Below are 56067 nucleotides of genomic sequence, written 5' to 3'. Positions count from 1 at the left end.
ACCTGGGCGTCGCCTCCGGCAACGGCAAGGGCCAGATCTTCGTCAAGGGCGAGGTCATCAAGACCGTCCCCGAGTCGAAGATCGTGGAGACCCTCATCGAGGAGGCCATGAAGCTCGCCGAGGCCATGGAGGCCGACGGCGTCGCCTCCGGCGAGCCCGAGGTCTCGGTGGCGGGCTGAACACCGCCCGGACCGGCCGGCCGAGCGGCCGGGTCCACGCACACACGTCGTACGCCCCGTACCGGGGCCCGCACCGGAGCGTCCCGCGGACGAGTCCGCGGGCGGCCCGGTCGCGGGGCGTTCGGCTGTCCAGGGGGCGCTGAGGCGGCGGGGTGACCGGGTCCCGCTCCCCGGCGTGCCCCGCTGGACGGAGCGGGCGGCGGGGCCCCGCCGCGGGAGGGTGTTCACTGCTCCCGGACGCTCCGCGTCGGGTCCTCCACCGGGGCGTTCTCCTGGACCGAGCCCGGGGCCGCGCGGTTCGGGGCGGCCGGGCTGACGGGGGACTGGGGAGGGGGCGGGGCGCTGAGGTCGCCGGGGGCGCCCGCGCCGGCGGCCGGCAGGCGCAGCGCCAGCAGGGCGACGTCGTCACCGCTGGGCCCTATCCGCTTGAGCAGCTCGTCGCAGAAGTCGTCCACGGTCTCGTCGTCCAGCCGCCGGGCCAGCACCGCGGCGTGGTGGCGCAGCTTGGCCATGCCCAGGTCGATCGGCCGCTCCCGGCTCTCCACGAGGCCGTCGGTGTAGAGCAGCAGCGTGCACTCGGCGGGCAGTTTCTCGGTGGCGTCCGGCCAGCTCAGGCCCAGGTGCAGGGTGGCGCTCATGCCGATCAGCGGGCCGTGCCCGCCGGTCAGGAACCGCGCGTCGCCCTCGCGGGTCACCAGCAGCGGCGGCGGATGCCCGGCGTTCACCCAGCGCAGTTGCCAGGGACCGCCCTCGGGACCCTCGACCCGGGCGAAGAGCACCGTGGCCATCGGGGCGTCGCTGGTGTTCGTCACCGCCTCGTCCAGCCTCCGCATGATCACGCTGGGCGGCTCGCGGTCGACCCAGGCCAGACCCCGCAGCATGTTGCGGACCTCCGCCATGTGAGCGGCGGCCTTCAGGTCGTGGCCCACCACGTCCCCGATCACCAGCGCCATCACCCCGTCGCCGAGCAGGAAGGCGTCGTACCAGTCGCCGCCGATCTCCATCGCCCGCTGCGCCGGCAGATAGCGCGCTGCCATCCGCAGGTGGTCGACCTGGGGCAGCGGGGCCAGCAACTGCCGCTGCATCGTGGCGGCGACGTTGCGCTGCTCCTCGTAGAGGCGCTCGTTGTCCAGCACCAGCGCCACGCGCCAGCCCAGATCGGCCAGCAGCCGTAGCTCGGCATCGGTGAACGCGGGGGAGGCCCCGGCCCGGCCGACGGTCAGCATCCCGTAGTGGTGCCGGCGGGCGCGCAGCGGCACGACGACGGCCGAGTGACCGCCGAGCCGCTCGAACAGCGGCCCGTGGGTGGCGGCGAGCGGGGCGTCCGGGTCCCGCAGCTCCTGCGCGGTCAGCAGCACGGGCTCCTCACCGCCCGCCGCCCGCGCCGCCGCCCGGCGGGCCCTGGGCGACAGCGGCCCTTCCAGCCGCTTCGCCCGGTGCGGGTGCCCGGGACAGCGGACGGCGACCCGCTCCAGCGCCCCGGTCCGCTCCGAGCGCAGCGTCACCGCGGCCCAGTCGCCCAGCTCCGGGACCAGCATCCGCAGCAGCCGGCGCATCTGGCCGGTCGGGTTGCGGGCCGACATCAGCACCGAGGAGATCTTCGACACCAGGTTCAGCCGGGCCGTCAGGTCCTCCAGCGCGGCGGTGCGGGCCGCCGCCCGCCGCTCGGCCTCCCGGTGCAGGCTGAAGTCGCTGAACACGATCACCAGCCCGGCCCTGCGGCCCGCCGGCCGCAGCGGGGTGGTCGCCCAGATGATCGGCAGGGTCGTGCCGTCCGCGCGCAGGAAGTACTCCTCGCTGCCCTGCTCGACGGACCCGTTGTCGTGCAGCGGGGTCCGCATCAGGCACTGCTCGCGGGGGACGAGGCTGCCGTCCGGGCGGCGGTGCAGCAGGTCGTGCGCGTCCTGGCCGAGCATGTCGCCGGCCGACCTGCCCAGGAGCTGCTCGGCCCACGGGTTGACGTACGTGATGTGCCCGGCGAGGTCGATGGTGAAGACGCCGGTGCCCAGGTCGCGCAGGATCGCGTGCGGGAGTTCCGGCTCGCGGCCCGCGTCAGCCCCGCTCATGTCCTCACGCCCTCGTCGTCGTACCGGACGGCCGTTCCGGCGCCGCGCCTCCCGGCGCCGCACCCACCGCGTTCCCGTCACCGTCCGGAAAATGACTTCTTATGACATTTTCACCTTTTCCTCTGGGCGGCTCCCGCTCCCATGCGGTGTGTCGCCGCCCGCCCCCTGCGGGCCCGGCCCCGGCACCGGGGGCGGCGCCGCCCGGAATCCGCAGGTACAGTGCGGAGATCAGCAGAACCCCAGCGTGAGGCCCCGCACGTGTTGACCCAGACCACCTCCCGGGTGCTCGAACCGAACGACCTCGACGCCGCGCTCGCCGTCCTCGACCGCGAGCCGGTCGCGAACGCCTTCGTGACCTCCCGGGTGCAGGTCGCCGGCCTCGACCCGTGGCGGCTCGGCGGCGAGATGTGGGGCTGGTACGAGGACGGCATGCTCACGTCCCTGTGCTACGCCGGTGCCAACCTGGTCCCCATCTGCGCCACCCCGCGCGCCGTGCGCGCCTTCGCCGACCGCGCCCGCAGGGCCGGCCGCCGCTGCTCCTCCATCGTCGGGCCCGCCGAACCCACCGCCCAGCTCTGGCGCCTGCTCGAACCCCACTGGGGTCCGGCCCGCGAGGTCCGCGCCCAGCAGCCCCTGATGGTCACCGACCGCATGCCGGACGACATCGCCCCGGATCCCTACGTCCGCCGCATCCGCAAGGACGAGATGGAGACGATCATGCCGGCGTGCGTGGCGATGTTCACCGAGGAGGTCGGGGTGTCCCCGCTGGCCGGGGACGGCGGCCTGCTGTACCAGGCGCGGGTGGCCGAGCTGGTCGGCTCCGGCCGGTCCTTCGCCCGGCTCGACGAACACGGCAAGGTCGTCTTCAAGGCGGAGATCGGCGCGGCCACCCCCCAGGCCTGCCAGATCCAGGGCGTGTGGGTCGCCCCCGAGTACCGCGGCCGGGGCCTTGCCGCGCCCGGCATGGCGGCGGTGCTGCGCTACGCCCTGGCCGACGTGGCCCCCGTGGTCAGCCTCTACGTGAACGACTTCAACACGGCGGCGCGACGCACGTACCGCAGGGTGGGCTTCCAAGAGGTGGGAGCCTTCATGAGCATCCTCTTCTGAGGCCCCTGTACCCTCCCCGCATGGACCTCGTGATCGGCCCCTTGGACCTCGCAGCCCACGTGGACGAGGCCTTGTCCGTCCAAGCCGTCGCCTTCGGACTGGGCCCGGAGGAAGTCGCCGTGCGCCGCCAGATCGTCCAGCGCCACATGCAGTATCCGGGCGCCCGGGCCTTCGGGGCGACCGCGGGGGGCCACCTGGTGGGCTTCGTCTACGGCATGCCCAACTCCCGCGGCCACTGGTGGTCCACCGTCGTGGAGCCCTACCTGCGCGCCCGGCGGAACGACTTCTGGCTGGACGACTCCTTCGTCATCACCGAGCTGCACGTCCACCCCGACCACCAGAACCGGGGGATCGGCCGCCGCCTGATCACCACCATCACCGACGGCGCCGCCGAACCCCGCTCGATCCTCTCCGCGATCGACACCGAGAGCCCCGCCCGCGGCCTCTACCACTCCCTCGGCTACGTCGACCTCGCCCGCCAGGTGCACTTCCCGAGCGCCGCCATGCCGTACGCCGTGATGGGCGCCCCCCTGCCGCTGCGCCGCGGTTAACCGATTTCCACCGGCACAGCCCGCCCGGCTAACCTCCTATTCCATAGCCCTCCCCCACTCTCGGCCGCGCTCGAGCGGGGGGACCCCATCCAGCAGGAGTACGAGAACCATGGCGAACGCACCGGTCCAGCGCATGTCCCAGCTGATGGTGAAGACGCTGCGCGACGACCCGGCGGACGCCGAGGTGCTCAGCCACAAGCTCCTCGTCCGCGCCGGCTACGTCCGCCGCACCGCCGCCGGCATCTGGTCCTGGCTGCCGCTCGGCAAGAAGGTCCTCGCCAACGTGGAGCGGATCGTCCGCGAGGAGATGGACGCCATCGGCGGCCAGGAGGTCTCCCTGCCCGCCCTGCTGCCGCGCGAGCCCTACGACGCGACCGGCCGCTGGGACGAGTACGGCCAGGAGCTGTTCCGGCTCAAGGACCGCAAGGGCGGCGACTACCTCCTGGGCCCGACCCACGAGGAGATCTTCACCCTGCTGGTCAAGGACCAGTGCACGTCCTACAAGGACCTGCCGGTGATCCTCTACCAGATCCAGTCCAAGTTCCGTGACGAGGCCCGTCCCCGCGCCGGCATCCTGCGCGGCCGCGAGTTCCTGATGAAGGACTCGTACTCCTTCGACCTCGAGGACGAGGGCCTGGCGAAGTCGTACGCCCTGCACCGCCAGGCCTACCAGAGCATCTTCGACCGGCTCGGCCTCGACTACCGCATCGTCGCGGCCACCGCCGGCGCCATGGGCGGCTCGAAGTCCGAGGAGTTCCTCGCCCCGGCCGAGGCCGGCGAGGACACCTTCGCGGACTGCCCGAACTGCGACTTCGCCGCCAACACGGAGGCGATCACCTACGAGCTGAAGCCCGTGGACGGCTCGGACGTGCCCGCGCTCGAGGAGATCCCCACCCCGGACACCCCCACCATCGAGACCCTCGCCGCCTCGCTCGGCGTCCAGGCCTCGGCCACGCTGAAGAACCTCCTGGTCAAGGTGGACGGCGAGATCGTCGCCGTCGGCGTGCCCGGTGACCGCGAGGTGGACCTCGGCAAGCTGGAGGAGCACTTCGCCCCGGCGGCCGTCGAGATGGTCACCGAGGCGGACTTCGCCGGCCGCCCCGACCTGGTGCGCGGCTACGTCGGCCCGCAGGGCCTCGGCGACAAGGTCAAGTACGTCGCCGACCCGCGCGTGGCCCCCGGCACCGCCTGGATCACCGGCGCCAACAAGGAGCACACCCACGCCAGGAACGTCGTCGCCGGCCGTGACTTCGAGGTCGACGCGTACGTGGACGTCGTGGTGGTGCGCGAGGGCGACCCCTGCCCGAAGTGCGGCACCGGCCTGAAGCTGGACCGCGCCATCGAGATCGGCCACATCTTCCAGCTCGGCCGCAAGTACACCGACGCCCTCAAGCTGGACGTCCTCGGCCAGAACGGCAAGCCGGTCCGCGTGACCATGGGCTCCTACGGCGTCGGCGTCTCCCGTGCGGTGGCCGCCCTCGCCGAGCAGCACGCCGACGAGCACGGCCTGGTCTGGCCCAAGGAGGTCGCCCCGGCCGACGTGCACGTCGTCGCCGCCGGCAAGGCCGTGCAGACCGAGCTGGCGCTCGACGTCGCGGAGCGGCTGCGGGAGGCCGGGCTGCGCGTCCTGGTCGACGACCGGGCCGGTGTCTCCCCGGGCGTGAAGTTCACCGACGCCGAGCTGATCGGCGTACCGCAGATCCTGGTGGCCGGCCGCCGCTCCGCCGAAGGCGTGCTGGAACTCAAGGACCGCAAGACCGGCGAGCGCGAGGAGCTCTCCGTCGATGACGCCATCGCCCGCCTGAGCGCCTGACCCCCGGACAACCCCGCGCCCCGCGTCCCTCATGGGCCGCGGGGCGCATCGGCGCGAGCTGCGCCCGCTTCCTGTGGGTGGCGCTCGCTTCCGTGGCGGGGTGGAGCCTGGCCGGCAGGTGGTCGTGGTCGGTACCTGCCCGGCGGGGCTACAGCCAGCTTGCGAATTCGAGCAGCAGCTCCGCGTCCTTCGGGCGGCCGACCCGCAGGGCCCTGGCTCCGGACTCCACCGCGCGGAACAGGGTCCAGCCGCGCAGCCGGTCCAGGTCCACCTCCAGTGACTCCGCGAGCCGCTTGATCCGCCGCCGGGTGGTGGAAGCGCCGGACGGGTTGGCGATCAGGTCCTCCACCCGGTCGCGCACCAGCCGCGCGAGGTCGAAGGCGCTCTCGCCGACCACCGGGTCCGGGCCCACGGCCAGCCAGTGCATCCGCTCCCCGGCGAGCACCTTGCTCTGCCGGAACGTGCCGTGCAGCAGCCGGTGGTCCGGCGGCGCGGCCAGCAGTTCCTCGCGGGCCGTGAGCGCCGCCTCCACCAGCGGCGCCGTCTCCGGCTCGGCGGGCACGCCGGCCCGCATCGCCTCCGCCTGCCGTCCGGTGCGCTCGGCCACCGTCTCGAAGTCGTGGCCGTCAGGGGGCTCGACCCACAGCCGCCGCAGCGTCCCCGCCGCCTCCAGCAGCGCCTTCGCCTCCGGCAGCGACCGCACCGAGACATCCGGGTGCAGCCGCTCCAGCAGCAGCGCGCCGTCCGCGCTGTCCCCGGCGTCCGACTCCAGCAGCTGCACGGCGCCCCGTCCCGCCCAGTGCGCCAGCGCCGCCCGCTCGCTCTCCGGCCGGGCCCTGGGCGGGGCCAGCTTCAGCACCGCGGGAGTGCCGTCGGCACGCCGGACGAGCACCACCAGGCTGCTGCGGCCGCCCGGCACCTGGATCCGCTCCACCGTCAACTCGCGCCGCTCAACCGTCCGTTCGGCCGTCTCCGGCAGCCGTGCCAGCCAGTCGTCCCCGGCCGGCGCCGTCTCACCGAGCGCCCTCACCAGCCGCCGGGGCGGTTCGAAAACCATGCGCGAGTCGTTTCCTTCCTCTGCTGGGCCCGCCCTGCGGGCGGCCGCGCGGTCAGCTCGACGGGGACGCCGAGGTACTCGGCCCGGCCGCGGCCGTGTCGTCACCGGTCCGCTCGGCGAGCCCAGGGAAGGCTACGCTCTCCCCGCTCCAGCCCGCCGCCCGCACCGCGGCCTCCCGCAGCGCCCCGGCGGCCGCGCCGCGCCGCTCCCCGCTCGTCGCCCGCACCAGGTCCGAGTAGACCGCGGCCACCCGCTCCTCCAGCTCGGCGGCGAGCCGCACCGCGTCGGCCGGGTCCGACACCGGGAACGGCAGCGCGTACCCCGCGCTCGCGGCGACCGGCTCACCGCCCAGCTCACGCACCTCGCGCACCAGGGTGTCCCGGCGGGCCCGGTGGGCGTCGTAGGCCGCCCGCGCCCGCGTCCGCCGCTTGTCGCCGACCCGCCCGCCGACCACGCCGTAGCCGTACACCGCGGCGTGCTCCGCCGCCAGCGCGGCCTGCAGCGCGGTCAGTTCGGCCGTCACGTCCCGCTCGCTCACTTGGCCTCCTCCGTCAGCAGGTAAGCGTGCGCGGCCCCGGCCGCCGCCGCCGACGCCAGCAGCCGGGCCAGTTCGCCCGGCACGTCCAGCAGTTCCTTCGCCCGGCGGTCGGCGAGGCCGCGCTCGGCGGTGGCGAGGAACGCCAGCGCGTCCTTCTCCCCGGCGGGCACGGCCAGGGCGGGCGAGGACGCGGCGCCGGACGCGGGTGAGGCGGAGCCGGCCGAAGGGGAGGCGGCGGCCCGATCGGCGAACGCCGCCCGGTGCGCGGCGACCTGGGCCCGCAGCGGCCCCAGCGGCCGCGCCAGCGCGGGGTGCGCGGCGAGCACCGCGTCGTACCGCGCCAGCAGCCCCTCGCTGTCCCGGGCCGCACGCGCGCGTGCCCGCGCGGCCGCCGAAGGAGCGTTGCCGGCGGCTGAGTCGGGGCCGGCCGAGCAGCCCACCAGCAGGGCGGCCCCGGCGGCCGAGGCGAGCAGGGATCTTCTGCGCGGACCCGAGGGGGTGCGCGGCGGCGGGTACGGCACTGCAGACGTCCTCGGGCACTCGTACGAAGGGAACGGCAAGGAGAGGTGAACGGCCGTCGGGCGGCACGCCCGTGATCACCGTACCCGCGCCCCGCCGGTACGCCACTCACCGGCACCGCGCGTACACAGGTGGACGGCAACACTCCCCGCGACCGGATACCCTTTGACCAGACACGCGACCCATCCCACAACAGCACACGCGGCCGAGGAGTCACCCGGATGAGCACCACCCAGAGCGAGAGGCTGCGAGAGCTGCTCGAACCGCTCGTCATCTCTCAGGGGCTGGATCTCGAAGAGATCGCCGTGGAATCCGTCGGACGCAAGCGTGTGCTGCGCGTGACCGTCGACTCCGACACCGGAGCGGACCTGGACCGGATCGCCGATGTGAGCCGCGCGCTCTCGGCGAAGCTCGACGAGACCGACGCGATGGGCGACGACGCCTACGACCTCGAGGTCGGCACCCCCGGCGCAGAGCGCGCCCTGACCGAGCACCGGCACTTCGTGCGCGCCACCGACCGGCTGGTGAGGTTCCAGCTCTCCGAGGGCGGCGAACTCACCGCCAGGATCCTCGAGGTCGACGAGGAGGGCGTCGAGGTCGAGGTGCCCGGGGTGAAGGGCCGCAAGGCGACGGCCCGCAGGCTCGCCTTCCCGGAGATCGCGAAGGCGCGCGTGCAGGTCGAGTTCAACCGCAAGGACAAGAAGGACATGAAGGAAGAGGAGGAGGCGTAGCCGTGGACATCGACATGAGCGCCCTGCGGGGCTTGGTGCGGGAGAAGGAGATCTCCTTCGACCTGCTGGTCGAGGCGATCGAGTCGGCCCTCCTCATCGCGTACCACCGCACCGAGGGAAGCCGCCGGCACGCGCGCGTGGAGCTCAACCGGGAGACCGGTCACGTGACCGTGTGGGCGAAGGAGGACCCGGAGGACCTCGAGGAGGGCCAGGCGCCCCGCGAGTTCGACGACACCCCGTCCGGCTTCGGCCGGATCGCCGCCACCACCGCCAAGCAGGTGATCCTGCAGCGGCTGCGCGACGCCGAGGACGACGCGACGCTCGGCGAGTACGCGGGCCGCGAGGGCGACATCGTCACCGGTGTGGTCCAGCAGGGCCGCGACCCCAAGAACGTGCTCGTGGACATCGGCAAGCTCGAGGCCATCCTGCCGGTGCAGGAGCAGGTGCCGGGCGAGACGTACCCGCACGGCATGCGCCTGCGGTCGTACGTCGTCCGGGTGGCCAAGGGCGTCCGCGGACCCTCCGTGACGCTCTCCCGTACGCACCCCAACCTGGTGAAGAAGCTCTTCGCCCTGGAGGTGCCGGAGATCGCGGACGGCTCGGTCGAGATCGCGGCGATCGCCCGCGAGGCCGGCCACCGCACCAAGATCGCCGTCCGGTCCACCCGTTCGGGCCTGAACGCCAAGGGCGCCTGCATCGGCCCCATGGGCGGCCGGGTGCGCAACGTCATGGGCGAGCTGAACGGCGAGAAGATCGACATCGTCGACTGGTCGGACGACCCGGCCGAGATGGTGGCGAACGCCCTGTCACCCGCCCGGGTGAGCAAGGTGGACGTCGTCGACCTCGCCGCCCGGTCCGCCCGGGTGACCGTGCCGGACTACCAGCTCTCGCTGGCGATCGGCAAGGAAGGTCAGAACGCCCGGCTCGCGGCCCGGCTGACCGGCTGGCGGATCGACATCCGCCCGGACACCGAGCAGGCCGGGGAGCGCGACGGGGAATAGATCTCGGCCGATTGGCGCTGAGATCACGTCAGACTGCGGCAAGCAACTGTTCGACTTTTCCCCCGTAGGGGTGAGGTCGGTGCGGGGAGGTAGACTTAAGGGTGTCTGGCCGGACGCGAGCCCGCGCATGCCCTGAGCGCACCTGTGTGGGGTGCAGGCAGCGAGCGGCCAAGGACGCTCTGCTGCGGATCGTGGCGGATCAGGAACAGTGCGTTCCCGATCCTCGCGGTACGCTGCCCGGCCGGGGTGCGTACGTACACCCCGACCCGGTCTGTATCGACCAGGCGGTACGCCGCCGGGCGTTCCCCCGGGCGCTCCGCGTGCCCGGGCCGCTCGACGTAAAGGCGTTGCGCCGGTACGTCGAGCGACAGACAGTTGCCGAGCAGGCAACGCAGGCGACACCGTAGAAAGCGTGCCGTGCGGAAGCCCCCGTGCGGCCTGGTACCTCGCGAGTCGAAAGCAGGTCGAGATTGCGATGAGCACTCGATGAGTACGCGATGAGTACGCCCATGAACTAGCGACGGTCCGGACGCAACCCGGACCTCAGAGGAGCGAAGTGGCTAAGGTCCGGGTATACGAACTCGCCAAGGAGTTCGGTGTGGAGAGCAAGGTCGTCATGGCCAAGCTCCAGGAACTCGGTGAATTCGTCCGTTCGGCGTCTTCGACGATCGAAGCGCCCGTAGTACGCAAGCTGACCGACGCCTTCCAGGGCGGCTCCGGCAAGTCCGGCAGGCCCGCCCCGCGCAAGGCAGCACCCAAGCCCGCCGCGCCCGCCCCGGCGCAGGCGGCCCGTCCGGCTGCTCCGAAGCCGGGCGCCCCGAAGCCGCCGTCGGCCCCGCAGCCGGCCGCCCCGCAGCCCACGGCCCAGCAGCCGTCGGCTCCGGCGGCGCCCGCGCCTGCCTCCGGCCCGCGTCCGGTTCCTGGTCCCAAGCCCGCGCCGCGTCCGGCCCCGGCCGCGCCGGAGTTCACCGCTCCGCCGGCTCCGGCCGCGCAGACCCCGCAGGCTCCGGCCGCGCAGGGCCCGCGTCCCGGCGCCCGTCCGGGTGCGCCCAAGCCCGGTGGCCGTCCCGCGGCTCCCGGTCAGGGTCAGGGCGGTCGTCCCGGCCAGGGCGCCCAGCGTCCCGGTGGCCAGGGTGCGCGTCCGGGTGCCCGCCCGGCCGGCCCGCGTCCGGGCAACAACCCCTTCACGTCCGGTGGTTCCACCGGCATGGCGCGCCCGCAGGCGCCCCGCCCGCAGGGCGGCCCGCGTCCCGGCGGCCCCGGTGCCCCCGGCGCCGGTCCCCGTCCGCAGGCCCCCGGTGGCCAGGGCGGCGGTCCTCGTCCGCAGGCTCCGGGCGGTAACCGTCCGTCGCCGGCGGGCATGCCCCGCCCGCAGGGCGGCCCGCGTCCCGGCCCGGCCGGTCCGCGTCCGAACCCCGGCATGATGCCGCAGCGTCCCGCTGCCGGCCCGCGTCCCGGCGGTGGCCCCGGCGGCCGCGGTCCCGGTGGCGGCGGTCGGCCCGGTGGCGGCGGCGGTCGTCCCGGTGGCGGCTTCGCCGGTCGTCCGGGTGGTGGCGGCGGCTTCGCCGGCCGTCCCGGCGCTCCCGGTGCGGGCGGTGGCGGCTTCGCCGGCCGTCCCGGCGGTCCGGGTGGCGGCGGCCGTCCCGGCTTCGGTGGCCGTCCCGGCGGTCCCGGTGGCCGTGGTGGCACGCAGGGCGCCTTCGGCCGTCCCGGCGGTCCCGCGCGTCGCGGTCGCAAGTCGAAGCGGCAGAGGCGCCAGGAGTACGAGGCCATGCAGGCCCCGAGCGTCGGCGGCGTGATGCTGCCGCGCGGCAACGGCGAGGCCATCCGTCTCTCCCGCGGCGCGTCGCTCACGGACTTCGCGGAGAAGATCAACGCCAACCCGGCGTCGCTCGTCGCGGTCATGATGAACCTCGGCGAGATGGTCACGGCCACGCAGTCGGTCTCCGACGAGACCCTGCAGCTCCTCGCCGACGAGATGAACTACACCGTTCAGATCGTCAGCCCCGAGGAGGAGGACCGCGAGCTGCTCGAGTCCTTCGACATCGAGTTCGGCGAGGACGAGGGCGACGAGGAGGACCTGGTGGTCCGCCCGCCGGTCGTCACCGTCATGGGTCACGTCGACCACGGCAAGACCCGACTGCTCGACGCCATCCGCAAGACGAACGTCATCGCGGGCGAGGCCGGCGGCATCACCCAGCACATCGGTGCCTACCAGGTCGCGACCGAGGTCAACGACGAAGAGCGCAAGATCACCTTCATCGACACCCCGGGTCACGAGGCGTTCACCGCCATGCGTGCCCGTGGTGCGAAGTCGACCGACATCGCGATCCTGGTGGTCGCGGCCAACGACGGCGTCATGCCGCAGACGGTCGAGGCGCTCAACCACGCCAAGGCCGCCGAGGTGCCGATCGTCGTCGCGGTCAACAAGATCGACGTCGAGGGTGCCGACCCGACCAAGGTGCGCGGTCAGCTGACCGAGTACGGCCTGGTGGCCGAGGAGTACGGCGGCGACACTATGTTCGTCGACATCTCCGCCAAGCAGGGTCTGCACATCGACTCGCTGCTGGAGGCCGTGGTCCTCACGGCCGACGCCTCGCTCGACCTGCGGGCCAACCCGAACCAGGACGCGCAGGGCATCTCGATCGAGTCCCGTCTCGACCGCGGCCGCGGTGCCGTGGCGACGGTCCTCGTCCAGCGAGGCACGCTGCGGGTCGGCGACACGATGGTCGTGGGCGACGCCTACGGTCGCGTGCGCGCCATGCTCGACGACAACGGCAACAACGTCGCCGAGGCCGGACCCTCGACGCCGGTCCAGGTCCTGGGCCTGACCAACGTCCCGGGTGCGGGCGACAACTTCCTGGTGGTCGACGAGGACCGTACGGCCCGTCAGATCGCCGAGAAGCGCGCCGCCCGTGAGCGCAACGCCGCGTTCGCCAAGCGCACGCGCCGCGTGTCGCTGGAGGACCTGGACAAGGTGCTCAAGGCCGGCGAGGTCCAGCAGCTGAACCTGATCATCAAGGGTGACGCTTCCGGATCCGTCGAGGCGCTCGAGTCGTCGCTGCTCCAGCTCGACGTCGGCGAAGAGGTCGACATCCGCGTCCTGCACCGCGGCGTCGGTGCGGTCACGGAGTCCGACATCGACCTGGCGATGGGCTCGGACGCCATCGTGATCGGCTTCAACGTCCGCGCGGCCGGCCGCGCGGCGCAGATGGCCGAGCGCGAGGGCGTGGACGTCCGGTACTACTCGGTCATCTACCAGGCGATCGAGGAGATCGAGGCGGCCCTCAAGGGCATGCTCAAGCCGGAGTACGAGGAGGTCGAGCTCGGCACGGCGGAGATCCGCGAGGTCTTCAAGTCGTCCAAGCTGGGCAACATCGCCGGTGTGCTCATCCGGTCCGGCGAGGTCAAGCGCAACACCAAGGCGCGCCTCATCCGCGACGGCAAGGTGGTCGCGGAGAACCTCAACATCGAGGGTCTGCGTCGCTTCAAGGACGACGTCACCGAGATCCGCGAAGGCTACGAGGGTGGTATCAACCTCGGAAACTTCAACGACATCAAGGTCGACGACGTCATCGCGACGTACGAGATGCGGGAGAAGCCGCGGGTGTAAGGCCCACGGTGCCCCTCAGCCGGCCGGCGGGAGTCCGCTCCCGCCGGCCGGCGCGCCGTTGCCGGGGCCCCGCCCCGGCCGGCGGTGCCGCGGAAACCCTGTCGAGGCACCGGCGGGTACGCGGTACCGTTCTTGGTGTCCCCGGCCATACGGTCCCGGGGCCATCGATCCCGTGCCGGCGGGTGAACCGGTTACACACATGTACGTGGGGACTCTGTCCTTCGACCTGCTCCTCGGCGACGTCCACTCGCTGAAGGAGAAGCGCTCCGTCGTCCGCCCGATCGTCGCCGAACTCCAGCGGAAGTACGCCGTGAGCGCGGCCGAGGTGGACCACATGGACCTCCACCGGCGAGCGATCATCGGCATGGCCATGGTCTCCGGCGACGCGGCGCACCTCACCGACGTACTGGACCGGTGCGAACGGCTGGTCGCCGGCCGCCCCGAGGTGGAACTGCTGTCCGTGAGACGGCGTATCCACGGCGAAGACGACTGACGACGACCAGACCCACGAAACGCTAGAAGAAGAAAGAACGGGAGACGGACCAGTGGCCGACAACGCGCGGGCGAAAAGGCTGGCGGACCTCATCCGGGAGGTGGTGGCCCAGAAGCTGCAGCGCGGGATCAAGGACCCGCGGCTCGGCTCGCACGTCACCATCACGGACACCCGGGTCACGGGTGACCTGCGGGAGGCGACCGTCTTCTACACGGTCTACGGGGACGACGAGGAGCGGCAGGCCGCGGCCGCCGGCCTGGAGAGCGCCAAGGGCATCCTGCGCTCCGAGGTCGGGCGCGCCGCCGGTGTGAAGTTCACGCCCACCCTCACCTTCGTCGCGGACGCCCTCCCGGACACCGCCCGGACCATCGAGGACCTCCTCGACAAGGCCCGGCAGTCGGACGCGAAGGTCCGCGAGGCCTCCGCGGGCGCCGACTACGCGGGCGGCGCGGACCCCTACCGCAAGCCCTCCGAGGACGAGACGGACGGCGACGCCGCGGAATGACGCAGAAGCACACCACGCCCGACGGCCTCGTCATCGTCGACAAGCCGTCGGGCTTCACTTCGCACGACGTGGTCGCCAAGATGCGCGGCATCGCCCGGACCCGCCGGGTCGGCCACGCCGGCACCCTCGACCCGATGGCGACCGGCGTGCTGGTCCTCGGCGTCGAGCGCGCCACCAAGCTCCTCGGGCACCTCGCGCTGACCGAGAAGGAGTACCTGGGCACCATCCGCCTGGGCCAGAACACGGTCACCGACGACGCCGAGGGGGAGATCACCTCCGCCACGGACGCCTCCAAGGTGACCCGGGACGCCGTCGACGCCGGCATCGCCGAACTGACCGGCGCCATCATGCAGGTGCCGTCCAAGGTCAGCGCCATCAAGATCAACGGCGTGCGGTCGTACAAGCGGGCCCGTGAGGGCGAGGAGTTCGACATCCCGGCCCGCCCGGTCACCGTGTCCTCCTTCGCGGTGTACGACATCCGCGACGCCGTCGCCGAGGACGGCACCGCCGTGCTCGACCTGGTCGTCTCGGTGGTCTGCTCGTCCGGCACCTACATCCGCGCCCTCGCCCGCGACCTGGGCGCCGGCCTGGGCGTCGGCGGCCACCTCACGGCGCTGCGCAGGACGCGCGTCGGGCCGTACAAGCTCGACGCCGCGAAGACGCTGGACCAGCTCCAGCAGGAGCTGACTGTGATGCCCGTCGCGGAGGCGGCCACGGCGGCGTTCCCCCGCTGGCAGGTGGACGCCCGGCGGGCCCGGCTGCTGCTCAACGGCGTCCGGCTGGAGATGCCCGAGGAGTACGCGGGCGCCGGTCCCGTCGCCGTGTTCGACCAGGAGGGCCGCTTCCTCGCCCTCGTCGAGGAGCACAAGGGCAAGGCCAAGAGCCTCGCCGTCTTCGGCTGACGGCCCGACCGGGACCCGGCGTCCCGCCGGCCCGCGAGGCCTGCCCGTGGAGCGGCGGCCACGGTGCACTACCACTGCCGCCGCTCCACGGTCCCCCCTCGGTTCCCCCACCTCAAGACTGTCTCCGGCCGCCCCCGCTCATTCACCCGTCCGGGCGGGCGCTCGGAGTGAACCGGGGGAGTGGAGGGGGGCGCTTTCGCCTCGCGAACTGCCCCGCTGATCTTCCCCGCCTACCGTCGAGGACGAGGGCACGAGGGCACGCGGGCACGCGGAACGGGCGGGGAGGGTACGGCCATGACGGGACGGGACGAAGAGTCAGGACCCACCGACGCCTTCGCCCGCGCCCGGGAGGACGGCAGCGGAGCCGGCCCGAGCGGGGCCGCTGCCCCGGCCGGCCCCAACCCGCCCGCGGGTGCCGTCGACGTCCCGGCCCGGTCCGCGTTCCTCGACGGCGCCCCGGAGGCGAGCGGTCATCCGAGCGTCGTCGGCACTCCGGTCACGGGCGGTGGTGGCCCGGGCGGGATCGGCGTCCCGGCCCGCAACCTCCACGCGAGCTGGGTGGGCCTGCCGGGCTGGATCCCGGCCCTGGCCGCACCTTGCGTCCCCGGCGAGGACTCCGTTCCCGGTCGGACCGGGGTCTCCAACGGCGTCGGTGACCTGGGGCGGACTGGCGTCCACGGCCGCACCGGAGGCCGGGGCGGGACCGGCGCCCCGGACTCGGCAGCGGCTTCGAACGGCTCCGGTGAGCCCACTACCGCGAGCGGTCCGGGGGTGGCCGGTGAGCCGGGTGGAACCGGGGACGCCGGCCGCGCGGGCGGGCCGAGCCGACCGCCCGTTCCGGGCGCGGCCGGTGATCCTGGCCGGGCCGGTGGACCGAGCCTGCCGGCCGTTCCGCGGCGGGCCGCCGCTCCCGGTCGTGCGGGCGGCCCGGACCGTCCCGGGCTCGACGGGCTCGTACGGATCCGTGACCTGGCCGGGCGGCCCCGGGGCGTGGGCGTTCCGGTTGATCACCACGGCACCCTCCTCACCGCTCACGAGGCCGTCGACGGGCTTGGCCGGCTCGTGCTGCACGCCGCCGGGCAGCGCACCTGTCTGGTCGGTGCCGAGGCCGTCACCGCGCTGCCCGCGCTCGGCCTGGCCCTGATCCGCACAGAAGGGCTGGACCTGGCTCCGCTGCCGCTGACGGTGCGCGAACGGGTCGAGGCCGGCACCTACGTCCGCGTCGCCGCCGGCCGCTGGCGCGAGGCACGGGTGCTCGCCGCCACCCAGGCCACGTACACCGCCACCGACCGCTTCCACCTCATCGACGACGCCCTGGAGCTGGCCATCGGCACGGCGGGCCAGGACGCGCTGCGGCCCGGTGGCGGCGCGGCCGGCGGACCGGTGCTCGACGCCGGGACCGGCGCGGTGCTCGCGGTGCTCGGCACCGCCCTGCACTCCGCCCGGCGCGACACCGGCTTCGCGGTGCCGCTGCGGCCGGCGCCGCAGGGCCCGCTCGCCGAACTGCTCGACCGCAACGCGGCGACCGTGCCCGCCTACGGGGCCGACCTCAACCTGGCCGGTGTCCTGGAACTGACCGCCGCTTCGGTGTGCCGGGACGGACCGCCCGGCGCACCGGCCGGCCGCACCGGCGCCACCGGCCTCGCCGCGGCGCGGCCGGTGGCACGGCAGCGCGTGGCGAACGAGCTGAGCGCCTTCGCAGACGCCGGCGCCGATGCCGGCGCAGGCCCCGCCGTGCTCGGTCTCGTCGGCGCCCCGGGCAGCGGACGTACGACGGAACTGGGGGCCCTCGCCGCCCGCCGCCACCGGGCGGAGCTCCCCGGCCCCACCCTGTGGCTGCGCGGCGCCGACCTGGAGGACGCCGACGAGTCCCTGGCCGACGCCGTGCGGCGCGGCCTGGCCCGCGCCGCCCGCGTCGCCGCGGCCGGGCCCTCGGCGCCGCCCGCCTGCCTCGCCGCCCCCACCCCCGAACGGCTGGCCGGCCTCGCACGGCGGGCCGGGCGCCCGCTGCTGCTCCTGCTCGACGCGCCGGAGGAGATGCCGCCCGCCCTCGCCCGCCGGCTGCCCGAGTGGACCGGAAACACGGCGCGCTGGCTGCGGGAGATCGGGGCACGGCTGGTGGTGGCCTGCCGGGAGGAGTACTGGGAGCACGCCGGGGCCGAGTTCCCCGCCGGCCTGCTGCACACGCCCGCGCCCACGGCGACGGACGACGCGAGCCCGCCGCCGTGCGTGCGGCTCACCGGTCTCACCCAGGAGGAGGCCCGCGAGGCCCGCGCCCGCTACGGCATCCCGGACGGAGCGCTCGACGGCCGCGACGCCTGGCACCCGCTCACCCTGCGCCTGCTCGCCGAGGTCCGTGCCGCCCTCCCGGGCGCCCCGCCCGCCGGGCCCGTCGACCGGCACGAGGTGTTCGCCGCCCACCTGGATCTGATGTGCCTGCGGGTCGCGGTCCGCCTCGCCGCCGAGAACGGCCTGCGCGGCACGGCCGTACGGCGGCTCGCCGCCCGGGTGGCCGGGCAGGTGCACGAGGCCGCCCGGCGCAGCCTCGGCACCGGACGGGGCGAGCTGGACCGCGAGTCCTTCGAGGCGCTGTTCCCCTGGGGGCGCGCCCCGGCGAGGCTGGGCGGCGGTACCGGCTGGGCCTGCGCCGTCCTCGCCGAAGGCCTGCTGGTCCCGGCCGGCGACGGCTACCGCTTCGCCCACGAGGAACTGGCCGACTGGCTCCAGGGCACGCACCTCGACCTCGACGAGGCCCTCGACGTCCTCGTCCACCGCCCCCGCGCCCCCCGGGACCCGCACCTTGAGCCGCTGCCCCGCCACCGCGCCGGCCCGGTGGTCCAGGCCCTGCTCCTCCTCGCCCGTCAGCAGGGCCCCCGCGAACTCACGTTCCGACTGGCCGAGTTGACGGACGCCCTGGACCTGGAGCCCAGTGCCTGGTGGCCCGCCCGCCTCCTCGCCCGCACCCTGCTGGCTGTCCCGGACGCGACGCCGTACACCGGGGTGCTGCGCGTCCTCGCCGACCACATCGTCGCCTGGCGCCGCGAACAGCGGCCGGTGGCACGCGAGTTCGGGCCCGCCTTCTGGACCGCGCTGCCCGTACCGGCCGAGGAGCGCCTCTCGCTGCTGCGCGAGCTGGTCCTGGCGGACACCGCGCCACCGGATCCGGCCGACACCGCGGGGCGCTACCTCGACGCCGTGGCACGGCTGCTGGCCGCCGAGCCCGGCACCGTACAGCCGTACCTGACCGGCTGGTTCGACGACGAACGGCCGCTGCCCGCGACCCCGCACGCCACCGTGGCGACCGCCGCGCAGGCGCTGCTGCACACCCACCGGCACGCGGCGCTGGACGAGCTGACCGAGGCGCTCGTAGCCGGCGTGCACCCGCGCGCGGACGAGCTGCTCGCCGTGCTCGCCGAGGACGAGCCCCCGGCGCTCTGCCGGGCCGTCGACCGCTGGGCGCACGACGAGCGCCCCGCACGCCGCGCCGCCGCCGTCGCGGCCGGGCTGCGCACCGCCCCGCACGTCCACTCGGCGACCGACCGGCAGCTGCTGCGCTACGCGGCCCTCGCCCTGCTCGCCCGCCCCGCCGACCGCGCCCTGCACGGCGGCGCCCTGGCCCTCCTGGTCGGCGACCCCGAGAGCCGCGCCCGGCACCTGACCGACGCCCTGCGCCACTTCGCCGACGGCGATCCGCTGTTCCCGCCCGCCGCCCTGCTCCCCGCCCTGAACACCCACCCCGAGCCGGTCCTGGAGGCGTTCCGCGCCCGGCTGAGCGGCTGTGGCGGCCCGGACGCCGGTGAGGTGCTGCGCACGCTCGCCGACGTCACCCCCCTCGCCGGGGCCGGCCCGGTCGCCGCCCTCGTCCGGGAGGTGGTCGAGCCGCGCCCGGAGCTGGCCGGCCCCGCGGCCGACTACGTCGACCGCTGCCTGGACCGGGGGCCCGCCGCCCGCCCCGTCCTGCTGCCCCTGGTCACCGCACTGCTCGACGACGGCCCGAAAGAGGTCCGGGCGGCCCTCGCCACCGTCCTCGCCGACCCCGGGGCCCCCGCCTCCCGGCCGCTGCGCCGCGAGCTGCTGGACCTTCTGCTCACCAAGGAGCGGGAGCCGGCCGTCCTGGACGCCGTCCTGTACGCGGCGGCCCCGCACGGGGACGGCCGGGAGGCGGAGCTGCGCGCACTGGTCCACCGCACCGGCCTGCTCCTCGTCCGCACCCCCGACGGGGCCACCCGCTTCGACTGCGCCCTGGTCGACCTAGCCCGGCACGCGCCCGGCTTCGCCGCCCGGATGGCACGCTGGCTGGGCGAGGCCCCGGACGACTGGGCCGCGGTGGTGGGCCCGAGCGCCCACCGCATGATCGACAGCCTGGCCGGCGTGCGCGTACCGGCCTGACCTGCCCGGGGAACGTGCGCCCGGTCACAGCCTCCATGCCGATGCGGGCGCCGGGCACCCGGCATGGCACCCTTAGACCTGCACAAGAGGTCAACGGTAGACACGGACAAGGGTTCGAGGAGCGGTCACAGTGCAGCGCTGGCGTGGCTTGGAGGACATCCCCCAGGACTGGGGGCGCAGCGTCGTCACCATCGGGTCCTACGACGGCGTCCACCGCGGCCACCAGCTCATCATCAAGCACGCCGTCGACCGCGCCCGCGAGCTGGGCGTCCCGGCCGTCGTCGTCACCTTCGACCCGCACCCCAGCGAGGTCGTCCGCCCCGGCAGCCACCCGCCGCTGCTCGCCCCGCACCACCGCCGGGCCGAGCTGATGACCGAGCTGGGCGTCGACGCGGTCCTGATCCTCCCCTTCACGACCGAGTTCTCGAAGCTGTCGCCCGCGGACTTCGTGGTCAAGGTCCTGGTCGACAAGCTGCACGCCAAGGCGGTCGTCGAGGGCCCGAACTTCCGCTTCGGCCACAAGGCCGCCGGCGACGTCGGCTTCCTCACCGAGCAGGGCAAGACCTACGACTTCGAGGTCGAGGTCGTCGACCTGTACGTCACCGGCGAGGCGGGCGGCGGCGAGCCGTTCTCCTCGACCCTGACCCGGCGCCTGGTCGCCGAGGGAGACGTGACCGGCGCCCGCGAGATCCTCGGCCGTCCGCACCGGGTGGAGGGCGTGGTGGTGCGCGGCGCCCAGCGCGGCCGCGAGCTGGGCTTCCCCACGGCCAACGTGGAGACGCTCCCGCACACCGCGATCCCCGCCGACGGCGTGTACGCCGGCTATCTGCACGCGCAGGACGAGATCATGCCGGCCGCGATCTCGGTCGGCACCAACCCGCAGTTCGACGGCACCGAGCGCACGGTGGAGGCGTACGCCATCGACCGCGTCGGCCTCGACCTGTACGGCCTGCACGTCGCCGTCGACTTCGTCGCCTACGTCCGCGGCCAGGCGAAGTTCGAGTCGCTCGAGGCGCTGCTGGAGCAGATGGCCGACGACGTGAAGCGCTGCCGGGAGATCGTGGCCGCGGAGGCGTAGAGCCCCGAGCACATGGAAGGGCGGCCGGTGCGATGCGCACCGGCCGCCCTTCGTCGTGACACCCCCGGCCCGGGCCTACTGCTGCGGCGGAGCCTGCGGAGGCTGCTGCGGCTGTGCCTGGGGCTGCCCGGGCTGCTGAGGCGGCTGCGCCTGGGGCTGCTGCCCGGGCTGCTGGGGCGGGTACGGCTGGGCGGGCGCGCCCTGGGGATGGGGCTGTGCCTGCTGCTGCGGGTACGGCTGTGCCTGACCCGGCTGCTGCGGGTAAGGCTGCTGCGGGTACGGCTGGCCGCCCTGCTGCGGGGGATAGGGCTGGCCGGGGTGGGGCTGACCGGGATAGGCCTGACCGGGATAGGCCTGACCGGGGTACGGCTGCTCCGGCGTCGGCTGACCGGGCACCGGCTGACCGGGGTACGGCTGACCCGGGTACGGCTGACCGGGATACGGCTGGCCCGGCGTGGCCTGGCCCGGCATCGGCGGGGCGGCCACCGGCGGCGGGTTGCCGTCGTTGGTCCACAGGCCGTGCATCTGCTGGTGCCGTACGAAGTCCTCGGCGACCATGGCCGCGAGGTTGAAGTACGACTCCCGCACCTTCGGCCGCATCATGTCGAGGTCCACCTCGGCGCCGGCGGCCAGGTGCTCGTCGAAGGGCACCACGATCACCCCGCGGCAGCGGGTCTCGAAGTGGGACACGATGTCCTCGACCTTGATCATCTTGCCGGTCTCGCGCACCCCGGAGATGACCGTGATCGACCGGGACACCAGGTCGGCGTACCCGTGCGCGGACAGCCAGTCCAGCGTGGTGCTGGCGCTGCTGGCCCCGTCGACGGACGGCGTCGAGATGATGATCAGCTGGTCGGCGAGGTCGAGCACCCCGCGCATCGCGCTGTACAGCAGGCCTGTGCCCGAGTCGGTGAGGATCACCGGGTACTGCCTGCCCAGCACGTCGATGGCGCGCCGGTAGTCCTCGTCGTTGAACGTGGTCGAGACGGCGGGGTCGACGTCGTTGGCGATGATCTCCAGACCGGAGGGCGCCTGGGACGTGAACCGCCGGATGTCCATGTACGAGTTCAGGTACGGGATCGCCTGGACCAGGTCGCGGATGGTCGCCCCGGTCTCCCGGCGCACCCGTCGGCCGAGCGTGCCGGCGTCCGGGTTCGCGTCGATCGCGAGGATCTTGTCCTGCCGCTCGGAGGCGAGGGTCGAGCCGAGGGCGGTGGTGGTGGTCGTCTTGCCGACGCCGCCCTTGAGGCTGATGACGGCGATCCGGTAGCAGGACAGCACCGGCGTGCGGATCAGTTCCAGCTTCCGCTGGCGCTCGGCCTCCTCCTTCTTGCCGCCCAGCTTGAACCGGGACCCGACAGCGGCGGGCCGGCCGCTCTTCGCCTTCTGGCGCTTGTTGTTGAGCAGCCGGTCCGAGGACAGCTCCACGGCCGCCGTGTAACCGAGTGGCGCGGCACCGGGGTTGGTCGGCTGCCGCTGGTCGTGCTGGATCGGCTGCGGCCATGCCGCGCCGGCCCGGGGATCGACGGCCGGCTGCGGAGCCTGACCCGCAGGCCCGGTCTCCGCGTCCTGCGCGGCCGGCTGCGGTTGTCCGGGCTGGGGGAAGCCGTAGCCGCCGGGCGGGTTGGGTCCGGTGGGGGCGTGGGGCTGTCCCTGCTGGGGGAAGCCGTAGCCGCCTTGCTGGGGGTTGGGGGTGCCGGGGTGTGGGGGCTGGGGTGCGGCCGGGTTGGGCTGCGGTTGTCCGGGCTGGGGGAAGCCGTAGCCGCCGGGCGGGTTGGGTCCGGTAGGGGCGTGTTGCTGTCCCTGCTGGGGGAAGCCGTAGCCGCCGGGCTGCTCGGGCGCCGGGCCCGGGTGGCCGGGAGCGCCGGCGGCCGGGGGCGGGCCGGGCTGGTGCCAGGCGGCGGGCGCGGGCTGGGGTGCCTGCGGCTGGAACGGCGGCTGCTGCGCGGGCATGCCCCCGGGGCCCTGCGCGGCGGCAGGCTGCGCCTGACCGGGCGGCATCGGGCCCGGCTGCTGCTGCGGCGCGGGCTGCGCGGGCCACTGGGCGGCCGGCGTGGGCGCGGCAGGCTGGTAGGACGGGGGCAGCGGAGGCAGCCCGTGCTGCTGCGCCGGCGGCGGTCCCCAGGCGGGCGGCGCGCCCTCGGGGGCGACGGCAGCGGCCGGACCGGCGGGCGCGGCGGGTGCGCCGGGCACGGCGGGCTGCGGGTCACCCGCCTGCGGAGCGGCGCCCTCGGGCTCGCCGTCCTGCGCCGGGGCGTCCCCGGTCCCGGGCGTACCGGGCTGTGCGTCGGCGGCAGTCGTGCCGTCCTGCGCGGACGCGTCGGCGAGCTCGGCGGTAGCGGCCTCGGCGGTGGCGGGCTCGGCGGCCTCGTCGGCCGCGCCCTCGGGGGTGGAGCCCGTCGCGGCTCCCGCCTCGTCCTCCGCTGTGCCGTCCGCCGCGTCGGCGGCAACGGCCTCGGCGGTCCCGGCGGGCCGCGCCACCTCCTCCGGGTCGGCGGACGCGGCCGCGCCGGCGGACGCTGCCTCGGCCTCCCCGGCCGTCGCGGTGACCTCGGCGGCCTCGGAGCCGCCGTCACCGGTGCCGTTCCCGTCGGCGCGCTCCTCGGGGGAGCCGTCCGGGGAAGCGGTCTCGTCCTCAGCCGCGGCCTCGCCTTCCCCGGTGTCCGGGCCGGCACTCGGCGCGGAAGCCTCGCCCGCGGTCCCGGTGGCCCGCTCCGCGGCGGCCACGCGCTCCGCGATCTCGTCCAACTCGCGCTTCAGCGCGACCGCGGAGAACCGCATGGTCGCCCCGCTCTCCAGGTCCCCGTTGCCCGGCTCCGGCTCCGCCACCGGCGCGGTGTCCTCCTGCCGGGGCGGCTCGGCCGGCCGCGGAGGCTGCTGCGGCTCGAACCCGTCGGGCAGTTGCGGCACCGGAACCGGGTTCCCGGTCGGCGGCGCGGGCGGGGCGTACGGCGTTCCGGGGCCGCCCGCCGGGGTCTGCTGGGCGTACGGAGCGGCCGGAGCGGAGACGGGCGGCGCGAAGGGCGCACCCGGTGCGGGCGCCGGGGGAGCGGGCGGCGGGGTGTACGGGCCGCCCGCCGTCGCGGTACCGGCAGCCGGAGCCGGGTACGGCGGCGGAGTCGGTCCCGCGTCGGGCGGCCCGGACGGGAACCGCGGCACCGCAGCGGCCCCGGAGGCACCGGCCGTGCCGGCCCCCTGGGCGCCGCCGGTGTCGCCGGAACCGCCCTGCGCCCCGGACGCGTTCTGCGTGTACCAGGCGGGCGGGGCATAGTCGATGGTGAACTCACCGGTGGTCTCGACGGCCGATTCCGCGTCGGGCTGGTCATCGCCGGGTGTGGCCCAGCCCCCGCGGATCCCGTCCCGATCGCTGCTCACAGTTCCTCCTGGTGTGGTCGGGCACCCTCATGCCGTGCTCGGGGCACCCCGTTCCGTCGTGCGATTCACCGGGGCTCGCCCGCACGGGCCGCTGAACCCCCCGGCCGCGAAGCCGTTCCGCCCGCTCGCGGGAACTCGCGACGCGCCCTGCCCCAGCCTAATCACCAAAAGCGCGGGCCCGGCAGGCCCGTCCGCCCCTTACCTGCCCGCTTTGCGCCGGACACCGGGCCGACGAGGGGCGCGGCACACACGGACGTACACCAAAACGTGACGAGAACCCACCACGTCCAGTCGTCAGCACCGCCGGAATTGACGCGAAAAGTCGCCAATCCCTGCCGGAAACAGGCCAAGTTGGACGACCGTCAGTCCATCCGGCGTGCCACACCCAGCAGTCCGGTCTCGGCGTCCGTCGCCCGCGTCATCACGTACTGCCGGTCCCGCTCGGTGCACCACAGGGTCACGCCGTCCGGAAGGGTGGGCAGCGACTCGAGCTCCGGGCGCGGCAGCGCCAGCACCCGCCCGATCTCCGCCGCCTCGTCCGGCGACACCCGCTGTACGCCCACCAGACGCGCCTGCCGCATCAACCGCGGTGCCACCGGGCTCAGATACGGCAGCAGCGTCAGCACCGACTGCCACGGCGCGGACGCCACCCGTCCGCGCGGCGGCCGCATACCGCAGTCCCGTACCACCAGCACCGGCGTCCCCGCCGAGGCGCCCTGCGGGGGCACCCGGCCGACGTCGTGCACCGCTAGGCCGTTCTGCCCGCCGCCCATCGCGTGCACCATCGGCATCCAGGCCTGGGGCCGCCCCGTCTCCACCGCCACCCGGGCGCCCGTGGCCGCCGCGCGCAGCGCCATGACCTGGGCCGTCCACAGACCGCCGATGAGCACGATGTCGTACGGCGTCGGACGGTTGACCCCGAGCACCGCGGGCTGCCCCTCGGTGTCCACGCCGACCACCACACCGTCGTCGCCGATCGGCAGGGACAGCGCGTCGGCCTGCTCCACGGGCAGTGTGTGCCGCGGATGGCGCGGACCCAGCAGGCCGAAGCCCGTCCGCAGCCGCTCGCCGAGACCCGCGCGCGAAGCGGCCGCGCCCGGACGTGATCCGCCCTGCTGGGCGGGCGAGGTCGTGACGGCCATCAGCGGGCACCTCCGAGCGGCAGGGTGGCCAGGACGCCGGGGAGCTGTTCCCGGTCCAGGCGCGCGAGACCGGTCCGCGCCTCGCGCGCCGCACGCTCCAGATCGCGCCGGGCGTCGGTCAGTTCCTGGTTGCTGCGGCCGGTGATCCGCACGTGTCCCGTGATGGACACGTTCTGCTGCGTGCCCCGGGCCAGGGTCAGGCTGAAGGTGGTCGCCAGCGCGGGCACCGCGGTCAGCCGCGCCACGAGCTGCGCCAGCGAGCCGCCGGATCCGCCCAACTGCGGCCAGCGGCGCACCCAGTAGGTGGTGTGCCGGCGGTTGTCGCAGCGCCAGCTCCGGCTGGACTCCTCGGTACGGCGCTGCGGCGCCTCGCCCCGCCCGGCCTGCGCCGTCACCATGGGGTTGGCGCACGCCGAGGTGGCGATGGCCGCCGTCAGCTCCTCCTCGGTGAGCACGCTCGCCCGGAACCCGGCGCCGGTCAGCCGGCTCGACAGGTGCTCGGCCGAACGCGCCAGGCACTTCTGCGCCCCCGGCAGTCCGCCGCCGCGCGCCGCCACCGCCTCCGGGCACAGCTCGGGATCGAGCTTCAGCGCTATCCACGTGATGCGCACCGCCGGCGAGCCGGTCTCCGCCTGCAGCGGCGCGTAGTTGCTGACCACCACCGACTGCTGCGGCAGGTGCAGCGCGGGCGCGGGCTGTGTGTGCACCACGATCTGCGCCGACTCCAGCCGGATCCCGTCGACTTCGAGGACGTCCCGCACGAGGGCCACCGGCAGCGGTCTGCGGCCGCGCTCCGCGCGCAGCGCGCCCGCGTCCGACTCCACCTGGAGCACCGCGGTCAGGAAGCCGCCGTCGCCCACCATGCCGATGGGCCGCTGGTCGCGGTCGTCGCCGCGGCTGTAGCTGTACGTGCGCAGGGACGGGTCGCACTCCACGGCGGGCGCAAGACCGGAGTCGGTGCCCGCCGGCACGGGGGTGCTCGCGGCCCGCCGGTTGCGGGCGCGCAGCGCCAGCAGGGTGCCGAGCCACTCCGGCAGGGAGCGCCCGCGGCGTCGTACGACGGCGAGCACCACCAGTACCGCGGCGACGGCGGCGGCGGCGATCAGCGCGACCATGCCGGCGAGCCAGCCGCACACCACCAGCGCGGCCGCGGCCTCGAGCAGCACCAGCCGCTGCACCGCGAACGAACCGCCGCGCCCGGAACGGGACTCCGGGTGCGGGGCGAAGGCGCCCTGCGGGGACGTGGTCGCCCGCTCGGCGCGCCGGCCGGAGGGAGAGGAGCCGCGGCCGCCCGGCCGCCCCGCGTCACCCGATCGTGCCCCCGATTGCGATCGCGACCGGGTCCGCGTCGCGGAAGCCATCACTCCAAAACCCCCGAACTCTCCCGAATTCCCTTGCGCTCCGGTCCCTTCGAGCCGTGAGCACCCTACCCGTGCCACACGCACGTCCACGCAACAGGCATAGTAGGGGCCGGGTCTGACAGTCGAGGCACCAGAGGAAACCGAGGACGGGGGACGGATCTTCACAGGTCCCCCACGGCTCCGCAACGGGGAGAGAGCGGACACAGATGGCATCACGGCGGGACGAACTCAATGCCTACACCTTCGCGAAGCGCCGCACGCTGGCGTCCTTCCTGCAGCCTTCCCCCTCCGGTTCCGAGGAGGGCGCCCCGAAGCCGCTGAAGGCACTGGTGCCGGGCCTCGTCGTCGGCGTCGTGATCCTCGCGGTGTTCGGCGCGATCGGCATGTTCAGCCCGACCGCGCCCAAGGGGTGGGACACCCCGGAGGAACACGTCATCGTCGCGAGCGAGTCCACCACCCGGTACGTCGTGCTGAAGACCGGCGCGCAGAAGCAGCTCCACCCCGTCCTCAACATGGCCTCCGCCAAGCTCCTGCTGGACCCCGGCAAGGACAGCGTCATCACCGTCGACGAGAAGATCCTCGACAGCGGCAAGCCCCCGCACGGCGCCACCATCGGCATCCCCTACGCCCCCGACCGCCTGCCCTCCCCGGACGAGGCCTCGGCCACCAAGCGCTGGGCGGTCTGCGAGCGCCCCGGCGAGGGCGGCCGGGCCATCCAGAAGGCGGCGTTCGTGCTCGCGAAGAAGGAGTGGTCCAGGACGGACGGGCGCGACAAGCTCGCCCGCGGCGACCTGATGTACGTCGTCGGCCCCGACGGCAGCACCCAGTACGTGGTCGACGCGCGGGGCACGGCCTACGAGATCGCCGACCCGGCCGACAAGGAACTCCTCAAGGCCCTCGACACCCAGGGCCGCGCCCCGCAGCGCGTCTCCCAGGAGTGGCTCGACACCCTCCACAAGGGCGACCCGGTGTCCATCCCGTCCATCCAGGGCACCCCGGGCGAGAAGGCGGGCGCCTCCGCACTGCTGCACCAGTACGACAAGGTCGGCGAGGTCATCAAGGCGTATGACGGGCAGACGATGCGGTACTACGTCGTGCTGAAGGGAAAGGTGGCCCGCGTCTCCGAGTTCACGGCCACGCTCCTGCTCAACAGCGGGGACCTCGTGGGCGTGGGCCAGGCCGGTGAGGCGCAGCAGGTCAGCCCCGGCGCGGTCGTCGACAGCACCACGTTCGACGGCGACCGGAACTGGCCGGCGTACAAGCCGAGGACGGTGAACGACGGCTCCAGCCCCACCAGCGGCCGCAACACCCTGTGCAACGTGCTGCGTTCGGTCGGCGCCAAGGGCGGCGCCACCACCCTGTCCACCTGGGTCGGCAAGGACTTCCCCGCCCAGCTGCCCACCGGCTCCTCCAGCGCCTACGTCACCCCCGGGTCCGGCCAGCTCTACCGCCAGTTCCAGGGCACGGAGACCACGGCCGGCGGCGTCTTCCTGGTCACCGACACCGGACTGCGCTACGCCCTGCAGTCCAACAGCGACAGCACCACCGACGACCAGGGCATCGGCACCTCCGCCAAGCGGCGCAAGGAGGAGCTGAGCGAGGCGAAGATCGCCCAGACCCGCCTCGGCTACGAGAACGTGACGCCCACGCCCGTCCCCGTCGAGTGGTCGAGGTTCCTGCCGACGGGCCCGCGCCTGTCGGAGGCGGCGGCCCGGCAGCCGCAGGGTTCGTAGCGGCGGGGAGGAGAACGCACCCATGTTTCCCAAGTCCCCTGCTAAGTCGCCCGGCACCGCGGCCCGGACCGCCCCGCGGGCCGCGTCCCTGGCCGCCGCGGCGCTCCTGACCGCCGCGACCACCACCCTCGCCCTGCCCGCCGCTCCGGCCCACGCGGACGACGGCCAGTGCACCTTCCCGGCGAAGAACTACACGGGCCGGCCGTGGGCACTGCAGCGCGTCAACCTGGACGCGCTGTGGGCCCAGTCGACGGGCAAGGGCGTGCGGGTGGCCGTGATCGACACCGGGGTCGACGTCAAGAACCCGCAGCTCACCAAGGCCGTCGACGCGTCCAGGGGCAAGAACCTGCTGCCGCCGAAGAACTCCAAGGGCGAGAAGATAGAGCGCGGCAACAGCTCGGGCACCACGGACACCGTCGGCCACGGCACCCGCGTGGCGGGCATCATCGCGGCCCGGCCCGCCAAGGGCACCGGCTTCGTGGGCCTGGCTCCGGACGCGACCATCATCCCCGTCAAGCAGAACGACGCGGAGGGCGACGGCACGGCGCTCACCCTGGCCGACGCGATCCGCCACGCCGTCCAGGCCGGCGCCGGCGTCATCAACATCTCCCAGGACACGGCCAACGCGGTCCGGCCGGACGCCCGCCTCCAGCAGGCCGTCGACTACGCCCTGAGCCGGAAGGTCGTGGTCGTGGCCTCCGCCGGCAACGACGGCCTGGGCGGCAACGTGAAGGTGACCTACCCGGCGTCGTACAAGGGCGTGCTGGCGGTCGCGGCGTCCGACCGCAACAACGAGCGGGCGGCGTTCTCACAGTCCGGGGACTTCGTGGGCGTCGCCGCTCCCGGCGTCGACATGATCTCCACCGTGCCCGGCGGCGGCCACTGCTCGGACAACGGCACGAGCTTCTCGGCACCCTACGTCGCGGGCGTCGCGGCGCTGCTGAAGGCCAAGTACCCCAAGTGGACGGCCCAGCAGGTCACCGCCCAGATCGAACAGACCGCGGAACGCTCCATCCCGGGCAGTGACCGGCTGGTCGGCTGGGGCGTGGTGGACCCGGTGAAGGCGCTGACCGACGTCGACCCGGAACACCCCGTCCAGTCACCGCGCCCGGAGGACGGCGTCTCCCGCGGCGAGGCCCCCTCGGTCACCCCCCTGCGCTTCGGCGAGACGGCGCAGGAGCGCGACACCCGCATGGCGACCTACGTGGTCGTCGGCGGCCTGGTCCTCGTCGCGGGCCTGACCGGCGCGGCCGTGGCGGTCCGTGACGCACGGCGCCGGCGCGAGGCGCGGCCCGAAGGCGGCTCGTGGACACGCTGACGAGGACGGACGGGCGCCTCCTGTGGGGGCGCCGTCCGGCCGCGCGGGTGCGCGCAGGCGGCCGCTGACCTTCCCCGGCCCGGCTTCACAGCTTGCCGAACACGACCCCGCGCCAGGTCCAGCCGGACTTCACAACGGTGTCCCGCAGGGGGTCACGCAGCTCGGAGACGTCGAACCGGAAGGTCTCCGTCGCCTCGGGGCGGCCGTCGTCCCCGCGTCCGACCGTCCACCGCCGGGTGACCGTCCGGTCCTGCCCGCGCGAGTACGACGACGCGACCTGGAGCCTCGGCGGATCCCCGACCCGGGTGACCTCCCACTGCTCCTCCAGGGCACGCACCTCGTGGCCGTCGCGGTCCAGCCGCATCCGGATGCGCACGGCATGCGTGATCCGGGACTCCAGGAAGAAGCTCTGCCAGGCGGGCTCCGCGATCCGCCACTCCGCCACCACATCGGCGCCCTCCGCGGCGCCGTAGCGGACGACGTACGGCGCGTCCGGCCGGCTGAGCCCCAGCAGGGCCGAACGCAACTCCTCCGCCGGCGCCGGCGGGACACCGTCCGCGGGTCGCCGGGTCCCGGTCAGCCTGTCGAAGAGTGCCATGGGCTCAACCTACGAGGGACACCGCCGACGGCACAACAAACCGTCCGCCCGCCCCGCGCACCGGGTCACGCAGCCGCGCCGCCGCCCGGGCGCACGGTGCGCACGAGGTCGCTGAAGTCGTCGAGGACCGCCGGGTGCTGGGCCGCGGTCGAGGTGAGGATCAGCCGGATCACCGCCCGCTTGTGCGGGTCGGACAGGTCCAGCATGGACATGTAGACCTGGGACTGGACGAGGTCACGGCTCACTCCGCCGGCGATGGTGGAGAAGGACAGCCTCTGGGTGAGGCCGGGGGCCTCCGGCGAGCCCGTCTCGCGCCGCCCCGTCACCATGACCGAGGTGACCGCCCGGCCCAGGCGCCGCACCGACTCGTCGGCGATCTCCGGCAGCGTCGCCGGGTCCGGACGGAACTCGCCGTCGATCGTGATGTTCGCGGTGAACCCGCCGTCGGACGGCAGATGCACCGCCACGAACGCGGCGCCGGGGGCCCCCACCTCGTCCGGAGGCGCCGCGCGCCAGCCCTCCGGCAGGTCGAAGTCGATCGGGACCGGCAGGCTCGTGGTCATCGCGAGCCCTCCTTCCTGGAGCGGTGCGTCCTCGCCGTCGGCCGGGGAGGTGCGGAAGAGGTGCGGATCAGAACAGACTGCCGATGGCGTGACCGGCCGAGCTCAGACCGTCGCCGACGGCATCGGCCAGATCGCCGGCGGTGCGGGTGACCTTGTCCGGGTCGACGGTGAACTCGACGCCCACCTCGCCGCCGACGATGGGGGAGAGGCCCACACTCGTCTTGAACTCCCACTTCCCGTCCTCGGTCTTGCCTATGTCCAGGTTGGCCTCGGCCCCGGGGCCAGCCCATCCCTCGGCGGTGACACCGGCCCCGATACCGCCGATGTCCGCGCCCACGGCGCCGCCGCCCTTCGCCCCCGCGAACGCCTCGCCGCCCAGGTTGAAGCCTTCGAGGCCCGCCCCGGCGTGCGCGCTCGCCTCGGCGCCCGCCATGCCCTCGGCGCGTGCGTAGACGCCGACCGGGCCGACGTCGAAGCGCCCCTTGGAAGACGCCTCGCCGCCCGCCAGGGCGCCGGCCTCCCCCTGGAGGCCCTCGTTGGTGACGCCGCCGCTCACGGAGCCCTTCGCGCCCGCGTAGGCCTCGGCCTCACCGTCGAGCTTCACCGGCCCGTTGGTGAGCGAGCCCTTCGCGCCGGCGCGGCCGAGGTCGGCGTGCGCCTCGGCCTCGCCCATCTTGCCGGATCCGGTGTCCGGCCCGGTGGCCTCCGCGCCGACATCGGGGCCCGAGGCCTCGGTCTCCCCGTCGGAGACCCAACCGTCCAGCTTGGTGGGCGTCTTCTTCGACTCGGCGACGTACTTGTCGATGCCGCTGTGCGCCTGGCCGTTGAAGCCGGTGAGCGTGCCGTCGCCGAGGTCGGAGTCGAGCACCACCGCCTGGAGCGCGGTCTCGACATGCGCGTCGGCCTCGACGACGTCCTTCACGGCCTTGTCGATGTGCTGCTGCCAGGAGGCGACGGCGGAGCGCACGGACTGCTGGTAGTCGGGGTCGTGGTGCAGGGCGTTGCGCTCGCCGTCACCGAGCTTGGCCGTGTCGAAGGAGACCACGCCCGCCTCCGACACCGCCATGCCCGCCTCGACCGCGTCCGCCCGGGCCGACTCCAGCTTCTTGCGCAGGTCCGTGAACTGGGTGTGCGCCTCGCGCAGCAGCGAGGCCACCGCCTTGGCCTCCACCTGGGCGGCCTGGAACTGCTTGAGCGTGACGTCGAACCGCCGGCCGGCGGCGTCCGCGCTCAGCCCTGTCCAGGTCTGCCCGGTGGAGACGCCGTGCACGTCCCGCTTGTAGGCGGTCTCCTGCTTGTGGAACTCCTCGGCCATCCCGTCCCAGCGGTCGGCCGCCGTGGAGAGGCTGGACAGATCGGTCGTCATGATCTCGTGGTAGTTCGGCATGGTTCCCCGTTGTGATGGCAGGGCGGCGGGCCGGCCGGGACGGCTGTCCGGGCGGCGACCGCGCCCGGCGGTCCCGTCAGTAGCCGCTGAGCACCGACACCGAGCCGGCGTTCGCCCCGGCCCGGAAGTCCGTGTTCTGCAGCACGGTGTTCGCGCCGCGCAGCGACGCCTTGTCGGATGCGAGCATGTTCATCAGGTTCTGGACCTGCTCGCCCCAGGTCCCGTGCGCCTTCTTCAGCGCCCCCGAGGTGTGCCAGCCGTCGCGGAACCCGGAGACGGCCGCTTCGGTCTCGGTGTCCGCCCAGTCGCCGGCCTTGCGGGTGCCGGGCTCGATGTGGTCCTCGATCGCCTTCGCGGCGGCCTTCTTCTCGGCCGGGGAGGAAGCGAGGTCCTTCTGACCGCCGAGCAGCGGCGGGGGGCCCGCGGAGCCCCCCGGATCGGCCGGCACCTGATTCAGCCGCATCCCCACGGGCTGCGCGCCCGCCTCGCCCGGCGTCCGTCCTGCTCCCGGCCCTGCCATGACCCGCCTCTCCCCGTTAACCGCCGCGTCCGCGCGGCGGCTTCCCATCGCCTTCGCCGGCCGTGCCGTTCCGCGGCCCCGGCCGGACGACGTCAGCCCGCGGCCGGCGAGACCTTGTCGTCGGCCTTGTAATCGAAGTTGATCTTTCCGTCCTCCACGGAGGTCACCTTGACCGTGATGCCCAGGGTGCTGCCGTCGTCCGCGCTGAGCGTGCACCGCGTCGTCGTGCCGACCTTGCCCTTGAGGTCCTCGGGACACGTGATGTGCGGCTTGGGCCGCCCGGTGGTGGCGGCGAGCTTGGCGGAGAGCGTGGACGCCAGTTTGCCCGCGGACAGTTTCGGCGTGCCGACGCTCACGGAGGCCGAGCAACCGGAGAGCAGGACGCCGACGGTCACCGCCGAGAACGCCGAAACGGCGGCGGACCTGCGGAACTTGGGCATGTCGAGTCTCCGGATTTGCTGAGCATGACAGAAAGACGCCCGAAGCTTACTTGCCGGGATCGCCGCGGGCGCCCCGGGGAGGCGCGCACATGCGGCATCCGCCGGCCCTCCATGACTCCTGCGGTTTGCCCCCGCGTGCCCTTCACGGAAATGCGGCGGCGAACGACAAGGTGTGTTCTCCGCAACCGATTTGAGGCTCGCCCCGCCCCGGCTCCTCGTCCGTCCACCCCTCGTTCACGCTGACCCCTATCGGGTCGGACGTCACCCGTTAGGGCCTCCACCGCGCCACGGCGTCAACTCCCGTCCGTGGCACGGAGGGTGGCCGGTGCCGCCCGCCCGGCCGTGCGTAGAGATTCCATGGAAATCCCTGTGCGTCATCGCCTGCAAACAGGAAAACCGGACAAACCATGGCCGCGGGTGCCGACCTGTGACCGAGTCAAGACACATGCTCGGTTGGACCGGTTGGGCAGGTTGACTAGAGTGGTAAAGGCGTTGTGAGACGCGGCTCGCTTTGCGATCGTACGGCGAGCGGATGGTCGGTCCCGGCCCGTCAGGGCCGAGCGACCGTACGGGGAAACGGGGAGGAGCGTCGTGCTTCCGGCAGACATGGTGGGGGGCGTGTCAGCGGCGAACCTGAAGGCCAGCGGTGACGCGCTGAAGAAGTTCGTGAGCCGGGTGGACGCCGTACTCAAGGACCTGGAGGGGTCGGCGGGCAACCCGGCACGCGTCGGGCAGCAGGCGATCCGCAAGGGGTCGCTCAGCAGCGCGGCCGGCGCCTTCCACGAGGCGGACGCCTTGTACGGCACGTTCAACGCGGTCCACGAGCGCCTCACCACGCTCTCCAGGACCCTGCACCTGCAGATCGAGGCGATCGGTATCGCCGTCCTGGGTGCGAAGGGGACCTTCGACAACCTCGAAGAGGAGCAGCGGCGGCGGTTCTGGGAGATCAACTCCGAGATCAAGAAGCTCAACCCGCCGAGTAACGGCGAGCATGGCAAGGACGACACTCAGGGGGTGTTCTGACGATGACCGACAAACACAAGGCAGACCTTGATCGGGTTTCCTCTCAGAACAACTTCACGGACTTTGCGCGGGATGCGGCGGAGCACCCTCATGCGGGTGGCCTCAGAGGGCTCGTAAACAGTGTGATTCGTGCAGCTGCGGCCCCTACTCCGTACGGTGAAGCCATGGTTGACCGCACGGAATTCGACATGCGGTCCCTCAACGAGATGGTCGATCTGGTCGAGCAGACCAACCCAGAGGATCTTGAATCCTCCGGTAAGGCCTTGTGGGACGCGCGAGACGCCATCAAGACCGCGGCCGAGGAGCTCAAGGGCCAGTTCGAAACTGTCCCCTGGGTCGGCAAGGCAGGGGACGATTTCCGCACTTGGGGCTCTGGACTCGTTTCGAGCGCCCATGACCTGAGCGCCTTCGCGGGAGGAGCAGGCGACCAGATCACAGCCGCTGCGGTGGGCCTCGCGTCTGTACGTGGGGCCATGCCGCCTCGTGATCCGGCGAACCGAAAGCGACCCAGTCACTTCACGACGGCTGAGAAGGCGGCGAACAAGGAAGAATATGCCGACGCCGTGAAGGTGGAGAAGGACCGCCAGGAAGCCATCAATCAGATGAACCGGCTGGCCTCGTACTATGCGGTTTCCAGGGAGCAGCTTCAGGTCCTACACGACGACGCTCCCACGTTCAAGGAGGTACCGGACGTAGGTGTCCCGAAGCCGAAGACGGCGCAGCGTGACGTCTCCGGCGGAACCGACTCCAGCACCCCGCAGCAGACTGGGACCGCGAGCGTGCCGGCCGGCCATTCTTCGATCGCGCCGACCACGAGGCATGTCGTGGCGCCGACCGGCCACGTCCCGACCCCCGCGCAGGACCTCCCGACGCACACCGAGGTCCCGGACCGGCCTGTCGGGACGAACATCGACACCGTCGGCACACTGCCTCCGACCACGACCACGCCTTCGACCGGACACACCCCGCCAGTCCCCGGTACACCCCCCGCAAGTGGTGGCGGCCAGTTCCCGCCCTACAACGGCCCGCTCGCAACTCCCGTGACCGGCGGTCCGACCCGCCGTGGCCTGAGTGGTGCCGGGGGCTTCCGTACGCCCACGTCGGCTCAGGGCGGGACCAGGGCCCCCGGGGCTGCCGGTCCCGGATCCGGACGATCCGCGGGCCAGGGGCCCATGAACCAGATGGGCCGCGCCACGTCGACGGGCCAGTCCGCGGCCGGCGGGACCACGTCCGGGGCGAAACCGACTTCGATGGGGCGAGCAGTCACCGGGGGTACGCCGCGGCCCGGAGGCACGGCGGCGCCTCGAACGAGCAGCGGGCCCACGACCGGTGCCGGCCGGTCCAACGGAGTCGTCGGAGGACGGCCCTCGAACGCAAGTAGCGCTTCCAAGGGCGGCTCCAAAATTCCTCGCGGCACGGTCGTCGGCCGCGAAGAAGGAGTCAGTTCCAGGCCTGCGACTGGTCGCAACGGCCAGCGTGGCGTCATTGGAGCGCCCGAGCCCGCGGCGCGGCCTGGTACCGGTGCGGCCAACTCCCGCAGAGGTGGAGCAGGGCCGGAGGCCGTGACGGGTAGGCCGTCCGACCGCAACTCCGTCGCAAGAGCTGAACGCAACGGCATGACGCGTGGTGGTGCCGGTCTCGGACGCGGTGCCGGCCGCAACGGCAAGCCGACTGAAGAGGAAGAGGCGCAGCGATCGGCGCGCCCTGACTACTTGGTCGAAGACGAAGAGACCCACTTGCCCAACAGGCCCCGGCGTGATGTACCGCCGGTCGTCGACTGAGCACGAGCGAGGACACGTAAACGATGAAGTCAGGGACCGGTCGACAGGCCGGGCGCGCTGCGCCTGTCAGGACGCGCCTCAGACGACCGACGCGCGCTGTCGGCGCGCTCGTCGGCGTCCTGGCGACCTTGAGCGTGGGCTTCGCCCCGAGCGCCAGTGCGTATGACGCGCAGTCGCAGCAGTGGTACTTGGGACCGATGAAGGCTGACCAGATGTGGAGGGTCAGTACCGGGGAAGGTGTCAAGGTCGCTGTTATCGACACCGGTGTGAACCCGAATACGCCCTCGCTGAAGGGGCAGGTGCTTACTGGCGAGGTGCCCAAGGCAGTTGCGTACAAGGCTACTGACGACTTCTCGGGCCACGGAACGACCATGGCCGAATTGATCGCGGGTACAGGGTCTGGTGGCGGCCTCAAGGGGTTGGCACCGGGAGCCAAAATCGTTCCTTACCGTGTGGACCTCGAGGGTTTGCCGGGCGGTAAGAGTGAAGAGAAGCGGACGCCGAAGATCGCTCAGGCGATCAGGGCCGCAGCCGACACCGACGCGAAGATCATAAGCATGTCGTTCGGTGGTTTTCCCTATCCCGAGGACGAGAAGGCAATCAAGTATGCCGCGTCCAAGGGAAAGTTGCTCATTGCCGCTGTCGGTAATTCCGGTCGCAATGACAAGAAGGACTTGATCGACTACCCTGCCGCCTACCCGTACGTAATCGGAGTCGCGGCGGCCGACAAGTCGGGGACGGTGTCGAAGTTCTCGTCATCGGGCGGATATGTCGACCTCACGGCGCCCGGCGAGGGATTTCCGGGCTGGTGTGACACCACCTTCCGCTCGTATTGCAACCGTGAGGGCACGAGCCCGGCGACGGCGCTCACTTCGGCTGCCGCAGCACTCATCTGGTCCGCACATCCGGACTGGACGGTCAATCAAGTGGTGCGGTCCCTGATCAAAACCGCAGGACGCAAGGAACAGAGCGACAAGGCGAGCAAGTACATCGGCTACGGGATGGTTCGCCCCCGCCTGGTTCTCGAAGAAGCCAAATACGACCCGGGCCCCGCCCACGAAGACCCCCTCGCCAAGGAGAACGGCGGCGACCTCCTGGCCAAGGCGGGGACTTCAGCCGCCTCCACCGCACCCTCCTCCTCTGCATCAACCCCGTCACAAGCCCCCGCGAAGGGTTCTGCCGGCAGCACCCCGGCGGCAGGATCGGCCGCGGAGTCCTCGGACGGCGGCAACACCCTCTGGATCGCACTCGGCGCCGTCGCCGCGGTCCTCGTGATCGGCGGTGGATGGGCTGCCGTCACGCGGGCCCGGCGTGCCAGGTGACGTCGGCAGTCGTCTGTAGCCCTGTGCCCAGGGACAGGGCGACGCAGAGCGCGCTCACCGCCGTACCGCAGCACGGCAGCGGTGAGCCGGAACAGTTGGACCGAAGAGACAGACAAGAAAGGGCAGGCTGACATGGCCGACAAGCAGAAGCTCGAAGATGCCGCAGTAATCCACCTGCAGAAGCGGATGGCGGAGAAGTACGAGGGCATCCGCAAGCGCGTGCACGGGCTCCAGGGCGTCATCGACGGCCTCGAGGGCCAGTGGCAGGGTATCGGCCGCGCCGCGTTCGACAAGAAGCAGTACGAGATCAACGAGTCGCTGAAGAACATCGGCGACATCCTCGGTGACGTCATCGAGGCGATGACCGCGACGCGCAACATCAAGGACAGCAAGGAAGACGAGGTGCGCGCGTCCGTCAACAAGATCGACGTCCAGGACGGCGCCCCCACGGTCCAGTCCTCCTCCCTCAGCTCCTACTGAGGCTCGGCCTCCTCACGAGGCGGGCGGCTCACAGAGCTTTTGCCGGGCAGCCGGCGCACACAACAGGCACACATCGGCGAGACGAGGTAAACAGTCATGGCCAACAACGCTGAGGGACTGTCAGTAACTTACGACGGGCTCGACGTCGCGGCGACGAAGATCGGCAACGAGGCGAGCCAGCTCGAGCAGGACCTGCAGGAGCTCCGCAAGATGGTGGTGAGCAGCATGCAGTACTGGGAGGGCCAGGCGCAGACCACCTTCCACGAGAAGCTGCACCGCTGGGACAAGGAGGCGAACGACATCCACCAGGCGCTGACCGGGATCGGCCACGTCGTCGCCCAGTCCGGCGGTACGTACATGGAAGGCGACAAGAAGGCCTCCAGCTACTTCCAGTAGAACGAGGCTCGCAAGAAGCAACCGCAGGGTGGGCGCGCGCGGGAGGCGCCCACCCTGTCGTCGCTCCATGGCCGGCCGCCGCGGTCGGCGGTGCTCTTCCCGTGTGGACAAGGACCCACGGATACCAGGGGTGGACCTACGAACTGCTCGAGCCGAGCAACATGGACTCGCCGTTGACGGCAACAGAACCTTCATCAGGAACGGCAGCTCACTTCACGCGTTGCCGGTCTTCTGAGGGGCGGGGTGGGCCTGTCCTGCTCAAGCACCCTGTCCCGTACACCCCTTGGTCGCGGCGACCGCGCCGGCCAGGTCGGTGATGGCCTTCTCCATGGCCGCCTTGCCGGCGTCGACGTCCTCCGCCCGCAGCATGGCGAAGGTCTCGTGATCCTCCTTCTGCGGGCTGCCGCACGCGACGTGCCCCACCGCCTGGGCGTCGGAAACGACGTACCGCGTCCCCTTCGTGACGCTGCCGGATCCCATACCGTAGGTGCCGTAGGCGACGTTCCTCAGAGTCGTTCCGGATTCCCGTCGCTCGATGATGCTCGTGACGGCGACCCGCCCGTCGACCACCAGCCGGCAACGCGTGAAGCCGGGGGAGCCGGTCTTCACAGGAGAGATCTTCTTTCCCGCTGGCAGAAGGGGTTCCAGCGTCGATGCGGGCAGGGCGGTCCCGCAGAGTGACGCCGGGACGGTGTACTCCCGCTCGGCCTCCTGCCCTCCCGAGGAGCAGCTGGTCACGGCCAGACCGGCGGCCAGCAGGCCGGCGATGCGGATCGGAAGGGCGTGGGGACGGATACGCGGCATCGGGAATCCTGGCTAGGGGATTTCTGTCTGAAGATCGTCGGCCATGTGGCGGCCGTTCGTGGAGGCGTCGTTGAAGCCGTTCTGGGTCGCGTCCATCGCCCAGCCGCCGACCCGGCCGGCGTACGGGGAGTGGTGCGCCTTGGCCGCCTCGGACGCCGCCCGCTGGGCCAGGGCGGTGTTCCGCTCACGGCTGTCCTCCCAGAGCTGGGCGGAGTCGAGGCCACTGTCCTCCAGGTGGCTGCCCTCGACGCCGTCGAACGGCTCCTGAGCACGACACTGCGCTCGGTGCCGGTGCCGGTGCCGGTGCCGGTGCCGGTGCCGCTGGCCGCGGCTCTCCGACGGAGGACTCCCAAGCCCCTCGGGCTCAGTCCACCTCGTCCGCGACCTGGCCCACCTGCACCATCGGCTTCCCCCGCTTGCGCGACACGAAGATGCCCCGGCCCGCCGGCATCGGGCGCGGCCGTACGCCGCCCAGCAGGTCGCCCTCGGCCGGGTCGCCCGCGAGGACGACGCCCTGGGCGCCGAGTTCCTTGATGCGCTGCATGAAGGACTCGTAGGCGGCGCGGCCCGCGCCCGCGGTGGAGCGGGCGATGATGAAGCGGACGCCGACGTCGCGGGCGAACGGGAGCAGTTCCGTCAGGCCCGACAGCGGGTTGCCGCTCGACGTGGACACCAGGTCGTAGTCGTCGATGACGACGTACACCGTGGGCCCCCGCCACCAGCTCCGGTTGCGGAGCTGCTCCGGGGTCACGTCGGCCGTCGGCGTGCGGCGCTGCATCAGGTCGGCCAGGGCGTCCATGTGGTGCTGCATCTGGTTCGACATGGGGATGTACTCCGCCAGGTGGGACGGCGGGGTCACGCCCAGCAGCGAGCGGCGGTTGTCGACGACGAACAGCTTGCAGGTGTTGCCGTCGTAGCGCTCGGTGAGGCGCTTGATCAGCAGCTTCAGCAGGTTCGACTTGCCGGACTCGCTCTCGCCGAACACCAGGAAGAACGGGTCCTGCTCGAAGTCCACGAACACCGGCTCGAGGTTGTCCTCGTCCAGCGCGAAGGAGATGCCGCGCTGCGGGAAGCGGTCGCCCGGGGGAAGCTGGGCCGCCGGGAACTCGCGGGGCAAGAGGCGTACTTCCGGCGCACCGGGTTCCTGCCAGTGGCGGGTGACCTCGGCCGCGAGGGCGGTCGTGGCCTCCGCGAGGTCCGTGTCGGAGGAGAGCCCGTCGATCCGCGGGACCGCCGCCATGAAGTGCTGCTTCTGCGGGGTCTGGCCGCGCCCCGGCACACCGGTGGGCACGTTCGCCGCGACCTTCCGGTCGAACTCGGAGTCCATCGGGTCGCCGAGCCGCAGTTCGAGGCGGTTCATCAGGTGGTCCTTGAGGTTGGAGCGGACCTCCATCGAACGCGACGCGGTGAGGACGAGGTGGATGCCGTAGCCCAGACCGCGCGCGGCGATGTCCAGGACGAGCGGCTCCAGCGCCTCGTAGTCGGTGCGGAAGTTGCCCCAGCCGTCGATGACCAGGAAGACGTCGCCCCAGGGCTGGTCGGTCACCGAGATGTCACCGCGCGCGCGACGGGAGCGGAACTCCGCGATGGAGGAGATCCCGCTGGACCGGAAGTACTCCTCGCGGCGGGTCATCACGCCGTACACCTCGGCCGCCGTACGCCGGACCTTCTCCGGGTCCAGCCGGGAGGCCACGCCGCCCACGTGCGGCAGGCCGGCCACCGCGGACATGCCGCCGCCACCGAAGTCCAGGCCGTAGAACTGCACTTCCTGGGGGGTGTGGGTGAGCGCGAACGACGCGATGATCGAGCGCAGCAGCGTCGACTTGCCGGACTGCGGGCCGCCGATGATCTGCATGTGGCCGGCCGCGCCGCCGAAGTCCGTCCACAGCGGGTCGCGCCGCTGCTCGTACGGCTTGTCGACGAGGCCGACCGGGATGACGAGCCGGCCCGCGCCCTCGTAGCCCGGCTGGGTCATGCCGCGGCCGGGCACCGGGGCGAGCCCGGGAAGCAGCGCGTCCAGCGACGGCGGGCTGTCCAGCGGGGGCAGCCACACCTGGTGGGCGCCCGGGCCCTGCGCCTCCAGACGCCGCACGATCACGTCGAGCACGGTGTCGGCGAGCGCGTCGTCCTGCTGCTTCTCGGGCGTCTCCTGGCGCTGCCGCGGGACCGGCGCGTACCGCACTGGCACCTCGGCCGCGGTGAACAGCACCGGCCTGCGGTCGACGGGCAGCGGGCCGCCGAGGGCCGCGGCCTGCTGCGAACTGGTGCGGTACACACCGGAGACGTACGCCGCCTTGAAGCGGACCATCTCGTCGGTGCCGAACTTCAGGAAACCGGAACCCGGCACGTTCGGCAGCTCGTAGGCGTCCGGGACGCCCAGCGCCGCGCGGGACTCGGCCGCCGAGAACGTCCGCAGGCCGATGCGGTACGACAGGTACGTCTCCAGACCCCGCAGGCGGCCCTCCTCCAGGCGCTGTGAGGCCAGCAGCAGGTGCACGCCGAGCGAGCGGCCGATGCGGCCGATCTGCACGAACATCTCGATGAAGTCGGGCTTGGCGGTGAGCAGTTCGCTGAACTCGTCGATCACCAGGACGAGCGACGGGATCGGCTGCAGCGGAGCGCCCGCCGCGCGCGCCTTCTCGTAGTCGTGGATGTTCGCGTAGTTGCCCGCGTCGCGGAGCATCTCCTGACGGCGGTTGAGCTCGCCGCGGATCGAGTCGCCCATGCGGTCGACCAGGGTCAGATCGTCCGCGAGGTTGGTGATCACGGCGGCGACGTGCGGCAGTTGGGCCATGCCGGCGAAGGTGGCGCCGCCCTTGAAGTCGGCGAGGACGAAGTTCAGCGTCTCCGAGGAGTGGGTCACCGCGAGGCCGAGCACCAGCGTGCGCAGCAGCTCCGACTTGCCGGAGCCGGTCGCACCGACGCACAGGCCGTGCGGGCCCATGCCCTCCTGAGCCGCCTCCTTCAGGTCGAGCATCACGGGCCGGCCGTCCTCGCCGAGACCGATCGGCACGCGCAGCCGCTCCGACTGCGAGCGCGGCCGCCAGGTCCGCTTGGGGTCGACCGAGGCCGCGTCGCCCAGGTTCAGCAGGTCGGTGAACTCCAGGTTGGCGAGCAGCGGTTCGTCGTCGTCCCCGCCCGAGCCCATCCGCAGCGGCGCGAGCTGGCGGGCCAGGGCCTCGGCGGCCTCGTACGACAGGACGTCCGGCGTCCCCTCGTAGACCATGCCGTGCCCCGACTCCAGGCGCAGTTCCCCGGGGTGCGCCACGACGGAGAGGTCGCCGCGGCCGATGGTGAGGTCGCCGGGCACGACCTCCAGGACGGTCACGCCCTGCAGGCCCTCGGGGCCGGCCAGCAGCGAGGTGGGCGGCAGCGAGACGCCGTCGAGCACGACCACCACGTGCGGCTGCTCGGCGACCGGCGGTCCGCCGGGGTGGAAACGGGGGCGGCCCTGGAGACGGGAGGCGAGCCGTTCCTCCAGATCGACCGGGCTGGTGGTGATCAGGCGCATGCTGCCGGCGCCGTCGCTCAGGCCCGGGGCCTGCGCGTGCGGCAGCCACTTGGCCCACTCCCACTCTGGCGCCGACTCCCGGCCGGTGACGACGGCGATGACCAGGTCCTCGGGGGAGTGCAGGGCGGCCAGGGAGCCGGCGACGGCACGGGCGGTGCCGCGCACGGCGCCCGGCTCGCCGCTGATCGTCACGTGGTAGAAGGCCCGCAGGGACACCGCCATCGGCAGGTCGTCGAGGGCGCTGTGCGTGGCGAGGAAGCGCTGCATGGCGCCCGCCGTCAGCGGCTCCAGCTCGTCGACGGGGGCGGTCTGCGGCGGAATCAGGGGAGTTGCCAGCGCCTGCGGGCCGAGGCCCACCCGGACCTGCCCGAAGTCCTCGTCACCGGTGCGCCGTTCCCACACCCGGCTGCCCTCGGCGACCAGCGCCCACAGTTGCTCGGGTGAAGGGTGCAGGTAGTACTGGGCGTCGCGCTGCGCCTTCGCGGTGTCCAGGGCCGCGCGCCGGGTCTGCGACAGGTAACGGAGGTAGTCGCGGCGCATGTCGGCCATCTGCCCCTGGCTGCCGCGCCGGTAGCGGATGAGCATGGAGATGCCCATGCCGATCGTCGACGCCACCATCACCAGGCCCATGATCTTCATGAACGGCTGGGCCTGGGGGTTGAAGAAGAACACCACGGACCCGCCCATGCCGAGCATGGGCAGGAGCTGCATCAGCGCGCCTTCCTGCTGCCCGCGCGGAAGCTCCGGCGGCGACTGCAGTACGACCTCGTCCGTGGGCACTTCCTTCGGCAGTGCCCGTGGCGGGCGCTTGACGACGATGTGGCTCACTACGCACCAATTCCCTTGCCGGACCGAGATGTTTCGTCCGCCGCCCCGTGTCAGGCGAACGTCGACCGCGATGCGCGATCCTACTGACAACCACGGGCGACGGCGGGCGGTAGGGTGCCGGTGAGACGCGTGAGCAGTTGCGAATCGTTCCGGGAAAACCCGGGCAATCCGCAACGGTTCGAAGCGAGCGCCGACCGGCGAACCCCGGACGCGACCCCGCGGTCGGCCGGCGGAACGGAAGGCGCGGCTCAACCTACACAGGATCTTTACGGGCGGAAGGTGCGCGGCGGCACCGCGCGGCTGCCGCACCACCGACGAGGGGGAACAGCAGGTGAGCATGACGGCCTCCGCGCCGGCCGGCGCAACCGGCGGACCGGGCACCGGAGCCCCTTCCGGGGCGGGCATGGGTTTCGGCTTCTGCCGGGTCACCATCGTGGCGCCCGACAGCCGCATCGACGTGGCACTGCCCGACGACGTACCGGTCGCCGACCTGTACCCGGAGATCCTGCGCCTGTCCCAGCAGAGCCCCGAGGAGGGCGCGCCGGTCGGCTACCACCTCGTACGGCGCGACGGCACCGTCCTGGACGGCGCCCGCTCGTTCACCGCGCAGCGCATCCTCGACGGCGAACTGCTCACCCTGCGCCCGTTCGCCGAGTCGCTGCCGCCCGCCGTCCTCGACGACGTCTCCGAGGCGGTGGCCTCCGCCGTCACCCGCGACCGCACCCTGTGGAGCGGCGACCTCACCCGGGCCGCCGGCCTGGTCGCGGCCGGCATCCTGCCCGCGCTCCTCGCGTTCGTGGCGTGGAGCTCGCAGATCCGGCACGACATGCACAGCCTGCAGGGCGTCCTCGCAGGCGTCACCGGCATCCTGCTCGTCGGCATCGCCTGCGTACGCGCGCGCGTGTACGACGACCGGGGCTCCGCGGTCGCGCTCGGACTCGGCGCCCTGCCGAACGTCGCCGTTGCCGGCTCGGGCCTGCTGCCGATCGCCGGCGGCGAGGGCATCGGACGGCTGCAGTTCCTGCTCGCCTGCGCGGCGGTCCTCGTCGCCGCCGTGGTGCTCACCCTGGTGTCGCCGGGCGGTGACGGACCCTTCGTGGCGTTCGTCTTCGCCTCCGCCGTCGGCCTGGTCACCACCTTCGTCGCGATCCTCGCCGAGCTGAGGCCCATTGAGACGGCCGCGATCTGCGCCCCGCTGTCCGTCGTGGCGCTGGCCTTCCTGCCGGGCCTGTCCATGCGCTTCGCCCGGCTGCCCATCGGCTTCGAGCCGCCCAACCCGTCCCGCGGCGGCTACGGCGGCGGCGAGCCCGCCCCGCAGGAGCCCGTGGACGCCGAGCGGGTGGCCGCCCAGGCCCGCCGCGGCCACGAACTCCTCGTCGGCCTCGTGGGCGGCTGCGCCCTCGTCGCGGTCGGCGCGTCGATCGTCCTCGGCTTCTCCAGCGACATCTGGGCCCAGCTCCTGGCCCTCGCGACCGGCGTGGCGATGCTGATGCGGGCACACCTGTTCCGCTACACCCAGCAGGTCGGCGCCACCCTGGCCGCCGGCCTGGCCGCGATCGTCTTCCTCGGCCTCGGGCTCGCCCTCAACCCGCCGCGCGACTACGTCATCGACGCCTTCCAGGGCGACACCACCGCCCTGGACATCCGCAGCGTCTGGCTCGCCGCGGCGGTCGGCGCGGCCATCGCCCTGGTCACCGCGATCGCCCTGATCACCCCGCGGCGCGGCGTCACCCCCTTCTGGGGGCGCTTCCTGGAGATCGCCGAGAGCTTCGTGCTGCTCACCCTGATCCCGCTGGCGCTGGCCGTCTTCGACGTCTACGCACAGGCCCGGGCCATGACCAGCTAGCGGCCGCGACGCACCCACGGCAAGGAAAAGGGCGGCACGCGCGCGTGCCGCCCTTCGCCGTACCGCGCGCGTGCCGCCCTTCGCCGTACCGCGCTCAGCCGGCCGCGAGCCCGCCGTTGTGCGGCATCGGCTTCAGGTCGAACTCGCCGTCGCGGGCGCCCAGGACGAAGGCCCGCCACTCCGCCTCCGTGTACCTGAGGACCGTGCCCGGGTCGAGGGAGGAGCGCATCGCCACCGCGCCCGCCGGCAGATACGCGATCTCGACCCGCTCCTCGTGCTCCTCGGTACCCGGCGCGCAGTGCCACTCGACGTCCGAGATGTCGAGCGCGTACAGCTCGTCCCGCTCCCGCTCCTTGCGTGCCTTCATCTCCGCTTCCGACTCCGCCATCCCGAAGCGACCCCTTCCCGACGTGACTGCGCTCAGCACGCTCACCCTAGTGGCGGCCGCCCCCCGGGCCGTCGCCTTCCGGCAGCCGGGACAAGAGGCCCGCGCCCGCCTGGTATCCTGGCCGACGGCCGTTTGTGTACGCACCCCCGGAGCGACCGCAGGCATCGCCTGCCGCCCCGGAGGCCGCGCCCAGCGGATCCCCGCCTCCCGAGTCATGGAAGCTCCCCCGAGAAGTGGACCGGGGGCACTCGATGGCACTCAAAGACTATGAGGAGTACGCGTGTCGCTCGACGCCGCTACGAAGAAGCAGATCATCTCCGAGTTCGGTACCAAGGAGGGTGACACCGGCTCCCCCGAGGTCCAGGTCGCCATGCTCTCCCGTCGGATCTCCGACCTGACGGAGCACCTCAAGGCCCACAAGCACGACCACCACTCCCGCCGTGGTCTGCTGATCCTGGTCGGTCAGCGCCGTCGCCTGCTGCAGTACCTGGCGAAGAAGGACATCCAGCGCTTCCGTGCGCTGGTCGACCGTCTGGGCATCCGCCGCGGTGCGGCGGGCGCCAAGTAAGACGCCGTGAAGGGAGCGGTTCCCGATAGGACTCGGGGGCCGCTCCCTTTGCCGTACGTGCGGGAACGTGCGCGCTGTCACCCCTGCTTTGTAGTGTGGTAGCACAACGCAGTACGCACGACACGGAACACGTACGGCACAACCCGTACGCAACAGAACGAGGAGGAGCGCGCCTCGCCGCCGCCGGTCCTCGGTAGTGGCCCCCGGGGGAACGAGCCCCGGGTGCTTCGATCGAAGACCGGCCCGCACCAGACGGAGCGCCCCTCCACAAACGTCCCCCCGCCACACGGGCGGCCAGGGACGAAGACGAGGAGAAAACGCTAGTGGAGAACGAGACCCACTACGCCGAGGCCGTCATCGACAACGGCGCCTTCGGCACCCGCACCATCCGCTTCGAGACGGGCCGCCTGGCCAAGCAGGCCGCCGGCTCCGCCGTGGCGTACCTGGACGACGACACCATGGTGCTGTCGGCCACCACCGCCTCCAAGAACCCCAAGGACCAGCTCGACTTCTTCCCCCTGACGGTGGACGTCGAGGAGCGGATGTACGCCGCCGGCAAGATCCCCGGCAGCTTCTTCCGCCGTGAGGGCCGTCCCTCCGAGGACGCCATCCTCACCTGCCGCCTGATCGACCGCCCGCTGCGCCCGTCCTTCAAGAAGGGCCTGCGCAACGAGATCCAGGTCGTCGCCACGATCATGGCGCTCAACCCCGACCATCTGTACGACGTCGTCGCGATCAACGCCGCTTCCGCGTCCACCCAGCTGGCCGGCCTGCCCTTCTCCGGCCCGATCGGCGGCGTCCGCGTCGCGCTGATCCGCGGCCAGTGGGTCGCGTTCCCGACGCACACCGAGCTCGAGGACGCCGTCTTCGACATGGTGGTCGCCGGCCGCGTCCTGGAGGACGGCGACGTCGCGATCATGATGGTCGAGGCCGAGGCCACCGACAAGACCATCAAGCTGGTCGAGGGCGGCGCCGAGGCGCCGACCGAGGAGGTCGTCGCCGCCGGTCTGGACGCCGCGAAGCCCTTCATCAAGGTCCTGTGCCGCGCCCAGGCCGACCTCGCCGCCAAGGCCGCCAAGCCGACCGCCGAGTTCCCGATCTTCCTGGACCACCAGGACGACGTCCTCGAGGCCCTCACGGCCGCCGTCCGCCCCGAGCTGGCCCAGGCGCTCACCATCGCCGGCAAGCAGGAGCGCGAGGCCGAGCTGGACCGCGTCAAGGGCCTCGCCGCCGAGAAGCTCCTGCCGGAGTTCGAGGGCCGCGAGAAGGAGATCTCCGCCGCGTACCGCTCGCTCACCAAGCAGCTGGTCCGCGAGCGCGTGATCAAGGAGAAGAAGCGCATCGACGGCCGCGGTGTCACCGACATCCGCACCCTGGCCGCCGAGGTCGAGGCCATCCCGCGTGTGCACGGCTCCGCGGTGTTCGAGCGTGGCGAGACCCAGATCCTGGGCGTCACCACCCTGAACATGCTCCGCATGGAGCAGCAGCTGGACACCCTCTCCCCGGTGACCCGCAAGCGCTACATGCACAACTACAACTTCCCGCCGTACTCCACCGGCGAGACCGGCCGCGTCGGCTCCCCGAAGCGTCGCGAGATCGGCCACGGCGCCCTCGCGGAGCGCGCCCTCGTCCCGGTCCTGCCGACGCGCGAGGAGTTCCCCTACGCGATCCGCCAGGTCTCCGAGGCGCTGAGCTCCAACGGCTCGACGTCCATGGGCTCGGTCTGCGCCTCCACCATGTCGCTGCTGAACGCCGGTGTGCCGCTGAAGGCCCCCGTCGCCGGTATCGCCATGGGCCTGATCTCGCAGGAGATCGACGGCGAGACGCACTACGTCACCCTCACCGACATCCTCGGTGCGGAGGACGCCTTCGGCGACATGGACTTCAAGGTCGCCGGCACCAAGGAGTTCGTGACCGCCCTCCAGCTCGACACCAAGCTGGACGGCATCCCCGCCTCCGTCCTGGCCGCGGCCCTCAAGCAGGCCCGCGACGCCCGCCTCCACATCCTCGACGTGATGATGGAAGCGATCGACACGCCGGACGAGATGTCCCCGAACGCGCCGCGGATCATCACCGTGAAGATCCCGGTCGACAAGATCGGCGAGGTCATCGGCCCCAAGGGCAAGATGATCAACCAGATCCAGGAGGACACCGGCGCCGAGATCACCATCGAGGACGACGGCACGATCTACATCGGCGCCGCCGACGGCCCCTCCGCCGAGGCCGCCCGCACCACGATCAACGGCATCGCCAACCCGACGATGCCCGAGGTCGGGGAGCGCTACCTCGGTACGGTCGTCAAGACGACCACCTTCGGCGCGTTCGTCTCCCTGCTGCCCGGCAAGGACGGTCTGCTGCACATCTCGCAGATCCGCAAGCTCGCCGGCGGCAAGCGCGTGGAGAACGTCGAGGACGTCCTCGGCGTGGGCCAGAAGGTCCAGGTCGAGATCGCCGAGATCGACTCCCGCGGCAAGCTGTCCCTCGTTCCGGTGATCGAGGGCGAGGACAACGCGTCCGACAGCGGCTCCGCCGCGGGCGAGACGAAGAAGGACGACGCCGACCAGTGACGTCCCGTGGCTCCAAGGCGACGGCCCGCACCTCTTCGGAGGCGCGGGCCGTCGCCCGTACCCAAACCCTCATCAAGGGCACCGGCGGCATCGGCACGGTCCGCAAGACCACCCTTCCCGGCGGCCTGCGCGTCGTCACCGAGACCCTGCCCTCCGTGCGCTCGGCCACCTTCGGCATCTGGGCGCACGTGGGCTCCCGCGACGAGACCCCGTCGCTGAACGGCGCCACGCACTACCTGGAGCACCTGCTCTTCAAGGGCACCGCCAAGCGCAGCGCGCTGGACATCTCCGCCGCCATCGACGCCGTCGGCGGCGAGATGAACGCGTTCACGGCCAAGGAGTACACGTGCTACTACGCGCGCGTGCTCGACACCGACCTGCCGCTCGCCATCGACGTCGTCTGCGACATGCTCACCGGCTCGCTGATCCTGGAGGAGGACGTCAACGTAGAGCGCGGCGCCATCCTCGAAGAGATCGCGATGACCGAGGACGACCCGGGCGACTGCGTGCACGACCTGTTCGCGCACACCATGTTCGGCGACAACGCCCTCGGCCGCCCGGTCCTCGGCACCGTCGACACGGTCAACGCCCTCACCGCCGACCGCATCCGCCGCTTCTACAAGAAGCACTACGACCCCACCCACCTCGTGGTCGCCTGCGCCGGCAACGTCGACCACAACAAGGTCGTACGCCAGGTCCGCGCCGCCTTCGAGAAGGCGAACGCCTTCAAGGACTCCGGCGCGCAGCCCATCGCCCCGCGCGACGGCCGCCGCGCCATCCGCGCGACCGGCAAGGTGGAGCTGCTCGCCCGCAAGACCGAGCAGGCGCACGTGGTCCTCGGCATGCCGGGCCTCGCCCGCGCCGACGACCGCCGCTGGGCCATGGGCGTGCTCAACACCGCCCTCGGCGGCGGTATGTCCTCCCGCCTCTTCCAGGAGGTCCGGGAGAAGCGCGGCCTCGCCTACAGCGTGTACTCGTACACCTCGGGCTTCGCCGACTGCGGCCTGTTCGGCGTGTACGCCGGCTGCCGGCCCAGCCAGGTGCACGACGTGCTCAGGATCTGCCGGGACGAACTCGACCACGTCGCGCAGAACGGCCTCTCCGACGACGAGATCGCCCGTGCCATCGGCCAGCTCCGGGGCTCCACCGTGCTGGGCCTGGAGGACACCGGCGCGCTGATGAACCGCATCGGCAAGAGCGAGCTGTGCTGGGGCGAGCAGATGTCCGTCGACGACATGCTGGCGAAGATAGCCGCGGTCACCCCGGACGAGGTCCGGTCGGTCGCCCGGGACATCCTGGGACAACGCCCTTCGCTGTCGGTCATCGGCCCGCTCAAGGACAAGCAGGCCGCGCGGCTGCACGACGCCGTCGCCTAATCACCTCCGGTAAGGAAGCAACAGATGAGCAAGCTGCGCGTGGCGGTACTCGGCGCCAAGGGCCGGATCGGGGCCGAGGCGGTACGGGCGGTCGAGGCCGCCGAGGACATGGAGCTGGTCGCCGCCCTCGGCCGGGGCGACAAGCTGGAGACCCTGGCGGAGACCGGCGCCCAGGTCGCCGTCGAACTGACCACCCCCGGCTCCGTCATGGGCAACCTCGACTTCTGCGTGCGCCATGGCATCCACGCGGTCGTCGGTACGACGGGCTGGACCGAGGACCGTCTCGCGCAGCTCACGGGCTGGCTCGGCCAGTCCCCGGAGACGGGTGTGCTCATCGCGCCGAACTTCTCCATCGGCGCCGTGCTCACCATGAAGTTCGCGCAGCTCGCCGCCCCGTACTTCGAGTCCGTCGAGGTCGTCGAGCTGCACCACCCGAACAAGGTGGACGCGCCCTCCGGGACCGCCGCGCGCACGGCCCAGCTCATCGCCGAGGCGCGCCGCCGGGCCGGCTCGGCGCCGGCGCCGGACGCCACCGTCACCGCCCTGGACGGCGCCCGCGGCGCCGACGTCGAGGGCGTCCCCGTGCACTCCGTCCGGCTGCGCGGCCTGCTGGCCCACCAGGAGGTGCTGCTCGGCGCCGAGGGCGAGACCCTCACCATCCGCCACGACTCCCTGCACCACAGCAGCTTCATGCCGGGCATCCTGCTCGGCGTCCGCCGCGTGGTGTCGACCCCGGGCCTCACTTTCGGCCTGGAACACTTCCTCGACCTGAGCTGAGCCCGGACACGTCATGCGCGCGAAGATCACCTACCTCGTCACGGCCGCCGTCCTGGTCTTCTACTTCGTCCTGGTCGGCAGCCGCGGCGTGATGCTCATCCAGACCGGCACGCTGGTCACCGTCACCTTCGGTGTGGCGGTGCTGATCCTGCCGGTCATCGGCCTGTGGTTCCTGTGGAAGAACACCCAGTTCGTCCGCAGGGCCAACCAGCTCGCCGCCGAACTCGAGGCCGAGGGCGGGCTGCCCGTCGACGAGCTGAGGCGGCTGCCGAGCGGTCGCATCGACCGCGAGTCGGCGGACGAGGTCTTCACCCGGCGCAAGGCCGAGACGGAGGCCGCCCCCGACGACTGGCGAAGCTGGTTCCGGCTCGCCGTCGCCTACCACGACGCCCGCGACACCCCGCGCGCCCGCAAGGCGATGCAGCGGGCCATCGCCCTGCACGACGGCAGGCCCGTCCAGGTCTGACCAGGGCCGGGCCAGCCGGCCCGGGAAGCACGAGGAGCACGAGAGAGGGGCCGGACCGCGCCGCACGCGGTCCGGCCCCTCCGCCGTGCTCCCGGAGCGACCGGGCCGGGGCGGTCAGGCGCGCCGGTGCTCCGCGGCCCACGCCTCCACCGTGTCGGCCGCCCGGTCGAAGGCCGCGGGCCGGTGCAGGAAGTCCAGGCCGTGCGTGGTCAGCAGCGGCGGCGTGTCCTCGACGGGCCGGTCCTTGCGCACGAGCGTCAGCGCCTGGCCCTGCACGGTGCGCGGCAGCCCCAGCCAGCGCACCGGCTGCTGCGCCGTGCGCACCGCGATCACCCGGGGCCAGGGCACCGTACGCGTCACCAGGAAGCCCACCTGGCGCAGCCCGCGCGGACTCACCCACACGCCCATGCGCAGCACGCGCAGCGCGGAGGCGATGACGGCGAGCGCCAGGCCGAGCACCAGGCCGGCGGCGGACACCGAGTCGGTCAGGGCGATGAGCACCGCCCCGAACAGCACGAACGAGGAGAGCAGCAGTCCCAGGGCGGCGCCGGCCACCCGCCAGGGACCCGGCCGGTAGGGCCGCCGCCAGCGGTCCCGGTCGTCGTACGGCAGCGGGCTCTCGGAGGCCGCGTCGAAGGAGCGGTCGGCCGTCAGGAAGGGCAGGGGCACGGCTGGTCCTCACTCGATCCTCGCTGGGCTGTGCCCGGTGAGGCTATCCGGCCGGGTTCGCGCCCACCACCCTTGGGCGGCCGGAAGGGTCAGTGCCCCTGAGTGTGCCCCTGCGAGGCCTGGGACTGCTGGTCCGGCGTACTGGACGGCGTGGACAGCGCCGGCATTCCGACGACGAGGGCGCCGACGAGCGCGGCGACGAGGGTCAGGCCCAGCAGCCAGCGCCCGGCCAGCTCACCGAGCGACGCCCGCTCCCGGGGCGGGGGAGTGACATTACTGCGGAACCTGTCCGCCTCGGCCAGGAAGGCGAAGGGTACGGGCTCACGCCGACGGAACATCGTGGATCCAGCTCCTCAAGGGATCGAACTTTCAGGCCTCACCGGTATAGACGCTCGATTGGCACAAAAGGTGCCCATGTCCGAAAAAATCCATGGCAAGGTCACTGTTCGGGACTGTCAGGGGTGCCCCGTACAGTGGGCGCGAACCTCAAGAAGTGATGGGAAGGACCCCCGTGACCACCCCCGAGTCGCTCACTTTCCGCAGCGATGTCACCGTCGAGCTGGTGAAGTCCAGCGCGTCGGACGCCGATGTCCTCTTCGCCGCCCGCGTCTCCACCGTCGGCGAGCAGTCGCTGGACGAGCTGAAGAAGGATCCGGAGCGCTCCAAGGGCCTCATCAACTACCTGATGCGGGACCGGCACGGCAGCCCGTTCGAGCACAACTCGATGACCTTCTTCATCAGCGCCCCGATCTTCGTCTTCCGCGAGTTCATGCGGCACCGGGTCGGCTGGTCCTACAACGAGGAGTCGGGCCGCTACCGGGAGCTCCAGCCGGTCTTCTACGTCCCCGGCGAGGACCGCAAGCTGGTCCAGCAGGGCCGCCCCGGCAAGTACGTCTTCGTCGAGGGCACCCCCGCCCAGCAGGAGACCGTGCGCGGCACCCTCGAGGAGTCCTACGAGCAGGCGTACGCGGCCTACCAGAAGCTGCTCGCCGAGGGCGTCGCCCGCGAGGTGGCCCGCGCCGCCCTGCCGGTCGGCCTCTTCTCCTCCATGTACGCCACCTGCAACGCCCGCTCCCTGATGCACTTCCTCGGGCTGCGCACCCAGCACGAGCTGGCCAAGGTGCCGTCCTTCCCGCAGCGGGAGATCGAGATGGTCGGCGAGCAGATGGAGGCGCGGTGGGCCGAGCTCATGCCGCTCACGTACGCCGCCTTCAACGCGAACGGGCGCGTGGCCCCCTGACGAAGCCCTGTTCCCACGCGCGGAACGGATGTACGGATCAGCCGGGCGAAGTGTCCGTATTGCGGCATTCCGAGAAGTTCATCTAGCCTGATCAAACGGACCCGGCACTGCTTGAACCCCCGAGCAGGCAGTGCCGGGCTCCTTATTTGTCCTGACCTACCCGGCACCCCAAGGGCAGACCACGCCCGGAGCACCGAGTAGCGTGGTACCCATGGCTCCGACCTCGACTCCGCAGACCCCCTTCGGGCGGGTCCTCACCGCCATGGTCACGCCCTTCACGGCGGACGGCGCACTCGACCTCGACGGCGCGCAGCGGCTCGCCGCCCACCTGGTGGACGCAGGCAACGACGGCCTGATCATCAACGGCACCACCGGCGAGTCCCCCACCACCAGTGACGCGGAGAAATCGGATCTCGTACGGGCCGTGGCGGAGGCGGTCGGCGACCGCGCCCACGTCGTGGCCGGAGTCGGCACCAACGACACCCGCCACAGCATCGAGCTGGCCCGCGAGGCGGAGCGCGCCGGCGCGCACGGCCTGCTGGTCGTGACGCCGTACTACAACAAGCCCCCGCAGGAGGGCCTGTACCGGCACTTCACGGCCGTCGCGGACACGACCGGGCTGCCGGTCATGCTCTACGACATCCCCGGCCGCAGCGGGGTCCCCATCAACACGGAGACCCTGGTCCGCCTGGCGGAGCACCCGCGGATCGTCGCCAACAAGGACGCCAAGGGCGACCTCGGCCGCGCCGGCTGGGCCATCGCGCAGTCAGGCCTGGCCTGGTACTCGGGTGACGACATGCTGAACCTGCCGCTGCTCTCGGTGGGCGCGGTCGGCTTCGTCTCCGTCGTCGGCCACGTCGTCACCCCGGACCTGCGCGCCCTGGTGGACGCGTACACCTCGGGCGACGTCGTCAAGGCCACGGAGATCCACCAGAAGCTCCTCCCGGTGTACACCGGCATGTTCCGCACCCAGGGCGTCATGACCACCAAGGCCGCGCTCGCCCTCCTGGGCCTGCCCGCAGGACCCCTGCGGGCGCCCATGGTCGAGTGTTCACCCGAGGAGATCGCCCAGCTCAAGATCGATCTTGCCGCCGGCGGGGTACAGCTCTGACAACAGACTTGGCACCACCCGAGCTTCACAACTGAATCCACAACCGCATAGCGGGCCACCGGTGCCCGCACCCCACAACGACAACTGCTTCTGCACGAACGTCATGCGCGCCACGTGCCCGACCGGTACGTGGCGCGCGTGGTGAGGAGAGTCTTTTGAGTCATCCGCATCCTGAACTCGGACCGCCCCCGCCGCTCCCCGAGGGCGGCCTGCGCGTCACCCCGCTCGGCGGTCTCGGCGAGATCGGCCGCAACATGACGGTCTTCGAATACGGCGGCCGCCTGCTGATCGTCGACTGCGGAGTGCTCTTCCCCGAGGAGGAGCAGCCCGGAATCGACCTGATCCTGCCGGACTTCACGTCCGTCCGGGACCGCCTCGACGACATCGAGGGCATCGTCCTCACCCACGGCCACGAGGACCACATCGGCGGCGTCCCCTTCCTGCTCCGCGAGAAGCCGGACATCCCGCTGATCGGCTCCAAGCTGACCCTCGCCCTCATCGAGGCCAAGCTCCAGGAGCACCGGATCCGCCCGTACACCCTCGAGGTGGCGGAGGGGAACCGCGAGCGCATCGGCCCGTTCGACTGCGAGTTCATCGCGGTCAACCACTCCATCCCGGACGCCCTCGCGGTCGCCATCCGCACGCCTGCCGGCATGGCCGTGCACACCGGCGACTTCAAGATGGACCAGCTCCCGCTGGACAACCGGCTCACCGACCTGCACGCGTTCGCCCGGCTCAGCGAGGAGGGCATCGACCTCCTGCTCACCGACTCCACGAACGCCGAGGTCCCCGGCTTCACCCCGCACGAGCGGGACATCTCCAACGTCCTGCGCCAGGTGTTCGCCGGAGCGCGCAAGCGGATCATCGTGGCGAGCTTCGCGAGCCACGTCCACCGCATCCAGCAGATCCTGGACGCGGCCCACGAGTACGGCCGCCGGGTCGCCTTCGTCGGCCGCTCGATGGTCCGCAACATGGGCATCGCCCGCGACCTCGGCTACCTGAAGGTCCCGCCGGGCCTGGTCGTGGACGTCAGGACGCTCGACGACCTGCCGGACCACGAGGTGGTCCTGGTCTGCACGGGCTCCCAGGGCGAGCCGATGGCCGCGCTCTCCCGGATGGCGAACCGGGACCACCAGATCCGGATCGTCGAGGGCGACACGGTCATCCTGGCCTCGTCCCTGATCCCGGGCAACGAGAACGCGGTCTACCGGGTGATCAACGGCCTGACCCGCTGGGGCGCCAACGTCGTCCACAAGGGCAACGCCAAGGTGCACGTCTCCGGTCACGCCTCCGCCGGCGAGCTGCTGTACTTCTACAACATCTGCCGCCCGCGGAACCTGATGCCGGTCCACGGCGAATGGCGCCATCTGCGCGCCAACGCCGAGCTCGGCGCGATGACCGGCGTCCCGCACGACCGGATCGTCATCGCCGAGGACGGCGTGGTCGTCGACCTGGTCGAGGGCAAGGCCAGGATCTCCGGCAAGGTCCAGGCCGGATACGTCTACGTCGACGGCCTCTCCGTCGGCGGCGTGGGCGAGCCGGCCCTGAAGGACCGCAAGATCCTCGGCGACGAGGGCATCATCTCGGTCTTCGTGGTCGTGGACTCGTCCACCGGCAAGATCACGGGCGGTCCGCACATCCACGCCCGCGGTTCCGGCATCGAGGACTCGGCGTTCACCGGCGTCGTCCCGAAGATCAACGAAGCCCTGGAGCGCTCGGCCCAGGACGGCGTCGTGGAGCCGCACCAGCTCCAGCAGCTGATCCGCCGGACCCTCGGCAAGTGGGTCTCGGACACCTATCGCCGCAGGCCGATGATCCTCCCGGTCGTCGTGGAGGTCTGACCCGCCGGCTGCGTGAACTCGGAGCGGGGCGCCTCGATTTGCATTGGGCGAGGTCCTTCTCCTGCTCGTAGAGCATGGCCCGCTGCAGGCTCTG

The 56067-nt window shown here is 72.5% G+C and carries 45 protein-coding genes and 1 pseudogene; 29 read left to right on the top strand and 17 right to left on the bottom strand.

From position 1 onward, the window contains the following. Positions 1-179: pseudogene (locus tag TNCT1_RS34860) on the top strand (4-hydroxy-3-methylbut-2-en-1-yl diphosphate synthase); the annotation flags it as partial. A 224-nt stretch (positions 180-403) separates the two neighbouring features. Here the strand turns inward: TNCT1_RS34860 and TNCT1_RS34855 are convergent. Next, positions 404-2245 (bottom strand): SpoIIE family protein phosphatase, encoded by a 1842-nt coding sequence (locus TNCT1_RS34855; protein WP_143640234.1) that lies wholly within the window; start codon positions 2243-2245, stop codon positions 404-406. Between the two features lie 258 nt (positions 2246-2503). Between TNCT1_RS34855 and TNCT1_RS34850 the strand changes: the two genes are divergently transcribed. The 3 genes from TNCT1_RS34850 to TNCT1_RS34840 all read left to right on the top strand — a co-directional run bounded on the left by TNCT1_RS34850 (position 2504) and on the right by TNCT1_RS34840 (position 5716). Continuing rightward, positions 2504-3352, top strand: a complete 849-nt coding sequence (locus TNCT1_RS34850; RefSeq protein ID WP_143640232.1) for a GNAT family N-acetyltransferase — start codon at positions 2504-2506, stop codon at positions 3350-3352. A 20-nt stretch (positions 3353-3372) separates the two neighbouring features. Then, the gene (locus tag TNCT1_RS36860; RefSeq protein ID WP_143640230.1) at positions 3373-3903 is read left to right on the top strand and encodes a GNAT family N-acetyltransferase; all 531 of its coding nucleotides are present in this window, start codon (positions 3373-3375) and stop codon (positions 3901-3903) included. 109 nt (positions 3904-4012) lie between these two features. Further along, positions 4013-5716, top strand: coding sequence for a proline--tRNA ligase (locus TNCT1_RS34840; protein ID WP_143640227.1), 1704 nt, complete (start codon positions 4013-4015; stop codon positions 5714-5716). A 148-nt stretch (positions 5717-5864) separates the two neighbouring features. Here the strand turns inward: TNCT1_RS34840 and TNCT1_RS34835 are convergent, their stop codons facing one another. Genes TNCT1_RS34835 through TNCT1_RS34825 form a run of 3 tightly spaced genes read right to left on the bottom strand, consistent with a single transcriptional unit; the run spans position 5865 to position 7832 of the window. Continuing rightward, positions 5865-6773: an aminoglycoside phosphotransferase family protein gene (locus TNCT1_RS34835; protein WP_143640225.1), complete on the bottom strand. Its 909-nt coding sequence runs from the start codon at positions 6771-6773 to the stop codon at positions 5865-5867. A 52-nt stretch (positions 6774-6825) separates the two neighbouring features. Continuing rightward, the gene (locus TNCT1_RS34830) at positions 6826-7311 is read right to left on the bottom strand and encodes a ferritin-like domain-containing protein (protein WP_143640223.1); all 486 of its coding nucleotides are present in this window, start codon (positions 7309-7311) and stop codon (positions 6826-6828) included. Then, positions 7308-7832, bottom strand: a complete 525-nt coding sequence (locus TNCT1_RS34825) for a hypothetical protein (RefSeq protein WP_143640221.1) — start codon at positions 7830-7832, stop codon at positions 7308-7310. Before TNCT1_RS34825 ends, TNCT1_RS34830 begins: the two co-directional genes overlap by 4 nt. A 219-nt stretch (positions 7833-8051) precedes the next feature. Between TNCT1_RS34825 and rimP the strand changes: the two genes are divergently transcribed. From rimP to TNCT1_RS34775, 9 genes are all read left to right on the top strand, one after another. Then, positions 8052-8561 (top strand): ribosome maturation factor RimP, encoded by a 510-nt coding sequence (gene rimP, locus TNCT1_RS34815; protein WP_143640219.1) that lies wholly within the window; start codon positions 8052-8054, stop codon positions 8559-8561. Positions 8562-8563: 2 nt separating this feature from the next. Continuing rightward, the gene (gene nusA, locus TNCT1_RS34810) at positions 8564-9562 is read left to right on the top strand and encodes a transcription termination factor NusA (protein WP_143640217.1); all 999 of its coding nucleotides are present in this window, start codon (positions 8564-8566) and stop codon (positions 9560-9562) included. Between the two features lie 101 nt (positions 9563-9663). Then, positions 9664-9969 (top strand): YlxR family protein, encoded by a 306-nt coding sequence (locus tag TNCT1_RS34805; protein WP_143640215.1) that lies wholly within the window; start codon positions 9664-9666, stop codon positions 9967-9969. A 149-nt stretch (positions 9970-10118) separates the two neighbouring features. Then, positions 10119-13175 carry a translation initiation factor IF-2 gene (gene infB / locus TNCT1_RS34800; protein WP_143640213.1) on the top strand — a complete coding sequence of 1019 codons (3057 nt, stop codon included), beginning with the start codon at positions 10119-10121 and terminating at the stop codon, positions 13173-13175. Between the two features lie 199 nt (positions 13176-13374). Further along, a complete protein-coding gene (locus TNCT1_RS34795) occupies positions 13375-13668 on the top strand; it encodes a DUF503 domain-containing protein (protein WP_143640211.1) in 294 nt (97 codons plus the stop codon). Between the two features lie 52 nt (positions 13669-13720). Continuing rightward, positions 13721-14173: a 30S ribosome-binding factor RbfA gene (rbfA, locus tag TNCT1_RS34790; RefSeq protein WP_143640209.1), complete on the top strand. Its 453-nt coding sequence runs from the start codon at positions 13721-13723 to the stop codon at positions 14171-14173. Further along, positions 14170-15075 carry a tRNA pseudouridine(55) synthase TruB gene (gene truB / locus TNCT1_RS34785; RefSeq protein WP_143640207.1) on the top strand — a complete coding sequence of 302 codons (906 nt, stop codon included), beginning with the start codon at positions 14170-14172 and terminating at the stop codon, positions 15073-15075. The genes rbfA and truB overlap by 4 nt, the downstream gene beginning before the upstream one ends. Before the next feature lie 990 nt (positions 15076-16065). Continuing rightward, the gene (locus TNCT1_RS34780; RefSeq protein ID WP_235903057.1) at positions 16066-19464 is read left to right on the top strand and encodes a trypsin-like peptidase domain-containing protein; all 3399 of its coding nucleotides are present in this window, start codon (positions 16066-16068) and stop codon (positions 19462-19464) included. A 130-nt stretch (positions 19465-19594) separates the two neighbouring features. Continuing rightward, positions 19595-20542 (top strand): bifunctional riboflavin kinase/FAD synthetase, encoded by a 948-nt coding sequence (locus TNCT1_RS34775; protein WP_143640204.1) that lies wholly within the window; start codon positions 19595-19597, stop codon positions 20540-20542. 75 nt (positions 20543-20617) lie between these two features. On the opposite strand, the gene TNCT1_RS34770 is transcribed toward TNCT1_RS34775, so the two are convergent. From TNCT1_RS34770 to eccE, 3 genes are all read right to left on the bottom strand, one after another. Continuing rightward, positions 20618-23917, bottom strand: coding sequence for an SCO5717 family growth-regulating ATPase (locus TNCT1_RS34770; RefSeq protein ID WP_143640202.1), 3300 nt, complete (start codon positions 23915-23917; stop codon positions 20618-20620). A gap of 362 nt (positions 23918-24279) precedes the next feature. After that, complete coding sequence (locus TNCT1_RS34765) at positions 24280-25059, bottom strand: hypothetical protein (protein ID WP_143640200.1); 780 nt, start codon at positions 25057-25059, stop codon at positions 24280-24282. Continuing rightward, positions 25059-26420 (bottom strand): type VII secretion protein EccE, encoded by a 1362-nt coding sequence (eccE, locus tag TNCT1_RS34760; RefSeq protein WP_174266555.1) that lies wholly within the window; start codon positions 26418-26420, stop codon positions 25059-25061. The genes TNCT1_RS34765 and eccE overlap by 1 nt, the downstream gene beginning before the upstream one ends. 206 nt (positions 26421-26626) lie before the next feature. On the opposite strand from eccE, the gene eccB reads away from it, so the two are divergent. Both eccB and mycP read left to right on the top strand, forming a co-directional pair. After that, positions 26627-28153 carry a type VII secretion protein EccB gene (eccB, locus tag TNCT1_RS34755; RefSeq protein ID WP_143640198.1) on the top strand — a complete coding sequence of 509 codons (1527 nt, stop codon included), beginning with the start codon at positions 26627-26629 and terminating at the stop codon, positions 28151-28153. A gap of 22 nt (positions 28154-28175) precedes the next feature. Then, entirely contained in the window at positions 28176-29471 is a 1296-nt protein-coding gene (gene mycP / locus TNCT1_RS34750) for a type VII secretion-associated serine protease mycosin (protein WP_143640196.1), read from the top strand. Positions 29472-29556: 85 nt separating this feature from the next. Here mycP and TNCT1_RS34745 read toward each other — a convergent pair whose 3' ends face one another. The 5 genes from TNCT1_RS34745 to TNCT1_RS34725 all read right to left on the bottom strand — a co-directional run bounded on the left by TNCT1_RS34745 (position 29557) and on the right by TNCT1_RS34725 (position 32979). Further along, the gene (locus TNCT1_RS34745) at positions 29557-30069 is read right to left on the bottom strand and encodes a hypothetical protein (protein WP_143640194.1); all 513 of its coding nucleotides are present in this window, start codon (positions 30067-30069) and stop codon (positions 29557-29559) included. Between the two features lie 65 nt (positions 30070-30134). Continuing rightward, entirely contained in the window at positions 30135-30632 is a 498-nt protein-coding gene (locus TNCT1_RS34740) for a hypothetical protein (protein WP_143640192.1), read from the bottom strand. Positions 30633-30699: 67 nt separating this feature from the next. Continuing rightward, positions 30700-32019 (bottom strand): hypothetical protein, encoded by a 1320-nt coding sequence (locus TNCT1_RS34735; protein WP_143640190.1) that lies wholly within the window; start codon positions 32017-32019, stop codon positions 30700-30702. A 76-nt stretch (positions 32020-32095) separates the two neighbouring features. Next, a complete protein-coding gene (locus tag TNCT1_RS34730; RefSeq protein ID WP_143640188.1) occupies positions 32096-32539 on the bottom strand; it encodes a hypothetical protein in 444 nt (147 codons plus the stop codon). Positions 32540-32631: 92 nt separating this feature from the next. Continuing rightward, entirely contained in the window at positions 32632-32979 is a 348-nt protein-coding gene (locus TNCT1_RS34725) for a DUF4333 domain-containing protein (protein ID WP_143640186.1), read from the bottom strand. A gap of 618 nt (positions 32980-33597) precedes the next feature. Between TNCT1_RS34725 and TNCT1_RS34720 the strand changes: the two genes are divergently transcribed. From TNCT1_RS34720 to TNCT1_RS34700, 4 genes are all read left to right on the top strand, one after another. Beyond that, positions 33598-34002 carry a hypothetical protein gene (locus tag TNCT1_RS34720; RefSeq protein ID WP_308789302.1) on the top strand — a complete coding sequence of 135 codons (405 nt, stop codon included), beginning with the start codon at positions 33598-33600 and terminating at the stop codon, positions 34000-34002. Positions 34003-35980: 1978 nt separating this feature from the next. Beyond that, entirely contained in the window at positions 35981-37105 is a 1125-nt protein-coding gene (locus TNCT1_RS34710; protein WP_235903056.1) for a S8 family serine peptidase, read from the top strand. A gap of 132 nt (positions 37106-37237) precedes the next feature. Next, positions 37238-37585, top strand: coding sequence for a WXG100 family type VII secretion target (locus TNCT1_RS34705; RefSeq protein WP_143640178.1), 348 nt, complete (start codon positions 37238-37240; stop codon positions 37583-37585). A gap of 96 nt (positions 37586-37681) precedes the next feature. Further along, positions 37682-37981: a WXG100 family type VII secretion target gene (locus TNCT1_RS34700; RefSeq protein ID WP_143640176.1), complete on the top strand. Its 300-nt coding sequence runs from the start codon at positions 37682-37684 to the stop codon at positions 37979-37981. Positions 37982-38239: 258 nt separating this feature from the next. Here the strand turns inward: TNCT1_RS34700 and TNCT1_RS34695 are convergent, their stop codons facing one another. After that, positions 38240-38785: a hypothetical protein gene (locus tag TNCT1_RS34695; protein WP_143640174.1), complete on the bottom strand. Its 546-nt coding sequence runs from the start codon at positions 38783-38785 to the stop codon at positions 38240-38242. Positions 38786-38828: 43 nt separating this feature from the next. Between TNCT1_RS34695 and TNCT1_RS34690 the strand changes: the two genes are divergently transcribed. Further along, positions 38829-39053 carry a hypothetical protein gene (locus tag TNCT1_RS34690; protein ID WP_143640172.1) on the top strand — a complete coding sequence of 75 codons (225 nt, stop codon included), beginning with the start codon at positions 38829-38831 and terminating at the stop codon, positions 39051-39053. A 96-nt stretch (positions 39054-39149) separates the two neighbouring features. Here the strand turns inward: TNCT1_RS34690 and eccCa are convergent, their stop codons facing one another. Further along, a complete protein-coding gene (gene eccCa / locus TNCT1_RS34685; protein ID WP_143640170.1) occupies positions 39150-43124 on the bottom strand; it encodes a type VII secretion protein EccCa in 3975 nt (1324 codons plus the stop codon). Positions 43125-43461: 337 nt separating this feature from the next. On the opposite strand from eccCa, the gene eccD reads away from it, so the two are divergent. Next, positions 43462-44970, top strand: a complete 1509-nt coding sequence (gene eccD, locus TNCT1_RS34675) for a type VII secretion integral membrane protein EccD (protein WP_143640236.1) — start codon at positions 43462-43464, stop codon at positions 44968-44970. Between the two features lie 94 nt (positions 44971-45064). Here eccD and TNCT1_RS34670 read toward each other — a convergent pair whose 3' ends face one another. Then, complete coding sequence (locus TNCT1_RS34670) at positions 45065-45358, bottom strand: DUF397 domain-containing protein (protein WP_143640168.1); 294 nt, start codon at positions 45356-45358, stop codon at positions 45065-45067. A 280-nt stretch (positions 45359-45638) separates the two neighbouring features. Here TNCT1_RS34670 and rpsO point away from each other — a divergent pair, with 280 nt between their 5' ends. From rpsO to TNCT1_RS34645, 5 genes are all read left to right on the top strand, one after another. Then, positions 45639-45926, top strand: a complete 288-nt coding sequence (gene rpsO / locus TNCT1_RS34665) for a 30S ribosomal protein S15 (protein ID WP_143640166.1) — start codon at positions 45639-45641, stop codon at positions 45924-45926. Between the two features lie 323 nt (positions 45927-46249). Next, positions 46250-48493 (top strand): polyribonucleotide nucleotidyltransferase, encoded by a 2244-nt coding sequence (locus tag TNCT1_RS34660; protein ID WP_143640164.1) that lies wholly within the window; start codon positions 46250-46252, stop codon positions 48491-48493. Next, positions 48490-49869: a pitrilysin family protein gene (locus tag TNCT1_RS34655; RefSeq protein ID WP_143640162.1), complete on the top strand. Its 1380-nt coding sequence runs from the start codon at positions 48490-48492 to the stop codon at positions 49867-49869. Before TNCT1_RS34660 ends, TNCT1_RS34655 begins: the two co-directional genes overlap by 4 nt. 24 nt (positions 49870-49893) lie before the next feature. After that, entirely contained in the window at positions 49894-50646 is a 753-nt protein-coding gene (gene dapB, locus TNCT1_RS34650; protein ID WP_143640160.1) for a 4-hydroxy-tetrahydrodipicolinate reductase, read from the top strand. A 13-nt stretch (positions 50647-50659) separates the two neighbouring features. Beyond that, a complete protein-coding gene (locus tag TNCT1_RS34645) occupies positions 50660-51112 on the top strand; it encodes a tetratricopeptide repeat protein (protein ID WP_143640157.1) in 453 nt (150 codons plus the stop codon). 114 nt (positions 51113-51226) lie between these two features. Here the strand turns inward: TNCT1_RS34645 and TNCT1_RS34640 are convergent, their stop codons facing one another. Beyond that, on the bottom strand, positions 51227-51781 hold the full coding sequence (locus TNCT1_RS34640) for a hypothetical protein (protein ID WP_143640155.1): 555 nt from the start codon (positions 51779-51781) through the stop codon (positions 51227-51229). An 89-nt stretch (positions 51782-51870) separates the two neighbouring features. Then, positions 51871-52119 carry a hypothetical protein gene (locus tag TNCT1_RS34635; protein WP_143640153.1) on the bottom strand — a complete coding sequence of 83 codons (249 nt, stop codon included), beginning with the start codon at positions 52117-52119 and terminating at the stop codon, positions 51871-51873. Between the two features lie 158 nt (positions 52120-52277). On the opposite strand from TNCT1_RS34635, the gene thyX reads away from it, so the two are divergent. The 3 genes from thyX (at position 52278) to TNCT1_RS34620 (ending at position 55973) form a co-directional block, all read left to right on the top strand. After that, positions 52278-53021, top strand: a complete 744-nt coding sequence (thyX, locus tag TNCT1_RS34630; RefSeq protein ID WP_143640151.1) for an FAD-dependent thymidylate synthase — start codon at positions 52278-52280, stop codon at positions 53019-53021. A 211-nt stretch (positions 53022-53232) separates the two neighbouring features. Next, positions 53233-54132, top strand: coding sequence for a 4-hydroxy-tetrahydrodipicolinate synthase (gene dapA, locus TNCT1_RS34625; RefSeq protein ID WP_143640149.1), 900 nt, complete (start codon positions 53233-53235; stop codon positions 54130-54132). Between the two features lie 155 nt (positions 54133-54287). Then, on the top strand, positions 54288-55973 hold the full coding sequence (locus TNCT1_RS34620; RefSeq protein ID WP_143640147.1) for a ribonuclease J: 1686 nt from the start codon (positions 54288-54290) through the stop codon (positions 55971-55973). Positions 55974-56067: the final 94 nt, after the last annotated feature.

The organism is Streptomyces sp. 1-11 (assembly GCF_007176755.1).
In the GTDB taxonomy this organism is placed as follows: Bacteria; Actinomycetota; Actinomycetes; order Streptomycetales; family Streptomycetaceae; genus Streptomyces.
The sequence above is the reverse complement of the archived record's forward strand: the minus strand, read 5'-3'. Positions and strand labels throughout refer to the sequence as shown.

Bases quoted from the DNA above. Each gene is read 5' to 3' on its own strand.
- TNCT1_RS34840 (WP_143640227.1), top strand. From the start codon at position 4,013: ATGGCGAACGCACCGGTCCAGCGCATGTCCCAGCTGATGGTGAAGACG.
- eccB (WP_143640198.1), top strand. From the start codon at position 26,627: ATGGCATCACGGCGGGACGAACTCAATGCCTACACCTTCGCGAAGCGC.
- TNCT1_RS34740 (WP_143640192.1), bottom strand. From the start codon at position 30,632: ATGACCACGAGCCTGCCGGTCCCGATCGACTTCGACCTGCCGGAGGGC.
- rimP (WP_143640219.1), top strand. From the start codon at position 8,052: ATGAGCACCACCCAGAGCGAGAGGCTGCGAGAGCTGCTCGAACCGCTC.
- TNCT1_RS34645 (WP_143640157.1), top strand. From the start codon at position 50,660: ATGCGCGCGAAGATCACCTACCTCGTCACGGCCGCCGTCCTGGTCTTC.
- eccE (WP_174266555.1), bottom strand. From the start codon at position 26,420: ATGGCTTCCGCGACGCGGACCCGGTCGCGATCGCAATCGGGGGCACGA.
- TNCT1_RS34700 (WP_143640176.1), top strand. From the start codon at position 37,682: ATGGCCAACAACGCTGAGGGACTGTCAGTAACTTACGACGGGCTCGAC.
- TNCT1_RS34690 (WP_143640172.1), top strand. From the start codon at position 38,829: ATGTGGCGGCCGTTCGTGGAGGCGTCGTTGAAGCCGTTCTGGGTCGCG.
- dapB (WP_143640160.1), top strand. From the start codon at position 49,894: ATGAGCAAGCTGCGCGTGGCGGTACTCGGCGCCAAGGGCCGGATCGGG.
- TNCT1_RS34835 (WP_143640225.1), bottom strand. From the start codon at position 6,773: ATGGTTTTCGAACCGCCCCGGCGGCTGGTGAGGGCGCTCGGTGAGACG.
- TNCT1_RS34670 (WP_143640168.1), bottom strand. From the start codon at position 45,358: ATGGCGGAGTCGGAAGCGGAGATGAAGGCACGCAAGGAGCGGGAGCGG.
- mycP (WP_143640196.1), top strand. From the start codon at position 28,176: ATGTTTCCCAAGTCCCCTGCTAAGTCGCCCGGCACCGCGGCCCGGACC.
- TNCT1_RS34635 (WP_143640153.1), bottom strand. From the start codon at position 52,119: ATGTTCCGTCGGCGTGAGCCCGTACCCTTCGCCTTCCTGGCCGAGGCG.
- TNCT1_RS34725 (WP_143640186.1), bottom strand. From the start codon at position 32,979: ATGCCCAAGTTCCGCAGGTCCGCCGCCGTTTCGGCGTTCTCGGCGGTG.
- TNCT1_RS34795 (WP_143640211.1), top strand. From the start codon at position 13,375: ATGTACGTGGGGACTCTGTCCTTCGACCTGCTCCTCGGCGACGTCCAC.
- TNCT1_RS34730 (WP_143640188.1), bottom strand. From the start codon at position 32,539: ATGGCAGGGCCGGGAGCAGGACGGACGCCGGGCGAGGCGGGCGCGCAG.
- TNCT1_RS34855 (WP_143640234.1), bottom strand. From the start codon at position 2,245: ATGAGCGGGGCTGACGCGGGCCGCGAGCCGGAACTCCCGCACGCGATC.
- TNCT1_RS34695 (WP_143640174.1), bottom strand. From the start codon at position 38,785: ATGCCGCGTATCCGTCCCCACGCCCTTCCGATCCGCATCGCCGGCCTG.
- TNCT1_RS34710 (WP_235903056.1), top strand. From the start codon at position 35,981: ATGAAGGCTGACCAGATGTGGAGGGTCAGTACCGGGGAAGGTGTCAAG.
- dapA (WP_143640149.1), top strand. From the start codon at position 53,233: ATGGCTCCGACCTCGACTCCGCAGACCCCCTTCGGGCGGGTCCTCACC.
- eccD (WP_143640236.1), top strand. From the start codon at position 43,462: ATGACGGCCTCCGCGCCGGCCGGCGCAACCGGCGGACCGGGCACCGGA.
- TNCT1_RS34735 (WP_143640190.1), bottom strand. From the start codon at position 32,019: ATGCCGAACTACCACGAGATCATGACGACCGATCTGTCCAGCCTCTCC.
- TNCT1_RS34765 (WP_143640200.1), bottom strand. From the start codon at position 25,059: ATGGCCGTCACGACCTCGCCCGCCCAGCAGGGCGGATCACGTCCGGGC.
- TNCT1_RS34705 (WP_143640178.1), top strand. From the start codon at position 37,238: ATGGCCGACAAGCAGAAGCTCGAAGATGCCGCAGTAATCCACCTGCAG.
- TNCT1_RS36860 (WP_143640230.1), top strand. From the start codon at position 3,373: ATGGACCTCGTGATCGGCCCCTTGGACCTCGCAGCCCACGTGGACGAG.
- TNCT1_RS34745 (WP_143640194.1), bottom strand. From the start codon at position 30,069: ATGGCACTCTTCGACAGGCTGACCGGGACCCGGCGACCCGCGGACGGT.
- truB (WP_143640207.1), top strand. From the start codon at position 14,170: ATGACGCAGAAGCACACCACGCCCGACGGCCTCGTCATCGTCGACAAG.
- thyX (WP_143640151.1), top strand. From the start codon at position 52,278: ATGGGAAGGACCCCCGTGACCACCCCCGAGTCGCTCACTTTCCGCAGC.